At 40.6% G+C, this 57,671-nt stretch carries 53 protein-coding genes (1 of these 53 running past the window's edge); 23 read left to right on the plus strand and 30 right to left on the minus strand.

Annotated elements, in window-relative coordinates:
- The 8 genes from JEY82_RS16250 to JEY82_RS16285 all read left to right on the plus strand — a co-directional run.
- The coding region (locus JEY82_RS16250) for a hypothetical protein (RefSeq protein ID WP_304087543.1) at window positions 1–608 on the plus strand (608 nt) is incomplete at its 5' end.
- Window positions 609–686: 78 nt separating this feature from the next.
- Window positions 687–2,969: a hypothetical protein gene (locus tag JEY82_RS16255; protein WP_304087544.1), complete on the plus strand. Its 2,283-nt coding sequence runs from the start codon at window positions 687–689 to the stop codon at window positions 2,967–2,969.
- A 75-nt stretch (window positions 2,970–3,044) separates the two neighbouring features.
- Complete coding sequence (locus JEY82_RS16260) at window positions 3,045–6,236, plus strand: helicase-related protein (protein WP_304087546.1); 3,192 nt, start codon at window positions 3,045–3,047, stop codon at window positions 6,234–6,236.
- Complete coding sequence (locus JEY82_RS16265; protein WP_304087548.1) at window positions 6,233–6,988, plus strand: DUF4391 domain-containing protein; 756 nt, start codon at window positions 6,233–6,235, stop codon at window positions 6,986–6,988. The genes JEY82_RS16260 and JEY82_RS16265 overlap by 4 nt, the downstream gene beginning before the upstream one ends.
- 18 nt (window positions 6,989–7,006) lie before the next feature.
- Window positions 7,007–8,929, plus strand: coding sequence for a site-specific DNA-methyltransferase (locus JEY82_RS16270; RefSeq protein ID WP_304087550.1), 1,923 nt, complete (start codon window positions 7,007–7,009; stop codon window positions 8,927–8,929).
- 15 nt (window positions 8,930–8,944) lie between these two features.
- The gene (locus JEY82_RS16275) at window positions 8,945–10,279 is read left to right on the plus strand and encodes an AAA family ATPase (protein ID WP_304087552.1); all 1,335 of its coding nucleotides are present in this window, start codon (window positions 8,945–8,947) and stop codon (window positions 10,277–10,279) included.
- The gene (locus JEY82_RS16280; protein ID WP_304087554.1) at window positions 10,267–10,953 is read left to right on the plus strand and encodes an HNH endonuclease; all 687 of its coding nucleotides are present in this window, start codon (window positions 10,267–10,269) and stop codon (window positions 10,951–10,953) included. The genes JEY82_RS16275 and JEY82_RS16280 overlap by 13 nt, the downstream gene beginning before the upstream one ends.
- A 15-nt stretch (window positions 10,954–10,968) precedes the next feature.
- Window positions 10,969–13,977, plus strand: coding sequence for a type III restriction-modification system endonuclease (locus tag JEY82_RS16285; protein WP_304087556.1), 3,009 nt, complete (start codon window positions 10,969–10,971; stop codon window positions 13,975–13,977).
- Window positions 13,978–13,979: 2 nt separating this feature from the next.
- Here the strand turns inward: JEY82_RS16285 and JEY82_RS16290 are convergent, their stop codons facing one another.
- The 5 genes from JEY82_RS16290 to JEY82_RS16310 form a co-directional block, all read right to left on the minus strand.
- Window positions 13,980–15,347, minus strand: a complete 1,368-nt coding sequence (locus JEY82_RS16290; RefSeq protein ID WP_304087558.1) for a hypothetical protein — start codon at window positions 15,345–15,347, stop codon at window positions 13,980–13,982.
- A 56-nt stretch (window positions 15,348–15,403) separates the two neighbouring features.
- Window positions 15,404–16,567, minus strand: a complete 1,164-nt coding sequence (locus JEY82_RS16295; RefSeq protein WP_304087560.1) for a site-specific integrase — start codon at window positions 16,565–16,567, stop codon at window positions 15,404–15,406.
- Window positions 16,568–17,009: 442 nt separating this feature from the next.
- Window positions 17,010–18,806, minus strand: a complete 1,797-nt coding sequence (locus JEY82_RS16300; RefSeq protein ID WP_304087562.1) for a DUF2326 domain-containing protein — start codon at window positions 18,804–18,806, stop codon at window positions 17,010–17,012.
- Window positions 18,793–19,044 carry an ABC-three component system middle component 8 gene (locus tag JEY82_RS16305; protein WP_304087564.1) on the minus strand — a complete coding sequence of 84 codons (252 nt, stop codon included), beginning with the start codon at window positions 19,042–19,044 and terminating at the stop codon, window positions 18,793–18,795. Before JEY82_RS16305 ends, JEY82_RS16300 begins: the two co-directional genes overlap by 14 nt.
- Entirely contained in the window at window positions 19,028–19,981 is a 954-nt protein-coding gene (locus JEY82_RS16310) for an ABC-three component system protein (RefSeq protein WP_304087566.1), read from the minus strand. The genes JEY82_RS16305 and JEY82_RS16310 overlap by 17 nt, the downstream gene beginning before the upstream one ends.
- A 240-nt stretch (window positions 19,982–20,221) precedes the next feature.
- Here JEY82_RS16310 and JEY82_RS16315 point away from each other — a divergent pair, with 240 nt between their 5' ends.
- A complete protein-coding gene (locus tag JEY82_RS16315; protein ID WP_304087568.1) occupies window positions 20,222–20,452 on the plus strand; it encodes a DUF6573 family protein in 231 nt (76 codons plus the stop codon).
- Window positions 20,453–20,560: 108 nt separating this feature from the next.
- On the plus strand, window positions 20,561–20,980 hold the full coding sequence (locus tag JEY82_RS16320) for a DUF2703 domain-containing protein (RefSeq protein ID WP_304087570.1): 420 nt from the start codon (window positions 20,561–20,563) through the stop codon (window positions 20,978–20,980).
- A 339-nt stretch (window positions 20,981–21,319) separates the two neighbouring features.
- Here the strand turns inward: JEY82_RS16320 and JEY82_RS16325 are convergent, their stop codons facing one another.
- Window positions 21,320–21,826: a hypothetical protein gene (locus JEY82_RS16325; RefSeq protein ID WP_304087571.1), complete on the minus strand. Its 507-nt coding sequence runs from the start codon at window positions 21,824–21,826 to the stop codon at window positions 21,320–21,322.
- Between the two features lie 18 nt (window positions 21,827–21,844).
- Entirely contained in the window at window positions 21,845–23,356 is a 1,512-nt protein-coding gene (locus tag JEY82_RS16330) for an ATP-binding protein (RefSeq protein ID WP_304087573.1), read from the minus strand.
- 342 nt (window positions 23,357–23,698) lie between these two features.
- On the opposite strand from JEY82_RS16330, the gene JEY82_RS16335 reads away from it, so the two are divergent.
- The gene (locus JEY82_RS16335) at window positions 23,699–24,742 is read left to right on the plus strand and encodes a radical SAM protein (RefSeq protein WP_304087574.1); all 1,044 of its coding nucleotides are present in this window, start codon (window positions 23,699–23,701) and stop codon (window positions 24,740–24,742) included.
- A gap of 119 nt (window positions 24,743–24,861) precedes the next feature.
- Here JEY82_RS16335 and JEY82_RS16340 read toward each other — a convergent pair whose 3' ends face one another.
- The 11 genes from JEY82_RS16340 to JEY82_RS16390 form a co-directional block, all read right to left on the minus strand.
- Complete coding sequence (locus JEY82_RS16340) at window positions 24,862–25,890, minus strand: glycosyltransferase (protein ID WP_304087576.1); 1,029 nt, start codon at window positions 25,888–25,890, stop codon at window positions 24,862–24,864.
- Window positions 25,891–26,275: 385 nt separating this feature from the next.
- A complete protein-coding gene (locus JEY82_RS16345) occupies window positions 26,276–26,914 on the minus strand; it encodes a YitT family protein (protein ID WP_304087578.1) in 639 nt (212 codons plus the stop codon).
- A gap of 25 nt (window positions 26,915–26,939) precedes the next feature.
- Complete coding sequence (locus tag JEY82_RS16350; RefSeq protein WP_304087580.1) at window positions 26,940–27,413, minus strand: MarR family winged helix-turn-helix transcriptional regulator; 474 nt, start codon at window positions 27,411–27,413, stop codon at window positions 26,940–26,942.
- A gap of 220 nt (window positions 27,414–27,633) precedes the next feature.
- Window positions 27,634–28,347, minus strand: coding sequence for a FeoA domain-containing protein (locus tag JEY82_RS16355; protein WP_304087582.1), 714 nt, complete (start codon window positions 28,345–28,347; stop codon window positions 27,634–27,636).
- Window positions 28,347–30,476, minus strand: coding sequence for a heavy metal translocating P-type ATPase (locus JEY82_RS16360; protein WP_304087584.1), 2,130 nt, complete (start codon window positions 30,474–30,476; stop codon window positions 28,347–28,349). The genes JEY82_RS16355 and JEY82_RS16360 overlap by 1 nt, the downstream gene beginning before the upstream one ends.
- Window positions 30,473–30,733 carry a hypothetical protein gene (locus tag JEY82_RS16365; protein WP_092160551.1) on the minus strand — a complete coding sequence of 87 codons (261 nt, stop codon included), beginning with the start codon at window positions 30,731–30,733 and terminating at the stop codon, window positions 30,473–30,475. Before JEY82_RS16365 ends, JEY82_RS16360 begins: the two co-directional genes overlap by 4 nt.
- A gap of 54 nt (window positions 30,734–30,787) precedes the next feature.
- On the minus strand, window positions 30,788–31,141 hold the full coding sequence (locus JEY82_RS16370) for a YtxH domain-containing protein (RefSeq protein ID WP_304087587.1): 354 nt from the start codon (window positions 31,139–31,141) through the stop codon (window positions 30,788–30,790).
- Complete coding sequence (locus tag JEY82_RS16375; RefSeq protein WP_304087589.1) at window positions 31,141–31,872, minus strand: hypothetical protein; 732 nt, start codon at window positions 31,870–31,872, stop codon at window positions 31,141–31,143. The genes JEY82_RS16370 and JEY82_RS16375 overlap by 1 nt, the downstream gene beginning before the upstream one ends.
- Before the next feature lie 44 nt (window positions 31,873–31,916).
- Entirely contained in the window at window positions 31,917–32,225 is a 309-nt protein-coding gene (locus tag JEY82_RS16380; RefSeq protein ID WP_304087591.1) for an HMA2 domain-containing protein, read from the minus strand.
- Window positions 32,212–34,410 (minus strand): cation-translocating P-type ATPase, encoded by a 2,199-nt coding sequence (locus tag JEY82_RS16385; protein ID WP_304087593.1) that lies wholly within the window; start codon window positions 34,408–34,410, stop codon window positions 32,212–32,214. Before JEY82_RS16385 ends, JEY82_RS16380 begins: the two co-directional genes overlap by 14 nt.
- A gap of 264 nt (window positions 34,411–34,674) precedes the next feature.
- A complete protein-coding gene (locus tag JEY82_RS16390; RefSeq protein ID WP_304087595.1) occupies window positions 34,675–34,998 on the minus strand; it encodes a hypothetical protein in 324 nt (107 codons plus the stop codon).
- Window positions 34,999–35,202: 204 nt separating this feature from the next.
- Between JEY82_RS16390 and JEY82_RS16395 the strand changes: the two genes are divergently transcribed.
- Together JEY82_RS16395 and JEY82_RS16400 are read left to right on the plus strand one after the other, a co-directional pair.
- Window positions 35,203–35,634 (plus strand): Fur family transcriptional regulator, encoded by a 432-nt coding sequence (locus tag JEY82_RS16395; protein ID WP_304087597.1) that lies wholly within the window; start codon window positions 35,203–35,205, stop codon window positions 35,632–35,634.
- Window positions 35,635–35,746: 112 nt separating this feature from the next.
- A complete protein-coding gene (locus JEY82_RS16400) occupies window positions 35,747–35,968 on the plus strand; it encodes a hypothetical protein (protein ID WP_244512240.1) in 222 nt (73 codons plus the stop codon).
- Between the two features lie 33 nt (window positions 35,969–36,001).
- Here JEY82_RS16400 and JEY82_RS16405 read toward each other — a convergent pair whose 3' ends face one another.
- Window positions 36,002–37,018 (minus strand): GGDEF domain-containing protein, encoded by a 1,017-nt coding sequence (locus JEY82_RS16405; protein ID WP_304087600.1) that lies wholly within the window; start codon window positions 37,016–37,018, stop codon window positions 36,002–36,004.
- Window positions 37,019–37,223: 205 nt separating this feature from the next.
- On the opposite strand from JEY82_RS16405, the gene JEY82_RS16410 reads away from it, so the two are divergent.
- From JEY82_RS16410 to JEY82_RS16430, 5 genes are all read left to right on the plus strand, one after another.
- Window positions 37,224–37,568, plus strand: a complete 345-nt coding sequence (locus JEY82_RS16410) for a FeoA family protein (RefSeq protein WP_304087602.1) — start codon at window positions 37,224–37,226, stop codon at window positions 37,566–37,568.
- Window positions 37,552–40,086 (plus strand): ferrous iron transport protein B, encoded by a 2,535-nt coding sequence (gene feoB, locus JEY82_RS16415; protein WP_304087604.1) that lies wholly within the window; start codon window positions 37,552–37,554, stop codon window positions 40,084–40,086. Before JEY82_RS16410 ends, feoB begins: the two co-directional genes overlap by 17 nt.
- Before the next feature lie 26 nt (window positions 40,087–40,112).
- Window positions 40,113–40,433: a hypothetical protein gene (locus tag JEY82_RS16420; RefSeq protein ID WP_304087606.1), complete on the plus strand. Its 321-nt coding sequence runs from the start codon at window positions 40,113–40,115 to the stop codon at window positions 40,431–40,433.
- Between the two features lie 113 nt (window positions 40,434–40,546).
- The gene (locus JEY82_RS16425; RefSeq protein WP_304087608.1) at window positions 40,547–41,374 is read left to right on the plus strand and encodes a DUF4198 domain-containing protein; all 828 of its coding nucleotides are present in this window, start codon (window positions 40,547–40,549) and stop codon (window positions 41,372–41,374) included.
- 118 nt (window positions 41,375–41,492) lie between these two features.
- Window positions 41,493–42,152, plus strand: coding sequence for a hypothetical protein (locus tag JEY82_RS16430; protein WP_304087610.1), 660 nt, complete (start codon window positions 41,493–41,495; stop codon window positions 42,150–42,152).
- Between the two features lie 141 nt (window positions 42,153–42,293).
- Here the strand turns inward: JEY82_RS16430 and hydF are convergent, their stop codons facing one another.
- The 7 genes from hydF to JEY82_RS16465 form a co-directional block, all read right to left on the minus strand.
- Window positions 42,294–43,496, minus strand: coding sequence for a [FeFe] hydrogenase H-cluster maturation GTPase HydF (gene hydF, locus JEY82_RS16435; RefSeq protein WP_304087612.1), 1,203 nt, complete (start codon window positions 43,494–43,496; stop codon window positions 42,294–42,296).
- Window positions 43,486–44,493 (minus strand): [FeFe] hydrogenase H-cluster radical SAM maturase HydE, encoded by a 1,008-nt coding sequence (hydE, locus tag JEY82_RS16440; protein WP_304087613.1) that lies wholly within the window; start codon window positions 44,491–44,493, stop codon window positions 43,486–43,488. Before hydE ends, hydF begins: the two co-directional genes overlap by 11 nt.
- Before the next feature lie 4 nt (window positions 44,494–44,497).
- Window positions 44,498–45,070 (minus strand): hypothetical protein, encoded by a 573-nt coding sequence (locus JEY82_RS16445; RefSeq protein ID WP_304087615.1) that lies wholly within the window; start codon window positions 45,068–45,070, stop codon window positions 44,498–44,500.
- Window positions 45,071–45,194: 124 nt separating this feature from the next.
- Complete coding sequence (gene hydG, locus JEY82_RS16450) at window positions 45,195–46,622, minus strand: [FeFe] hydrogenase H-cluster radical SAM maturase HydG (RefSeq protein ID WP_304087617.1); 1,428 nt, start codon at window positions 46,620–46,622, stop codon at window positions 45,195–45,197.
- A gap of 15 nt (window positions 46,623–46,637) precedes the next feature.
- A complete protein-coding gene (locus tag JEY82_RS16455; RefSeq protein ID WP_304087619.1) occupies window positions 46,638–46,880 on the minus strand; it encodes a TM1266 family iron-only hydrogenase system putative regulator in 243 nt (80 codons plus the stop codon).
- A 286-nt stretch (window positions 46,881–47,166) separates the two neighbouring features.
- The gene (locus tag JEY82_RS16460; RefSeq protein WP_304087621.1) at window positions 47,167–47,505 is read right to left on the minus strand and encodes an iron hydrogenase small subunit; all 339 of its coding nucleotides are present in this window, start codon (window positions 47,503–47,505) and stop codon (window positions 47,167–47,169) included.
- Between the two features lie 13 nt (window positions 47,506–47,518).
- Window positions 47,519–48,781, minus strand: a complete 1,263-nt coding sequence (locus JEY82_RS16465; protein ID WP_304087715.1) for a [FeFe] hydrogenase, group A — start codon at window positions 48,779–48,781, stop codon at window positions 47,519–47,521.
- A gap of 409 nt (window positions 48,782–49,190) precedes the next feature.
- Here JEY82_RS16465 and JEY82_RS16470 point away from each other — a divergent pair, with 409 nt between their 5' ends.
- On the plus strand, window positions 49,191–49,658 hold the full coding sequence (locus tag JEY82_RS16470) for a bacteriohemerythrin (protein WP_304087623.1): 468 nt from the start codon (window positions 49,191–49,193) through the stop codon (window positions 49,656–49,658).
- 248 nt (window positions 49,659–49,906) lie between these two features.
- Here the strand turns inward: JEY82_RS16470 and JEY82_RS16475 are convergent, their stop codons facing one another.
- Genes JEY82_RS16475 through JEY82_RS16485 form a run of 3 tightly spaced genes read right to left on the minus strand, consistent with a single transcriptional unit; the run spans window position 49,907 to window position 52,679 of the window.
- A complete protein-coding gene (locus JEY82_RS16475; protein ID WP_304087625.1) occupies window positions 49,907–50,707 on the minus strand; it encodes a formate dehydrogenase subunit gamma in 801 nt (266 codons plus the stop codon).
- A complete protein-coding gene (locus JEY82_RS16480; RefSeq protein ID WP_304087627.1) occupies window positions 50,697–51,383 on the minus strand; it encodes a hypothetical protein in 687 nt (228 codons plus the stop codon). Before JEY82_RS16480 ends, JEY82_RS16475 begins: the two co-directional genes overlap by 11 nt.
- A gap of 9 nt (window positions 51,384–51,392) precedes the next feature.
- Window positions 51,393–52,679 carry a multiheme c-type cytochrome gene (locus JEY82_RS16485; RefSeq protein ID WP_304087629.1) on the minus strand — a complete coding sequence of 429 codons (1,287 nt, stop codon included), beginning with the start codon at window positions 52,677–52,679 and terminating at the stop codon, window positions 51,393–51,395.
- Between the two features lie 319 nt (window positions 52,680–52,998).
- On the opposite strand from JEY82_RS16485, the gene JEY82_RS16490 reads away from it, so the two are divergent.
- Entirely contained in the window at window positions 52,999–53,490 is a 492-nt protein-coding gene (locus JEY82_RS16490) for a YajQ family cyclic di-GMP-binding protein (RefSeq protein WP_304087631.1), read from the plus strand.
- A 77-nt stretch (window positions 53,491–53,567) separates the two neighbouring features.
- On the opposite strand, the gene JEY82_RS16495 is transcribed toward JEY82_RS16490, so the two are convergent.
- Window positions 53,568–54,044 (minus strand): hypothetical protein, encoded by a 477-nt coding sequence (locus JEY82_RS16495; protein ID WP_304087632.1) that lies wholly within the window; start codon window positions 54,042–54,044, stop codon window positions 53,568–53,570.
- Between the two features lie 462 nt (window positions 54,045–54,506).
- On the opposite strand from JEY82_RS16495, the gene JEY82_RS16500 reads away from it, so the two are divergent.
- From JEY82_RS16500 to JEY82_RS16510, 3 genes are all read left to right on the plus strand, one after another.
- Window positions 54,507–55,424: a hypothetical protein gene (locus JEY82_RS16500; RefSeq protein WP_304087634.1), complete on the plus strand. Its 918-nt coding sequence runs from the start codon at window positions 54,507–54,509 to the stop codon at window positions 55,422–55,424.
- Between the two features lie 31 nt (window positions 55,425–55,455).
- Window positions 55,456–56,565, plus strand: a complete 1,110-nt coding sequence (locus JEY82_RS16505; protein WP_304087635.1) for a hypothetical protein — start codon at window positions 55,456–55,458, stop codon at window positions 56,563–56,565.
- Window positions 56,566–56,648: 83 nt separating this feature from the next.
- Window positions 56,649–57,671 carry the 5' portion of an S-layer homology domain-containing protein gene (locus tag JEY82_RS16510; protein ID WP_304087637.1) on the plus strand. 183 nt of this gene lie beyond the right edge of the window, so only the first 1,023 of its 1,206 coding nucleotides appear in the window; its start codon is at window positions 56,649–56,651; its stop codon lies off the right edge, out of view.

The following is a 57,671-nucleotide window of genomic DNA, read 5'->3' on the forward strand; positions in this document are numbered from 1 at the left end:
ATGGAAAATGCCAAAAGGCAAAGCAATATAGCAGATTTAATTTCATTTGTAAGGTGCAGCTATTTCTACGCTTACTTAGGTTTAACAGGTTGAAAGAATATATTTTGACTAACGCAAAAAAAATGGCTTCTGGTGAATTATTTTCTTTTTTAAAATCATTTGTGCGAGTTCTAATTGAAGCTATCATACAGTGTCTTACCAGTGTTTTTCGCATGATATGGAGAGTCGTAAAAGAAGCTTTTGTTATTTTAACAAACTCCTTTAGCGTATTGAGCGATCCTAAAAAAAGTATTGCCGAGAAAGGCGATGCTATCTTGAACATTGCAGCAACCTCTGTAGCTGGTATTGCTGGAATTTATATAGAGGAAGCCATCAATAGTGCGGGTATTCCAGAGCCATTTTCAATAATTCTAGCTTCGATTGCATCAGCCGTAGTGCTTAGTGGAATGGTGTATTTACTTAAGAAAATGGATATTCTTAATGTGAATCATGGCATTAGGCGCAAAAGAATTGACGAACTTTTTGATCAACTCAATGATCGTGTTAGCGCTGAAGTTGAATATGCAGAAAAAGAGTCACAGCTGACCCTATCGCAAGCACCCATATAGTTTAGGTCTGTGTATTTATAACATTTTAAAATACGGAACTTGGGTAAGATTTTAACCTTTTTTAATGGATAACGGTTAATGTATTTTTCGAAAAGATTAAAGCAATTCTTTATAACTCCTGCTATTGCGGGAGTTATTGCGTTAAGCATCCTTATATATGTTGCTTTAACCCTTATTTCCGTGTCTGAAGCAACTTCCATGTACGATGGATTTTTGTTTTGGCTAAACTGCGTTTTTATTCTTGAAATCTTTTTAAGGGCGTTCACTTTTCGGAAATTTACTAACTACATAAAAGCCCATACCCTAGATGCCATTGCAGTTTTTCCATGGGATATTGTTATTTTCTACGCCACAGGCCATGCCGTCAGCAGTAATTTGCTAGTTGTCATACGACTGGTTAGACTTTTCCGCATAGGTAGTTTTCTTTCACTATGGCGAGATTCCCTCAAAAGTCGTATTGCATACACGATCAAAAAACAGATAGAGCAGAGCCTTTTTAGACAGTGTCTTATTCTTCTGGGAGCCATTGTTTCCCTTACTATTATTTTTGGATTCATGTTCAGAATAATTGGATACAATAGAGAAGGAACGAGTCTTTTTTATATGGCTTTTATGGCCCTTCTCGATCCAGGAACTTCCATGGAAGTTGCCGGTAATAGTCTTATCATTCAAGTTGTTTTCAATTTTCTCACCATGCTGGGAATCATTCTGTTCAACGGCCTGACTATCGGAATTATCGTGGCTAAGGTAGAGTCATATTTGAACAGAGTTCAAGATGGATATGGAGACGTTGTTGAAAAAAATCATACTCTTATGCTGGGTTGGAATCTACTGGGCCAACAATTACTTGAGGAAATAAATGACTACGCTAAACACGAGAGTAAACACAAACAAAAGATTGTTATTGTAACTGAGCAGATAGACAAACTTTCCAACTTTCTTAAGTCTGGAGACTATAAATATTTAGATTTAATTAAGCGCAAAGGAGTTTATTTTGAGAGTAGTACTTTAGAGTTGGTCGATATTTCACATGCTTCTAAGGTGATTATTTTAAACGAAACTAGTGATATTTCATTGCCCTTGCAGTTTAGGAAGTCGGATGTATTTAAAGGTTGTCTAGCCGTTAAATCGGCTCTTTCAAGTCTCGAAAACAAACCACTCTGTTATTATGAAAGCACTTGCAGGACTAACCGGAGGCGGCTGATTCCATATTTAGCAGATAACTTCCTTGAATTTAATAGTGCTAAGTATTCTGCACTACTACTTACCACATTGCTTTTCCACAAACATTATTATGATATACTGATTGAGCTTTTTGGTTTTTCAAATGATGAATTTCATTTTGTCAAAGCTTCTGAATATAATGCGACTGGAAAAACTTTTTCTGAAGTTTTGGTAGCTAGTAAAAAGGTCACTCCTGTCGGTATTGTTGAAGAAAATGGTCATCTGGAAATACTTCCAGCCGCACACTATGAGCTTGCTGCTGAAGACTCGTTAATCTTGTTAGCTGAAAGTAGACATGCCTTGTTTGATGAGAAGCTGGAGGAATCGTGGACAGATGAACTGGACATTAAAATTAAAAATTTTACTGCTAGCAATCAAGGTTATCAATTAGAACGGCAGAAAATAGTTGTCATCGGTGTGAACGAAACTCTTCCTAATCTATTAAACGAACTAAGTCTGTGGAATACATATGTAGATATTATCACAACTAATGAAGGTATAAAAATAGCAGCTGATTATCTAGCTGACATACCCGTTAAACATAAGCATGTTGAATTCTACACTGGAGATATTTCTGATTATGATCTGAAAAATTGCTTCGGTACAATCATACTGGCTGACGATGAGCATGTTCTTAATGTGGGGGCAGAAACTGGAGATACTGATTCGCTTTTCAAGCTTTTCGATATTAAATCCAGACTTACGGAACATCCTGTAATAGCTGAAGTGATTAATCCAAGTGAAGAATCCTTATTTCAAAAAATAGACGGCGTTAAATACATAGTAGGCACCAATATTCTTTCAAAAATACTCAATATGTCATTGGTTTATCCAGATGCAATGAGATTCTTTGATGAATTGATATCTCTCAATGGTGGAAGTCTTAACTTTGCAAGGCTTAGCGATATGTTGAAAAAGGAGGATGTCGACAGTTTATCTTTTGTCGATTTCTTTCACCATTTTTATCAGACCAAAGGATGTATCGCCATCGGAATTGTAAGAGTTGAAGGTCCTCCGCTGGTTAATCCGCTGCGGACCGAGCAGTTAAAGCAGCCAGAGTATTCAAATTTCAATTTAGTAGATGGTAAATTGCAAATGTATCCAGATGATGAGATTGTTTTTCTTGAGAAGCATTAGTATTGGAAAAAGTAATGGTGGGTGTAGTATAGCCCTTTTAAATTAGTAAAATATGAAGATCAGTGTAGATAACAAATGCTTATAGACAACAAATCAAATGGTAGAGTCGGAGATGAGCTTCAAGCAGTAATGAAACTTGATTCAAAGCTTTCCATCTTGTCTGCCCTATTTTCTTTGTATGGATTTTCTGAATTGCAGGAGAGTCTAGGTAAAATAGATTCAGTTCGGTTGCTATTGCCTAGCGAGGATGCAAAGGCGGTAGGAGTAATCGGAAGTGAGAATGATAGGAGGTTTAGGAATAAACTCAACCTTTCCAGTGTGGCTAAAGATTGTGCCAGTTGGATACACAAGAAAGCTGAAGTAAGATCACTTCGTTCCCCCATTGGGCAAAATCTTTTTCACATTCAGAATGGGGTGGAAGATTCCATCGCCATACATGGGAGCTCGCCTTTTACCACTGACGGACTCGGATTTAACCCAACCTCTGGTTTTGCAATCAACACTCTTTTCAGCTCGGCCAATGAAACCCGAAGCCTTTTGAACTGGTTCAATTCGATTTGGAATAATCAGGATGAAGTAAACGATATAAAAAAACAATTTCTTTCAGATCTGGAATCTTTATACTCGGATAATTCTGTTAATTTACTTTATTTTTTTGTTTTATATAACATCTTTACTGAGTTTATTGAGGAACTTGACGAAGAGAATATAATCAAAACCAAGACAGGCATCAAAGACACGATTGTTTGGAATAAGCTTTATAAATTTCAAAGTGATGGAGTTCTTGGGGCGATAGACAAGATCGAAAAGTACAACGGTTGCATTATTGCGGACAGTGTTGGACTTGGTAAGACTTTTGAAGCTTTGGCAGTCATCAAGTATTATGAGCTCAGGAATGATCGTGTTCTAGTTTTATGTCCAAAGAAGCTTCGTGATAATTGGACTCTTTATACTGTCAATGACAAGCGGAACATTTTTGCTTCTGATAGATTTAATTACGATGTTTTAAACCATACAGATTTATCCAGAATAAGCGGGCTATCAGGAGAAATTAACCTGGCTACGTTGAACTGGGGGAATTATGACCTCGTAGTTATCGATGAATCCCACAACTTTCGTAATAATCCTCCGAAAAAGGGGAGTGTTACCAGATATTCGCGGCTTATGAGTGATATAGTTAGAGCTGGTGTTAAAACTAAGGTTCTTATGCTCTCTGCTACTCCGGTTAATAACCGTATGACAGATCTCAAGAATCAGGTTGCCTTCATAACCGAGGGTGATGATATGGCTCTGAAAGAACACGGCATTAACAGCGTAGAAGAATCGCTCAGGCGGGCTCAAACTAGGTTTAATCAGTGGCAGAAGTTGGATGAAGAAAATCGTACAACTGAAGCCCTGCTTGAAACTCTCAATTTTGATTATTTTAGGCTTCTTGATCTTTTGACTATAGCTAGGTCACGCAGACATATTGAGAAATATTACGACATATCTGAAATAGGTCGGTTCCCTGAGCGTGTAAAACCTATCAACATCAAAGCTGAGATCGACACGAAAGGTCTGTTTCCACCGCTTGAAGATGTGAACCGTAGTATTCGTAAATTAAACCTAAGTGCTTACTCTCCACTAAAATACGTTCTGTCGGAAAAGCGTGAGGAGTACAGTCGTAAATATGATATGCAGCTTTCCGGTGGGTCCGTATTCAAACAGATTGACCGTGAGGCCAGTCTTATACATTTAATGCGTGTAAACCTCTTTAAACGTATGGAGAGTTCAATCAATTCCTTTGGGATGACTCTGGGGAAGTTGCTTAACCATGTGCAGGATATCATTCGACGCATAGACCAGCATGACCCAGCAGGTATTGAAGAGCTTTCTATTGAAGATATTGAAGTTGATTCCATAGAATTTGATACATACCTTATCGGTAACAAGGTAAAAGTGCTTATTCAGGATATTGACCGGATTCGCTGGAAACAGGAGTTGGAAGAGGACAAAGATCTTCTTAAACAATTACTTGAGGAAACAGGACATGTTGACCCTGAAGATGATGCCAAACTTTTAGAACTGAAAAAGGCTATTTCAAATAAAGTCATATCACCCATTAATCCGGGAAATTTGAAGGTAATAGTCTTCACTGCCTTTGCGGATACTGCCAATTATCTTTATTCCCATCTTTCTGACTGGGCAATGGACAAACATGGTATCCATTCTGCTCTTGTAAGCGGCGGTTCCGGTGGCAACAAAACAACTATGCCGGGAATTAGAAAAGATCTTTCTTCGATCCTTACTTCATTCTCTCCTGTTTCCAAGGAGCGAAGCAAGGTGGACGAGAACTTGTCCGATGAAATTGATCTGCTCATTGCAACGGATTGTATCTCGGAAGGTCAGAATCTTCAGGATTGTGATTATCTGGTTAACTACGATATCCATTGGAATCCTGTCAGAATAATACAACGTTTTGGACGTGTTGACCGTCTCGGTTCACGCAATGAAGCAATTCAATTAGTTAATTTTTGGCCAAATCTTGAACTGGATGAATATATCAATCTGGAAGCACGTGTTTCAGGTCGTATGGTTCTGTTGGATATTTCAGCTACCGGTGAAGAAAATATTATAGAACAGAACTCCACCGGCCAAATGAACGATCTTGAATATCGCCGCAGGCAACTTGAACGTCTTCAAAAAGAAGTGGTCGATATTGAGGATCTGGGTGATAATATATCCATCACCGACTTAACCTTAAACGATTTCCGTATGGATCTGACCGGTTACCTTAAAGAACACTTAGCCGAACTTGAAGCCAAAACAATTGGAACCTTTGCTGTAATCAGAGCTGACGAAGAGCTGAAGCCAGGAGTTATCTTCTGTTTGAGAAGCGAGAATCCAAAAGTGGTTACGGATAAGACTTATGCACTTTCTCCGCATTATCTTGTTTATGTTTCCGAAAACAGTGAAGTTATTCTGAACTACACACAAGCCAAGAAGGCCCTCGACTTTTTAAGAAAAGGAGCCGAAAAGGGCAAAGATCTTGATTTAGAAGCTATGAAGCTTTTTAATCGTTTGACAAAGAAAGGTCGGAATATGTCTGCTTACCAGGATCTGCTTGGAAAGGCGGTGGCAACTATAACAGGTAAGGCTGAAGAACATGGCACTGCCAGTCTGTTCTCCCGTGGAGGCACTGCCATATCCAAGGATACTTTTAAAGGTATTGATGACTTTGAAGTTGTAGCCTATCTGATCATTCTGGATACAGAGGAAAGTGTATGATCGACGCTCTGTTTCAGAACATAGGGTTTCCGCAAGCATGTCATCTGGGAAAAAAAGTATTCAAAAAAATGTTCGCGGAGAACGCTTTCCTGACTGCAGCGGATAAAAAATCTCTTCAACAGGATGTCGAGGGTATAATCTGGCAGTATACCCTCAAACCTGCCACAATCCCAATCAGCTCATATGAGGATGTGGAACGGGAATATCTGGAAATCGCGGTCCTTGAAATAGCCATGCGTAATCGCAAATCATGCAACCGTCTGGCTGAGGTCGTTCACCGGGCTATTCCGTATCCTCTTTTGCTTATCTTCACATATAATAATGAATGTTGCCTGAGTGTTGCTCCTAAGCGCTTTAGCAAATCGGAAAAAGGCGTAATTGTAGCTGATGAACATTTCATTACCGACTGGATCAATCTACAGTCCCCTGCTGATATCGATCAAAGCTTTCTGGACAGTTTGACCTTGAACGGGTTACCTCATACACACTTTCTTGCTTTCTATTCCGCCTGGCTAGACCGCTTTATAGCCTATGATTGCGCCCAGTTGTCCGGTTTATTCCGAGTTGAAAGTAAGGCAACAGACCCGGAAGAGAGGCGGCAACGGCTTGCCTCCTGTCATGAACTGGAATTGAATATTGCCGAATTACGGTCCATGCTTAAAAAAGAAAGCCAGTTTAACCGTAAGGTTGAATTGAATACTAGAATAAAAAATACAGAAAAGAAGTTGCGTCAGTTGGCCGCAACTCTTTGATTCACAGGATGAATATATATGCAGAAGCTTGATCCGAATACAGATGGGAAAACCATGGACATTGTGACAGAAAATATTTCCAAGCTTAAAGAACTGTTCCCTGAAGCTTTCACCGAGGGTAAAGTTGATTTCGACGCTTTAAAAGAAGTCCTAGGCGAGTACGTTGAGGACCGTGAAGAGCGTTACAGCTTCACATGGAACGGTAAGTCCAAGGCAAGGATGCTGGCCCAGAACCCCAGTACTGGTACGCTTCGTCCTTGTCCTGAAGAATCCGTTAATTTTGATACTACGCAGAACCTCTTTATTGAAGGTGATAATCTTGAGGTTTTGAAACTTTTGCAGAAGAGTTATTACGGAAAGATCAAAATGATTTACATTGATCCCCCGTATAATACTGGGAACGATTTTGTATATCCTGACAATTTCCAGGATAATATTCGTAACTATCTTGAGTTAACTGGACAAATTACTGCTGATGGATTCAAAATATCACCTAATTCTGAAACTAATGGGCGGTATCACACTGATTGGCTGAATATGATGTACCCAAGATTAGTATTAGCTAGAAACCTGCTAATGGATAGCGGCTCGATTTGGATTTCTATCGATGACCATGAATTAAGTAATCTGATAAACATGGCTCGTGATGTGTTTGGCGATGAAAACTTCGTTTCATGCTTTATTTGGCAAAAAAGAAAAACAAGAGAAAATAGAAAAGTATTCTCGGTAAATCATGATTATATTGTTTGTTTTGCAAAGAATATCAAACTTTTTGAAACAACAAGAAAGTTATTACCATTAACAGAAGAGGCTCGTGCTCGTTATAAAAATCCAGACAATGACTCTCGTGGTGATTGGCAATCCGTTGCTATTACCGCACAGGCTGGGCATGGGACTAAAAATCAGTTTTATTCCATAACAACACCAAGTGGTAAAGTGGTTGAACTGCCGTCTGGTAATTGCTGGCGGTTTACTAAAGAAAAAGTTGAAAAGATGGCTGCAGATAATCGTATATGGTTTGGTACGAATGGAGATAATGTTCCTAGACAAAAAGTCTTTCTTGATGAAATTGAGGCAGGGCTTACTCCGCATACCATGTGGCTAGCAGAGGAAGTAAATACTACTGACTATGCTAAGCGCAGGCTAAACGAAATGTTTGATGGAAAGGCTGTTTTTGAAACACCTAAACCTGTGGAATTAATAAAAAGAATTATGCAAATATCTGATGATCCTGACGGTATCTTTTTAGATTTTTTTTCAGGATCATGCCCTACTGCCCATGCCTCCTTTGAATTGAACATTACAGATGATGGATCAAGAAAATTCATAATGGTTCAACTTCCTGAACCATGTTTAGAAAAAACAATTGCACACATAGCTGGCTACAAAACAATAGCTGAAATTGGCAAAGAACGTATTCGCCGAGTAATAAAAAAAATAAAAGCCGAGCAGGAAGAAAAGAAAACTCAAGAAGCTACAACTCTTCCCGGTATGAGCGAAGAAACCCAACAGCTAGATCTTGGATTCAAAGTTCTTAAACTTGATTCTACGAACATAAAACCGTGGGAAGTAGATTTCGATAACTATGAATCCACTCTCGAAGACTACATAACAAACATTAAATCAGATCGTAGCGAAGAGGATGTGCTTTACGAAATCCTCCTTAAATACGGCCTGGATCTGACCCTGCCTATTGAAGAGCGAATCATTGCAGATAAGAAGGTCTTTATTGTAGGATTGGGCGCACTGGTACTTTGCCTTGCGGACGGTATTACCCTAGATGTTGTTGAGGGCATTGCCGAACTTAAAGAAGAATTTTCCCCTGAAGACGATATGATGCGTGTTGTGTTTAAGGATAACGGCTTTGACAATGACGTTGTAAAGACCAACACTATTCAGATTTTGCGTCAGCACGGCATCACTGACGTTAAGAGTTTGTAATTTAAGGAGACTGAAATGGACCTCTCTGATTCTAAAAACTACATTGAATCAATTACGCTGACAAATTTTAGAAAATTCGAGGATCACAAGTTTGAATTTCATCCTCAAATGACAGCTCTTATTGGTAACAATGCCACGGGTAAGAGTTCAATTATTCGTGCTTTAGGTCTTTTGCTTAACACGTATCTTCTGCGCACAGACTACTATAAATCTTTTGGTGGAATCAAAGATGATGATGTGCGTACTACTTATTTTGAGCAGGAGGGACAGGTCTTTTCTGAACCCCAAATAGATCCTGAGGTGGAACTCTGCGCAAAGGGTTACCTCCACAATAAAGAAGTTGAATGGTCTCGTTACCTAAAAGATCGTGGGAAGTATGCCCATGAAGTTATTGATTTAGCAGTAAACAGCAGAGATCTTGTTTCCAAAGGTGATGATTGCGACCTTCCTTTAATTCTAAACTATGGTGTTGGAAGATTGTGGGAAAAGCTTAAACCAAAACAGAAAGAAATTGATAAAACAGGATCAAGACTTGCGACGTATGAGAACTGTCTTAATCCAAAGTCTGACCACGAAAAAATGGTCAAGTGGTTTAAAAAACTGGAAATGTCTGCATGGCAAAAAAAGAGAACTATTTCTGGCCTTGAGTGTGTTAGAAAATCAGTAGTTTCTTGTATTCCTGGCGTTAATTGTTTTTATTTTGATGCAGGGTTTGATGAGTTAATGATTCAATTTGAAGACGGTCCACTTCAGCCTTTCAGTGTTCTTAGTGACGGCTACAGAAACATGATAGGCATGGTCGCCGATATGGCCCACAGAGCAGCCCGTCTGAACCCTCATATGGGAGAAAGCGCCAATCAATCGTCTGGTGTTGTCTTGATTGACGAGGTCGATTTGCACCTGCATCCGAAATGGCAAAGAAGCGTAATCGGAGATTTGAGAAAAACTTTTCCCAATATTCAGTTCATAATAACAACGCATTCACCTTTTATTCTGCAGTCGCTGAGTGAGGGGAAGGTTATTGATCTTAATAAAATACAGGAAGACGATTGCTGTTACGATGCAGACCTAAACGCTCAATCCGTTGAAGACATTGTTGAGGATTTAATGGGTGTGGACGTTCCTCAACGAAGCAAGAAATTGCAGGAAATGTTCGATGCGGCTATTAAATACTACGATGTTCTTGAAAAATCGAAGGATGTTAGCCCAGAATACAAGGAAGAATTAAAAGCGAAGCTTGATGAACTTTCAGCTCCGTTTAGCGACAATATTGCTTACCATGCCTTTCTAGAAAGAAAGAGAATTCTTGCAGGTATGTCCGATATGGATGGTGAAGAATGCGGCCTGTAGTGAGGGGGAGCATTCCCACAGAAGGTGAAGGTGAGGACATCACATTTACTAAATATTCTCAAGCTAGAGGCCCGCTGATTGAACGCCTTGGGCCATACTGTTCATATTGTGAAATACGTCTGGATTCAGCATTGGCTGTTGAACATATCCAGCCTAAGAAAAGAGAATATCATCCTGAATTAGAACTTGTATGGGATAACTTCTTACTTGCCTGCAGCAATTGTAACTCAACGAAAGGTGATACAAACGTTGTCTTGGAAGATTACCATTGGCCTGATCAAGACAACACCTACCGATTGCTGCAATATTCTGAGGGAGGACTTGTTCACCCTGCTGATGATCTTACTCCTGAAGAAACTCAGAAGGCTTGGAATATTATCAAGCTTACTGGTCTGGATAAGCGACCAACAGACATAAGAGAAGTAAAAGATAGAAGGCGCGATGCTAGACGTGAAGCTTGGGATACAGCACAAGATTCTAAAGCTGATTTGGAAGAATGTGACTGTGAACAAATGAGAAGACAGGTTGTACGTAGCATGAACAGTTTTTGGAGTGTCTGGATGACTGTATTCAAAGATGATCCTGACATGTGCAGACGATTTATTGAAGCTTTACCGGGAACTTGCAAGGAATGCTTTGACGGCCAAGACAGCTATAAACCTATCCCCCGCTAAGAAAGAATATTATTAATGAAAATACAATTCAATCCAGATCTCGGTTACCAGCATGAAGCAATTTCGGCCATAACTTCTATTTTTGAAGGGCAGGAGATTTGTCAGACCAACTTCACCGTTGCACCTTTGAAATCCTTTGGTGACGGAGCACTCCTTTCTCATTCTGAAATGAATGCCCTTGGTGTGGGTAATCGTCTCCGCCTTCTTGATGACGATATCCTTTCTAATATCAGAAAGGCCCAACTTAGAAATGGTCTTGCTCCTTCTGAAGATCTAGATTCTCTTAATTTCACTGTCGAGATGGAAACCGGAACTGGTAAAACTTATGTTTACTTACGTTCTATTTTCGAGCTGAATCAGTTGTATGGATTGACCAAATTCATAATTGTCGTTCCTTCTGTGGCAATTAAGGAAGGGGTGAATAAGTCACTTCAAATGATGGAAGAACATTTCAGTGGTCTCTATGAGAATGTCCCTTTTGACTATTTCGTTTATGACTCCCAGAAACTAGGTCAGGTTCGCAACTTTGCCACGACTGATTCTATCCAGATCATGGTCATTAATATTGACGCGTTCAGGAAGAGTTTTAGCGATCCCACCAAAGAGAATAAAGCAAACATTATTCATCGTCCACATGACCGGATGACAGGCTCTAAGCCTATTGAGTTCATTCAGGCAACGAATCCCATTGTTATTATAGATGAACCGCAGAGTGTTGATACAACTTCTAAGAGTAAGCAGGCTATTGAGTCGCTTAATCCTCTTTGTACTCTTCGGTATTCTGCAACTCACGTAGAGAAGTATCATATGCTCTACAGACTTGATTCCGTAGATGCTTATGAGCAGAAGTTGGTTAAACAGATTGAAGTCGCTGGAATTGAAGTTCAAGGCGGACATAATAAAGCTTATGTTAAGCTGTTGTCTGTCAATAATAAGAAGAGCCCAATTACGGCGAGAATTGAACTGGATGTTCGTATGCGTAATGGTGAAGTCAAGCGCAAAACTAAAACCGTTAAAAGCGGTGATGATTTGCTAGATCTTTCAGGAGGGCGTGATGTTTACGATGGGTACATCATAAATGATATTTATTGTGAAGAAGCTAGCGAATATATCGATTTCACCAGTCAGGAGGATATTGTTACCCTCGGTCAAGCGGTTGGAGAGGTTGATCAGGATCAGTATAAAAGGCTGCAAATCCAGAAAACAATCGAAGAGCATTTGAATAAAGAAGTGCGATTGCGACCTCAGGGGATCAAGGTCCTAAGCCTTTTCTTTATTGATAAGGTTGTCAATTACCGAAGTTATGATGAGGACGGTAATCAGGTGAAGGGTAAATACGCTTTAATGTTTGAAGAGGAGTATCGAAAGGCTCTTCGCAAGCCTAAATATAACTCATTACTTGAGGGCATTGACCGGGAAACAGCTGCAGCAGGAGTTCACAACGGTTATTTTGCGATTGATAGCAAGAAAGACGCTACCGGAGCACAACGACTTAAGGATTCAACTGGCGAAGGAAAGACTGTTGCCGACGAAAGCGCATACCAACTAATTATGCGTGATAAGGAAAAGCTCCTCAGCTTCGATTCAAAACTTAAATTTATCTTTTCGCATTCCGCTTTGAAAGAAGGTTGGGATAACCCTAACGTCTTTCAGATCTGTACTTTGAATGAGACTTCTTCAACCATGAAAAAACGTCAGGAAATTGGGCGTGGACTTCGAATTGCGGTTAATCAAGATGGCGAACGTGTCCATGGATTTGATGTTAATACTCTTACTGTTATGGCCAACGAATCATATGAAGACTTTGCCGCTCAACTCCAAAGCGAGATTGAAAAAGATGAGGGAATCAAATTTGGAGTTGTAGAGAAACATATGTTTGCAAATGTTCTGGTCCTTGAAGAGAGCGGAGAAACACGCATGCTCGGCACAGGCGCATCAAAAGAATTATTTAACCACCTCAAGAGTGTTGGATATATCGATGCCAGAGGAAATGTTCAAGATTCTTTGAAGATTGCCATTCAAGATAAAACAGTTGATTTGCCAGAAGCATACCGAGAACAATCTCCTCAGATTACAGGTGCTTTGAAAAAAGTGGCAGGCAAACTTAACGTTAAAAATGCCGATGATAAACGCATAATTTCTGTCAAACAGGCTGTTCTTGAAAGTAAAGAATTTAAGGCACTGTGGGATCGGATTAAGTTCAAGACCACTTACCGGGTAGACTTTGATCCTCAAAAGTTAATTGATAATTGTTCAAAGGAAATGGCCAATAACCTTGTCGTAGGTAAAGCGCGCTTTGTATACAGAAAAAGTAAGGCGGAGATTAATCGCGGTGGAGTGGATATGGAAGATCCGACACAAAGCTTGCATGTTTATGATGCCCGTGATTTTGAATTACCAGATTTATTAAGCTATCTTCAGAATGAAACTAATCTTACCCGCAAGACTTTGGTAGCAATATTGAAGCAAAGTGAGACTCTGCCCAAATTCAAGAACAACCCTCAAAAATACATTGAGCAAGTGTCAGCAATCATCAAAAATCAGATGCGGATTTTCATTGTTGACGGCATTAAATATCAATTGATTGGTGATTCACACTTCTATGCTCAGGAACTATTTGAGGAAGAAGAGCTATATGGCTATCTACACAAGAACATGCTGGAAAGTTCTAAATCCGTATACGACCATGTAATCTATGATTCTACTGTTGAAGCAGAATTCGCAAAGCAATTTGAAAGTAGTGATGATATTAAAGTTTACGCTAAGCTTCCTGGATGGTTTAAAATCGATACGCCTTTAGGCTCTTATAATCCAGATTGGGCTGTTCTTGTCGAAGTCGATGGGCAGGACCACTTATACTTTGTCGTGGAAACGAAAGGAACTCCTCTTGTTGGAGCTCTACGTTCAGCAGAGCAAGCTAAGATCAAGTGTGGTCAGGCTCATTTTGCCGCGATTGGGAATGACGTTGATTTCACTGTGGCTAATAGTTTTGAGACTTTTAGTGAATTATTGGCGCAGAAATAGTTTTATTTTGACCTGCTAGCTTTTAACCGCCGTTCGCATTCTGCCCCCGATAGAAGTTCTCCGTGTTTAATGCAGCAATCAGCGTGCTCGTAGTTTCTATAGACGTTGTCATATTCCAGCTGTGTATATAATTTTAGAGGTTTATTACTGTTTACTTGGAATTCTTCTACTCCTGTACGCCCTTGTTGCTGATATTCCGATAGGGTTTTTCCGTATAAATTTGAATTTAAAAAATCATGAATTGCTTCATTGGCAGTTTTTTTAAAATAATTTATTTGATCCCATATGTATAACCCAATTGTGCGCGTTTCGTTTGTTTCTCTATATGCAAGTACATGATTTGTGATATTTTCTTTTTGATTAAGTTGTTCTTGAAATTTGGTCAGTTGCTGGTGTAAAGGGTAAACTGTGTTTATGTAGCTGTCTACGATGGATCTCATAGTGGTAAGGATTGTTTTAGTTGAAAATTTTTCATGAGAAGGGTTTAATCCATACAAAATGTTATACTTGTAAAATTCTATAGTGTGGTTCGGTGGTCCGTGTCTTTTTTGATAATTTTCGATGTCTTTTCTGCATTTAACTATAGCTTTTTTGGGTGTAAAATCTTTAGCACTAAAATCAACACCAACTACTATTTCGTAACTATTAATTAACTTGTCAATTTCCTGATGGCATAGTGTTGCAGTATTAGGTTCTTTTTTTAGAGTTTTAATGAATTTATGATCAGTTTCCGTGTGGTTTTTACGTAGAAATAATTCAGGATTATTAGATCTTAATAAACTAAAGTTGGATTTGATCATTTCAGCAGGGGAAGCAATACAGAAGAGTTCATGAGCAAGTAAGCCATACGTATACGATATAGCGTGCAAAATATTTATTCCAGCTTTAAATTCATCACTCCAATCCTGAATGGATGGTATAGGAAATCTTATGTCCCAAATGTATGTGTCGTATTCAGGATGTTTTTCATTGTGTAGTTCTATTACGGCGGCGGTCATAAGTAATTTAAAATCACATTTGTTGCATTTTGCATTGTAGAAAAAAGGTGATGGTAGATCTCTATACGTCGCCTTGTGGGCGTTATTATAGGGGCAAAGTTTTGTCTTGCAATATCTTTCTAATGCTGGGTCTATCTTGAGTTTTTCTTCTCGTAGTTTTCTCCATTTTGAAATAAATGCAAATTCTGGGGTTTCTTCAAAGTTTACTACTCCTGCGATAACCAAGTCATTGAAGTATTTCCTCTTTATATATTCGACACGCCAGAAATTTTTTACATGGTTCTCTGAAAAGTCATTAAATTCAGTTTCAGGGTCGTATTTATCAACAAGTTTTTTTAACCTTTTAAGATCCTTTTCTGTCTTTTTGTTCATGACTGTCCTGGTTGGTAATGTGAACGTTTTGCTCTTTTAAGTTTGTCATTAAAATATTAATTGCTATTTATTTTTTTTATATTCACAACGTTGTCCTTCTCATCTTTCCTAATGCCCTCAAAAATATCCCCTGCAACATCCGAGGCGCGCTGTAGAGCATCATCTCTCAAATGAGCATATCGCTGGGTCATTGCGGAACTCTTGTGAGTCATGAGCTTCTGCAATGTATATAGGTCAACTTTTCCGGAACTGGCAAGCATAGAGGCGTATACATGCCGTAGGCCGTGAAGGGGGCGGAAGTCCTTCGGGAGTCCTGCCTCTTTTTTTATGATAGCTGTGGCCCTACGACAGTCCTTGCGTGCTCCGTCATCTGCTCCGGGGAAGACATAGTCGCTGGTGGAGCGTTCGTGGTTTTTGAGTACCTGTCGTGCTGCTTGATTGAGCGGAATTTTCTGGTCAACTCCGCTTTTTGGATCTTTCAGAGTGATAAATCCACGCTTGAAGTCGATATCCTTCCACCGGAGGCGGAAGAGTTCACCACGACGCATGCCGGTGTAGAGGGCCATCTGCATCAGGTTGGCGACCTGTTGGTTCGGTGATTCGTTAAGGACTTTGAGAAGAGCTTTAAGCTGCTCAGTGGTCAGGTCTTCGGTTTTAATATTATTTATCTTTGGCATTTCGAAATGGAGGCGTGAAGCGTCAATAGAAGGGCATAATCCTCTTTGAACACTATAGTTAATAATTCGTTTGAGAAGTACTATAGCGTGCTTTATAGTCGCAGGGGCAAGCCCTTTCTTTGTCAGTCTATGCCTAAGCCTATCTACATCCAAAGTGACAAGTTCTTGGTGTTGCTTTTTGCCAAAGTCTTTTTCAAGGTGTGCCTTCCATAGGTAGTAGTCGTTCCTGATGCTCTTATTTGCTTGCTTGGCTTCATAGAATGCGTCCCATAACTTTGAGATCGTGCCGGATTCTTCCTGAATTTTATCGTCGCGGATTTCTTTACGTGATTTACGTTTACCTTCCAGTCGTTCAGCACGAATTCGGACAGCTCGGGCAGGAGTCATATCATCTTGAAATTGACGCCCAACTTTTTCTTCTAAAGTCTTTCCATCTTTTTTGAAGACGATATAGTAGATTTTTTCGATGGCATTGCCGGTTCCAGCTCGTTTGCCTTCTCTGTAGAAGACTCCTGGATAACTTGTGCGAATTCTTTTTGCCATGCTCTTATCGTCCGTGTTGAAATTATGGATTATGATTGGTTGTAAAAATGAAACCATATAAACATAGGTCTTGCAAGGTTTTCCAACCGTATGTCCAACCTAAGGTTGGAAAATGAGTGTAAAGGGATGCAAAGTAAAGAAAAGATTAGTGTATTTAAATAGCTGAATTTGTTACTGTATGACAGTGTATGAAAATAGATGAAAAAAATGGTTCACAGATTCCTAATCTTGGTGCCACAGGTTCGATTCCTGTCGGGGTCACCATCTTGAATTATATTAAAGGGTTAACTCATATTTTGAGTTGACCCTTTTCTGCGTTTATTTGCGGTTTTTTTGGGGTGCTGCCAACCGGGGATGCCAACCTGTTTAAGTGAGAATGATTGTGATAATTGATATCGTAATAGAGTTGATTGTTCTGTTGACCGAATTACCAATCCGATAATTACCATGGGTCCATCATGAATAACTGTCCACTGTTGTCTTCATCATGTAGTAAAAGAACAATTTCATCGTCTTCAAAACTGAATTTATTACCGTCTTCCATGGTTGGAAGTTCTGAATCTATCAAAGTGATAATTTGTTGAATTCCAAAATTAGCATATTCTCTGATTGTTTTTGTTAACAAAAGTTTTTTTCTATCATCAAGAGATTCAAATGCACCGTCATGAAAAACAAAGCGAGGAAATTTTTGGGTGGAGTAGGCTCTAAGAATCGACATATCAAATGCTATTGATAATAGTTTTTTGTAGGTGTTTCCGTCTCCAGCTCCAGTTTCTTTTCCTGCTTGGTCAAGGATTGCTACATTAAATTCTATATGACCATACTTGTTAACTGGAGTGGTTAGTAGTGCTTTTCTCGAAATTACAGTTTCGATAATTTCATTGTAATATATTCTGATTTTTGAAAATAGACTATTTTTATCTTCATCTTGATATTTTACATCGGCTTCAATGTTTGTTCGCAAATTCTTAAGTTCATCGTGTATGTTGGAGATCTTTTTGTCGATTGCTGATATTTCTTCAGCAGTTTTCTTTTGTCTTTTAAGAATTTCCACGTCAGCAGCAAGTAATGTTATTTCTTTGTTTGTTTTTTTGAACTTGTTAAATACATCTGTATCTTTCAAAAACTGAAGAGCTTGGCTTCGTTCTTTGTTTAATTGGGATATTGTTTGGTTAATACTTGTAAGCTCTGTTTCAAGTTCTTCTTTTTCTTCTTGAAGATAAGTGAGTCGCTCTTCTGTTATAGCTTTATTGAATTCGATTAATTGCTTAAAGTTATTTTTAATTTGTCCTTTAAAAAAAATGCCAGCTTCTTCAAAAAGTGCGCTTGCGTCATCTGGGGAAAAGGTTATTTGACCTTCCTTTAAGGAGTCCACTACTTTACGCCAATTAGCACTTTTAATATACCGTTCTGAATTTAGGGAAACCAACCGGGATTCAATACCATTTACTAACTTTGATGTTTGATCCTTGTCTTCCTCTGTGAAGTCAAAGGATTCAAGTGATTTTTGTTTGTCTTGAAGCTCATTTCCTTTAAGTAGTAAAAGCCCACTTATTTTAGACATATCTGCTGGTTTTCCACCAATCTCTTTAAGTAAATCTTTTTTGTTTTTTTCTTCATTTTCAAGTTTGGATTCACTAACATAATGTTGTTCGATCTCTTTGCCATCGAATCCCATTATGCTTGCGATAAATGGTTTCCAGTCGGAATGTTTAGATTGAAACTTTCTTAATTGGAAAATATCATTGTAATCTTCTTGAGTCCGCAAAAGATATCCTAGAATCATTCGATAATGCCAAGTCGAAAGAGATTGTAGATTGAGTATTCCATCAAGTAGTTGCTTAGATTTGTCAAAAGGCAGGTTTAGGTGGTCCCACTGGTCGTCATCTAATTCTGAAAAGTCCATAAATTTTTTAGTATGCCTTTTCATGCTTATTTTTGAGCTGTTTTTGACATCTCTGCGGATGGTTAAGTAGCTACCATCAAGTAATTCAATTTCCAGTAGGAAACCAAAATGTTCAAATCTATCGTAGTATTTGAAAAGAAAGAAATGCTTGTTCTTCTTTTTTAGTAAACAGTAGTCAATAAGTTTTCCTGCAAGACTCTTCCCTAGGTTATGTACATCCTTATTTTGATTTTTAGCTAACCTAATTTCTCCAAGGATTACATTAAGTCCTTGGTTAAAAAAGATTTCTTTAAAGATGAGAGGTTCATTGGAGTATAGTTTAGATAGCTTCATGATTCACCACATATTCGATAATGTCGTTTTTAGGGTAGTATTTTATTATACCAAGGATGTAGAGTAAATTTAATGCGGGAATAAATAAAAAATCTCCGCCAATGACTTTTTGTTTTATGTGTGTTCTTAAATCTTCATATTTTTCTGTACGAGTTTTGGATATTTTTTTGAGTATTAAGTACGATGTATTGATTACCGTTTTGTCTGGATGGCTATTTTTGCTAGGATTTAATTTCATCGCTCATTCCTATGTCGCAGTTCCAGTACATATAGAATAAAATGACTCTAGTAAGTCTTTTGTACTTTCTCAGCACAATATCTCTCGAAAATAAAAGATCGATTAAGTATTCAATAATATCGTCGAAGTTTTGGTATTTTTTTCTTTTTGAAATAATTTTAAATTGAAATTCTTCAGAAACGCTTTCGTACAGAGTTTTTAGTTCTATATTTTCTGGCTGAGATAAAAAACCGTATATGTTTTTGACTTCTTTTAAATATCGTTGCCTCATCATTAAGGCATATTCACTCGACATGTTGTTGATTGTATTTTTTTGTTCATAGCTCGTTCTGGGAACAGGCTCTGGTAAAGTGTATTCCCTTTGAGATAGTTGTTGTCCTAATTCTTCAATTATTACTGAAAGGTCATCTGGACTAACTATTAATGGAGAGTCGACAGGATCAATCTCTGCTATTTTTGGAACGTGGGGAAACCTTTTTAAATACATCTCCAGTTGTTCACTGCCGCATAATGAAATTGAATCTTTCTTTAACTTACATTCGAGTGCTAGATAATTAATTATTTTACTATCAGTGTTTCCTGTTAATTTTCTGTTTGCAAAAAGTACATAGTGGTTAAGCTCACCACTTTTGACGAGTTTTTTAATTCTTATGGCTTCTTTTACAATAGTGCTTTCTGAATTATCAGGAGAGAAAAAATCTGATTCTGTAAAAGATTTGTTTATGCCATATGTATGTTTGGCTTGAATGATAGTAGTTCCAGTCCATGGAGATGAGTTGCTTGGGTATATGTTCGCTGTACCATCGAACCTTGCATCTCTTCCTCCGTCAGGTCCTGTGGCGAATCCTCTTGTGGATATACCAAATAGCTCTTGACAGATTAGGACTATGAGTCTTTCAAATTGTTCCCAGCTAAGATCTTCGTAAGCATATTTCACTTGAGTAAACTCATATGTCTATTAAGTTTGTTTGCGATTCTGGTTTTTCTATATTTAAAAATTTGGTGGTTGTCAGCAAAGTTGTGATTTTTATTTTATGAATTAAAAATGCACACCACCATTTGATCCCCAGAATCATCAAAAAAATCAACAAATAAAAACTCCCACCCCCGTGACCACCACCCACACCACAGGATAACCTCCAAATTTAACAACATACTAAATTTGAAGGAGATTCTGATGGTTATTAATAGCGATCCACTGTTTAATCTTATCTACGCATATACACGGAAACAAGCTGTCGAAGATGGCAATTTAATTGATGTTACAGCGCAAGCGAAGGAATCAGGATTCAAGGTTCCAGTCTGCGTATCATTAAATCTACACGCAAAATACATCACACCACCCAGCGGACTTGAAGGTGAAGGGCAGAGCACTACAGTTATGGGATTATTCAGGATCATCTGCTGAATCCAAAAGGTTGGCCCAGCTTTTCAATTTTCGCCGATAGTGATACTGTGATGCCAGTCTGATTAAAGTATTTCACGATATTGGCTTTGTTGGTGAGGATAAAAAAATATGATGAAAATGGTAATAAAATGGCAACGGTTAGTGAATGACGCTGGCGAAACATGCGAACGTTGTTCGTGCACTGGAGAAGCGACCGAAGCCGCTTTTGACAAGCTCAGGCTAGGCTTGCGTGAAATTGGAATAAAAGTGCAGCTCGAAACAATAAGCATTGATCAGAATAATTTTTTTGCTAACCCAATTGATTCTAACAGAATATTAATTGATGACATTTCTCTGGAAGAATGGCTTGATGGAATCATAGGCTCCAGCAAATGTTGTGGGCCATGCGGAGATTCTGAATGCCGAACTCTTATAGTCGCCGGACAATCGTATGAGGCGATTCCTGAACAACTCATCATCCGGGCAGGTCTTCTAGCTGCAGCTGCGAAGTTTAAGGGAATTAAGCTTATTGACGACCTGCGTCATTGATTTTAGCTGTGTAATCAGCATTAGTACACTCACAGTCTGATCCCCAGAATCATCAAAAAAGTCACACCGCCCCCGTGACCAACTCCCCCTCCATAGAACAACCCCCACTCCTAACAAAATTCTAAATCTGAAAAAGATTCGGATGGCTAATAATAGCAATCCAATATTTAATCTTATCTACGCATATACACGGAAACAGGCTGTCGAAGGTAAAGTTGAGAGCTATGAACGTCTTGCTTTGTAACCGTAAGATTCTTAATTTTATAATCAACCAAGAAAGGCCAGCCCCTCTGTGGAAGGGCTGGCCTATTCTCTTTTAAATCTGCTTGAGATTATTTTTTAATTATTTTTTGAAAAGTCGTCAGTTTTTCTTAGGGGCGTATAATACCAGCCGACCTTTCCTGCTCTTGTTTTGCGATTGAATTTAAACTTTATGATTAGACCTTCCATGCTGTGATTGCACTTGGTTATTTTCCAGTCTCCTTCTTCAGTTCTTTTTACTGGATCGACAATATATCCTTTTAGCAGGTTGAAGCAATATTCTTCAAATTCTTCAATAGGTAGGGTTTCCGGCAAAGTGAAAGTCAGGATGTTGCAGTACATTTTTTGATCTATAAAGCCAAAATATTGCACAACTGGGGAGACTAATTTTTCGATATTTAGCTCACAGCCACCAGTGTATTTGTAATAAGATATTCCGTTTTTTTCTTTATGTTTTAGAAATGTACCTTCTTGATTGAGCAGATCAACTTTTTGACCGTAAGGCGGGAATTGGCAATTAAATTCAGAAGCCATCGCGGGGAGAGCTAAAAGCAAGATAAAACAAATGATGAGTATTTTTTTCATGTGATTATTATTCCTTTTTTATTGTAGAGATTTAATACGTTCAAGTTCTGCTTTAATGTAATTGAAAACTTTTTTGGTTTTGTCCCCGTAGGTTCGAATAGCATCCATATCGAGTCTTACATTCAGCCATTGCAAAGTTATGCGGTCACTGCCGTTGTGGATGTGCGGCATGGTTCCGGCAAAAGAAAATCCTTTTTTTTCCAGTTCTTCAACCAAATATGGGGATGAAGGGGTGTCAGTCGGAAGCATGGCATACACTGCGTCTTTGCGATTATCCTTGCATTGTTGAAATGCTTTTGTGATCTCGCTGATACTTGTTTCACCTATCGTGTTGATAACAATGAAAGAAACGTTAAGTTCGTCAGGAAGGTCAACTATATCGGTTGAACTCTCGCCTGAGAGGGGGGAGTTGTTAGGTTTGCCGAATTCTCTCGGTATTTTCATCCATTGATATATTTCACGCACCATTTCCTGATGATGCCGAGGGATGTATATAGTTTTGAGGGTGTGGTCAAAAGCCTGGTAATGGGTGACGGTTGAAACTTTATTTTGTTTAGTGGTTGCCAGCTCTTTTGCTTGTATTCCTGAAGCGGCAATACCTAAAAGCAGTCCGCACGGAGCCGATCCAAAGTGTTCCTGCATGGCCTTCTGGGAAAAGGTATGAGTGGTTACAGAGCAGTCAAAAACTCCTAAGTCTCCATTGTATCTGGTTGCAGCTAGAGCTACTTTTCCCAATTTTTTGGTTACTTGCGGGCATCTGTATGTGGGGTCAACAAAGGATAAGCCGACTTCAGGAACTTTTACAGCAGGGTCGTGATATTTGAGTCCTATGTGACCGATGATGATATTTCGATCGGTATCAATTGTTATTATCGATTTGAATTCGCCGGATTCAACTTTTTCTGTAAGTGCCTCAGCGTCGTAGAGAAATTTTTCCTGAGTATAACCGTAGCATTTCCAGGCCAGCCTGCACACAGCAGGCAATTCTTCCGGCCTGCTTAAACGGGTGATTGAATTTTTTACGGTTTCCCGATTTTTGCTTCTTTTTACTGGCCCGCTTTTGCGTAGTTCGTCCGGCAGAGCTCCATTAGTAAGCTTTTTGCTTAACCGGGTTTCCTTGCCTTCGCGTCCATGCACAAACATCTCAACCGAATCGACTCCTTTGTTCATGAGACGCATTCCAAGGCCGGGGTTGCTCATGCTTTCCAGATTGTCTGTCGTATATTTTTTTGCTTGGCTGAGATCAAACGGGATGCCTTTATCTCGAATTGATATTATTAACTGATCTCTTTCAACAAAAAACTCCAGATGAATACGTTCTTCTTCTCCCGGTGTTCCTGAAAAGTGGTCCACAGCATTTGAGGTGGCCTCTTCTACAGCCAATTGCAGATTATAGTTGGTTGTTTCGTCAAAGGAAAGGATTTGGCCCAGCTGCTCGACGCATTTAACTGCCGAACGAATCATTATACGGTGAACAGGGATGCTTAGTTGGGCTAGAAATAGTTTTGGTGTCGAAGTTATACTTGTCATATTCTTATATCGCTTGGGCTTGCTTCTAGAGTGTGAGTACTCCAATCTGTTTTTCTTATGGTAAGTAAAAGCAACATTAAGCATATAATATTCAATTATCAAGTATAGTTATAATAAATATATTATTACAATTTTATATGGTTTGGATGTTTGGAGTGTGGCTATAATTTGGGTAGTAGTGACTATTTCGCCGTAACTTTATCATCTATTTTTACAACGAAGGGTGTGTCTTTTTCAGAGGATTGACAGTGGTTCTCTAAAGCTACTATTAAACTTTTAATTGTAATATATATTTTATATTAAACTTAACTAATAAACGTCTAAATTTAAATAGGATTAATTATGGATAGTTTAGGTTTTTTAGAAGTACATGCCGTTGACCATTGCAATCACAATTGCCGTTGGTGTCACAACTATTCTCCTTTTTCTCCTAAAAAAGAATATGAAGCTAAAGATTATTTTGAAGGATTAGATGTTCTGCAAAAAAATAAAGTTATCCCGCAAGTTATTTCTATAATGGGAGGAGAGCCTTTTCTGCATTCCAATCTCACAAAATTCGCATTTCACCTTTTCGAACGATACAGAAAGCGGTTAATGATCACTACGAATGGTTTTTGGCTCTCTATCGAAGCTGTTAAGGCATATGATACTCTTTGGAAAATGATTTCGGTTCTTAAAGTCTCTCGGTATCCAACGATTGAAAAACGTCTTGGCGGTGCTGAAGAAGAAAAAAAAGTTGTAGATTTTATTAAAAAAACTTATCCGCATTTGCATGTAATGTTTCCACAAAAAGCCATTTTTAATAAGCTTGAGTTTTTTGAAAAACCCGTTGAAGTGAAACGATATTGCGGTAATTCTTCTTGTATAGCACTTCTTCCGAATATGAAAATGGCTCGCTGCGGGGCGGGTGCATATGCCCATCTCGCACCTGAAGGGGTGCTGCCTGAAGGATTTAAAAAATGTACACAGATGTTTTATGACTTGCAAAATTTTAAGCCGTCCAGTTTTAAGCTTTGGTATAATCTTTATCCCTTAGAGGCTTGTAGTTATTGCAGTTTTTCAGAAAATGATATCCAAGTTAGCTGGAAAGTTGAGAAGGGGCGGACACCATTTAATGATGATTACGACTTTGAATATTTTTGTAATTTAGGCAAGGCTATGATCATTCAAAATAATATTCCGGCAGCCAAACAGCAAATCCGGTATTTATTTGAGAGGTTTGGGGAAAAAGCAGAGATCTCCGTGTTGGCAGGTATTGCCTCCATTAATTCCGGTAATCTTCAGGAGGGGTTAAGTTCTTTTGCAGAGGCCCTTGAATTAGATTCTGATAATGCTGAAGCTAGAAAATTTTTACATCAAGTGCGTGAGCAAGTAGTTCAAAAATGATCATGTCTCTTAAATATTAATTGGATTCCTACCGGGTTAGCCATAGTAAATAAAAGGTTTATACTCAAATGAGTGTAAACCTTTTTTATTGTTTTTAACTGTATGTTCAATCGGTTCTTTTAATAGTTTCCATCTAGTTTATCAATGACAGAATCAGGGTTTGATGCTTTGACCAGTTTGATGAGAATGCTCTTGTTTATGCGATCTATTTCAATTCCGCTTTTAGAGGCAAGGCGCAGTGTTTTGCGGATATCTGATTGCACATGGGTGATTTTGGAGGAGTATTCCCGGTCAAGGGAGAATGAAATATTATCGTTGTTGGTTGTGGCAATATATTTACGGGGAACACGCAGGCTTCGGAGTTTGTAGTGATACATCATGGTATTGATCTGAAATTGCCCAGCATATCGCTTATGCGAATGCTGTCTTTCTAATTTTGATTTGACATATGCTTTGTTGTCCTCTGCACTGAAATCATCATGAGTGCCCCATTCAAAATCGTTTACGTAAAGTCTTTTTCTGTTCTGGAGGTCGGTACGCAGGCTGTAGTCACCGTCTTCTGCGCCGTAAGAACCGTAATCTTCGTTCCACATTCCGATATTTTTGAAAGACAGGCCGTCCATAAAGAACAATCCACCAGGATGCGATCCTTTTCTGTCAGATCTGTCTAGAAGGTCATTGCCGTACATGGTGGGTACTTTTGCGTAATGCTCTTTGGTTGAAAAAATTGGATATGAAAGTATGCTGATATCTTTATGTTTTCTAGCTTTCTCACGCATGGTTTGCAGCCAGCCGTCTTTTGAAAAAAAGATATCGTTATCAAGTCTTAGGTAAAACGGAGCGGTGAATTGTGACCAGATATGGTTCACAGCAACAGCAGGTCCCATATTGCGTGTGAACCTATAAGCGTAATGCACAAGTCCTTTTTCTCGCAACCGGCACAAAAGTTCCCATGTGTCGTCAGTGCTGGCATTGTCCACTACGCAAAGTGTAAAATCACATCCGGCATGTTTCCATATGGATTCGATTGTTCTGAGAGTGTGTTTACTTCTGTTGAATGCGGTTATGGCAATACATACATCACCGTTTGGAACAGAACGTGACATGGCGTTGGCTGCGAGAATCTGTTTATTATTAATTAGGTTCATAGCTATCTGGTTAAATTTAATAAAAAATTAAAAAAAAACTTGGTCACATGCGTCGAAAATACTCCTGTTTAGATAAACATTATCATAGCGAAGAAGTGTCTATAAAACTAGAAGTTATTTAGTGTATATATTGTTGTTCCGATGAAAAAGAAGGAAGAAGGCGATTGACTTATTATAAGGCATACTCAGCAGTATGAGAGGCGGGGCGTGAAAATTAAATATGATGTAAAATATGAGATTACAAAGTTGCTTGGTATTATACTTCACTTAGAAAAAAGCATGGGCTTTAGGTTCGGTTCCTACCTGGCTAGTCATGGTAAATAAAAAGGTTTATACTCAAAAGAGTGTAAACCTTTTATTTTTTTATTTAATCCCAATTGTTAGGTTAACACCATGAATTAAGTATATGAATTTTGTTGTTATATAATTTAACCAGATAGCCTACTAACAGAGCGGCAATGACTGTTCCTTCACGTATTCCTTCCAGTCTGTTCATTAAAATAAAAGAACTTATTATTCCGATGGCAACCATTGAGCTATCAAGACCTATCTTTATTTTGCCGAATTCTTTTTTGAAAGTATCCGTAATTACAATCGTTAACCCTTCACCGGGAAGGTATGTAAGGTTTGCTTTTACCAATAGAAAAATACCGAATGCGATGACAATGCAACTTAGTAAGCTACATATAATCTGCCACACGTAGGTTGAAGCATTGAGTCCGGATATAAGATATAAGGCAAAGTCAATATAAAATCCGAAGAGAGTTACTGCTACCAGTTGTGAGAAATGCAGAAGAGTGTATTTTTTTCGTAAAATCAAAAACTGCGCGATAACGAAAAGAGTATTCATGAAAATGGTCAGTTCGCCCAGAGTATAGTTGGATTGTAGGCTATATACATATGGAATGCATGATATAGGAGAAACTCCTAAGTTGGCTTTGACTGATAAAGCCACGCCTAGCGCCATTATAAAAATTCCTAAGATTGCTATAAAAAATCTTTTGATGATATTAATTTTTGACATGTATTTATCTCAAAAAGACAGCATATTAAGTGTCTTTGTGTTCGTTGGCAGATATATGAGAATATAAATTGTCTACCATTTTATTAAGCATCCCCATAAACAGTAGCCGCTCTTTTTCATCAAAGTCTTTAAAAAGAACTTCGTTATGGTTTTTGAGGATACCTATAATGTTAGTCTGTAAAGATTTAGCTTTGTCTGTAGGATAAACTAGCTTTCGCCGACGGTCTTCTCGGTCTTCTTTGCGGTAGACAAGTCCTTTTTTTTCAAGGTCTTGTAGTGCTCTGGCTGTTGCAGCCCGATCAATCTGTAGATAATTTGTTAAATCTTCCTGAACAATCCCTTCGTTGCACAGTATTTTCATTAAGAAAGGGATTTTACCTCGTCCTATATCTATTTGAGACAACGGTCCCGATAGATAGGTCATACTAAGGCGATGTATTATGGATAATCTTCGTCCTGGTGAATTTTGGTCAAATTTTTGTATTTGTTCTAAAGCCATGGGTACCTCAATTAGTTGACAGGTCAATTGTTGACTGGTCAATAAAATTTGCGGCCTTGGTTGTCAAGGAGCTTGATTGTCTTTGGGGTGTTTAAGAAGAGGGGAGATGAGGTCTTATCTTTTATCGATAGGTATGAAACTGGAATGACGTGGTACTTATTGAAATAAAAAGGTTTATACTCAAACGAGTGTAAACCTTTTTATTGTGAGTTCAGAGCGTTTATGCCGTCTCAACAAGAATAGCTTCGGCTTGATCAGAACGTAAGTGCAGGCGCAAACCTTCATTGCTGAGAATAATTACATGATTGTTGTGGCTCATGCGGAAATCTTTTGCCGGTTCAACGTTTTCAAGTCTGATATTTATTCCGGGTTTGATTCCGAAGAATGATAATTTTTCCGCAACTCTGGGGCTGCCGAGGATAGATTTTGTTTCAAAAGTTTCTCTTTTGCCACAGGTTGCAAGCTGACATTCTTCCTTGCCGCATACTCCCCATACTTTAGCTGCCATGCCTTCAGTTATATGAGTACTTTTTCCGTCCACTACTACGTGGTAATTCATAGAAGGAAGGCACCGGATAAATTCAATATTATCCCCTTCGTTTAAACCTAGAGTTTTAAGGCTGCTTTCCAGACAGGATGCCGCTGTGAGTCCTTCGATGTGGCCTTTTTCGCCTTTTCTCATTTCAAATACCGGAGTTTTATGTCCGTCATCGTGATGAATTATTATTTTTGAAGCCATTCCGGCAGCAAGTAGGACTTCACCTTTCGGGCCTTTGACTCTTACCGGGCAAAGTACAGAATCTTCAGACATAATTTTCAGTTCACAGCCTGGGCGCAGCCCCATGCGTTCCAGTCGGTTTTTAAGATTTTCTCTAGTGATAGTTTTCAGAATCAACGGTGTTTCAATGGGGGCTTTAGTGAGAGGAGTGGACATTATAGCGCCTCGTTTAATGGTTCTTTGGGGTTGGATTCGCAAGGTGAAGATGATGTTTTCAGGGCTGCATATCCTAGAATTCCCACTGTGCTTAAATTATGAGCCATTGCCGCTGTCAGTGTCGATATTTTACCTGTTCCTGCCAGAAGAAGGGTGGCAGAATTGATTGCAACAGCCGACCACAGGCAGGAGGTGAGAGTCTCGCGGTTATTGATCGCAATAAGGCGGGCTTTCAAAAGTGTTCTCATGTCTTCATCCATCATAACGACCTGTGCGGACTCGCGCGCAAGGTCGGCCCCTGAGGGCATACATATTCCGACATCCGCACATATTAATGCAGGAGTATCGTTGACGCCGTCTCCAGCGAATCCTACTTTTGCACCGCGGTCTTTGAGTCTTTTTACAATGGTGGCTTTGTCCTCGGGCTTAAGTTCCCAATGGACAGAATCAACGGCGGGAAGTTGTGCTGCGAGCGCCAATGCTGTCGAGCGATGATCTCCGGTAAGAATTTCGATATGTTTGATTCCAGCGGCTTTGAATCCTGCAAGGGTTTCCGCTGCTTCGGGGCGCAGTTCATCGCGCATGGCGATGATTCCGATAAGTTTTTCATTCATTGCTACAAATAGAAGGTTTTTACCCTCATTACGTAACTGACGTGAAGTCTCTTCCATGGATGTGCAGTCTACGAGTTCATCTTCTTCTATAAAGTGCTGGCTTCCGACAAGTATTCTTTTTCCGTCAACATATGCGGAAACACCGTGGGCAACAATAAAGTCGACCCCGCTTACTTTCGGTAGTGATATGTCGCGGTCCTTGGCTTCTTTAACGACCGCTTTGGCAACGGGGTGGGCATAATGTTCTTCGGCTCCGGCAGCAATAGAAAGAAGTTCTTTTTCAGAAAAGGCAGGTATGGGTACAATGTCGGTAATTTTCAGAATTCCTTGGGTCAGGGTTCCGGTTTTGTCGAATACAAGGGTGTCAATGGCTGCTAGATTTTCTAAAGCCTGACCTCCTTTCAGCAGAACTCCTGCCTGACTGGCTGTATACATGCTTGTTCTGGTAGCAATAGGAGTGGAGAGTTTGATTGCGCACGAGTAGTCAACTGTGAGAACTGCCGCGGCCCGGGCTGCATCCTGTGTGAAAGCATATACTCCCAGACCAAGAGCGAAGGTGAGCGGAACCAGTTTGTCTGCGAGTTCTGAGGATTTAAGCTGAGTTTTGGATTGCGAACGTAATGATGTTTCCAGAAAACGGTTGATCCGTGCCATACCCGTTTCGGAGCCGACTTTGTCAGCCCTGATTTTTAGAGTACCTTCTTCAACCACTGTGCCGGAAAGGGTGACATCACCGGGTTGCAGATGTACAGGAACAGATTCGCCTGTGATGGAGCTTTGATTAACTGAGCCGTCACCTTCGACAATGGTTCCTTCCACGGGGATCATTTCTCCGGGACCGCAGACTACAATTTCACCGACTTGCAGTTCTGTAAAATTAATTTCAATTTCCCGTCCGTCCCGTTCAATCCATATCTTTTCTATCTGTGGCTTGAGGAGCGTTTTTAATAGATCGGTTGATTTTTGCTCAGATTGGTCTTCAAGGTATTCACCTAAACTAAGTAAGGCTCCTATAGAGTTGGAAGTGAAATATTCTCCGCGAAGCAGCGAGAGGGTTTTGACCGTTCCATCCAGAACTTCAATTTTGACACCGCGGGTGAACAGAGTTTGGATTGCAGTAACAATTCCCGGAATTGCAAGGCCCCAGCTTGTAGCCATCTGTACAGGGCCGGGAAGTATTGGGATAGCCGCTGCGACTGCTGTTTTAGCTCCAACATCGAAAAGATCCACGCTGTGGTTTTTTTTATTACGATTCAAGAAAGCTTCATTCGGGATTTGTTTAAGTGCCGCAATAATTGATGTTCTGGTGGCATCGGTTCCATCATAATCAACGACTATGCAAAATGCGGGACCGTTGACTCTTACGGCTGTAACTCCAGAAAGAGATTCCACTCCGGCTTGCAGGTAATTAAGGTCCAGATCCGGGGCGAGCATTATGATTGAACGCAGTCTTATTCTATAGGGAAGTTCGTGGACAATTTCAAAACGGCTGGTCCTGAGCGGCATGCGAGTCATTTTGTAATCCTTTTGGGAGTTTTATAGGCCGCGCAATGCATTATTGTGAATCCTACAAAAGCAACAGAGGCCCAGATATGCAAGGGTTTGGCTCCTTTGAATTTTAGAATGCCGGAAGTGAAGGTTACTCCCAGTGAAGCGACCATTCCGACTTTAGCGGCAGTTTTGGAGAGATTCGGTTCCAGAGGACAGCTGTCTCCGCATGGGCGTTTTTTGATTTTCTTAATTTTTGCAGGTGTTGTGTTCATGATTTCCATTGTGCTTTCGGGTTCCGCTTAAAGCGGAACCCGAAAGTTTATAATATATTTATACTATTTAGATTGGCTGACTTCAGCTTTAATGTCCTGAATTTTTTCCTTTGCTTCTTCAATTCCACCTTGGATAGCAGTCCATATCCGCACTGATCCTGAAACGACTGCTTTCTGTACCTTGGGATTTGAGGCAACAAGAGCGACTCCTGCTCCGATAGCAATACCTTTGAGGTAGCGGGAATCAGTAACGTTTACCCAGCTTTTCAGGCGGGAGGGTGCATTTTCAGCCTGAATTGGTTGAACGGGCTGAATCTGCTGAACAGGCTGCTGAACTGGAACAACCTGATTGGGATAAGCAGTCACAGGTGGGGCCTGATAATAGTATGTGTAATCGCTGTTATAATCTTGACTCATTATACTGTTCCTTTATCTTCTTTGGTTTTAGCTGTTTGTGCTGCTTTGTATTCTTGTTCTGCTTTGAGATCTTCTTGTTTTTCCTGTTCTTCAGCGGACATTTCATCGGATTTTCCGAAGATGCTTCCTACGCCTGAAGTAAAGACGGATCTGACTGTTTCGCTTGTGCATACAAAGGTTATTCCTGCTCCAACAAGCAGTCCTTTCCAAAAGCTGTCATCAATGCCGTTGAAAAAGCTGAGAAAGTTGGAAGGGTCAGCGTTGCCGTCAGCGGTATCTTTAACCAGATTTACAAATTGTTTGATCTGTTCGTCTGCTGCCGGAGGGGCGGAAAGTGGAACCTGCTGCGGAATAGGTTGCTGGTAGGGCTGTTGAATAGGCTGAGCATACATTGGCTGCTGGTATACAGGCTGTCCGTAAACGGGCTGCTGAATAGGCTGTCCGTAGACAGGTTGCTGGATTGGCTGTGCGTAAACAGGCTGTTGGATTGGTTGCTGCACTGGCTGCTGGATTGGTTGTCCATAGACTGGCTGTCCCTGAATATCCGTCTGAGCATATCCGGTTGACACGGGAGATCCCTGATAAGGATCGCCGGGCATAGTGTAGGAATAATGAGGCTGTCCCATATCCGGTCCCATTACCGGCTGTGCGGTGTAGGGCTGTTGTGGAATGGTTGTTTCTTCATGTGAATGCTGATCCGGTGCCGGCTGAATAGTCTGTTCTGTAGTCATTGTTTTCTCCTGTTTTATTCTTTTAATTATTTTTAATATGAGGTTTAGTTCATCAGTTTTCCGTAAAGACCTGTGATAATCTCAACCTTTTTAATTTTGTCTTTTCCCTGAATCAGTTCTTCGATGATTTCAGGAGATATTTCGTCTGTATTGTATTCGATGACCACAGATCTGGCGGTCATATTAACCCTTGCGGCAAGAATTGCTTTCGGTAATTCTTGATGCTCTTTCATGGCTTTTAATGCCGCGGGTTTGGTAAGGATCAGCGGGCTGAATTTTACCCTTATGCGACCCGGAACGTGGTGAGCCACATCCAGATAGTTTTCGAGATCAATCAGCTTATGAAAGTTCATTCGTTTTTCCTGCTTCTATCATTAATGGTTTGGGGGAGTGGGCCAGAAGTCTTGACGAGTTGGCAATAACTCCCATTGTGTGAGCTATATGGAGGAATCCAGCCATAACTGGAGTGAGTACTCCAGTGGCTCCCATGATAACTCCGACTATGTTTGAGCCTGTTGCCAGCCAGAAGTTCTGGTAAGCTATTTTTACTGTGTCCTGGCTGAGTTTATGTACAAAGGTCAGCCCGTTCAAATCGTCATTAACAAGAGTTATATCCGCGGCTTCTACTGCTACTTCGGCGCCTCCTGTTCCCATGGCTATTCCAACATCTGCTTGTGCGAGTGCCAGTGCGTCATTTATACCGTCTCCCACCATCAGTACTTTTTTGTTTTTATCTTGAAGAGTGCGCACCAGTGTTGCTTTTTCTTCGGGCATGGCCGAGGCATGTATTTCCGGTATGTGTAGAACTTTCGCTAAGTGTTCGGCTGTTGCGGGTTCGTCTCCGGTAACCAGAACAGTCTTTTCAATTCCATTCGCCCTTAAGGATTTAAGAGCGGCAGCAGCCTCGGGTCTGATTGTATTTGCAAAAGCCATAATACCGACAGGTTCTCTATCTTTAACAACATAAATGACAGTCAGCCCTTTACGTTTAAGAGTAGAAACATGGCTGCTCAGTTTGCCGATGCGCACGTCAAATTGTTCTGTGAGTTTTTTGTTACCGACCAATATTTCAGTTGAAGCTCCGACAGCAGAAGGAAGTTCAGCCCGCATTCCTTTACCCAGGAAATATTCGCAGACAGTATGGGTCAGGGGAGATATGTTTCTTTTTTGCGCAGCACTTTTGATTGCTTGAGCCAGCGGATGGTGGTTGTGGGTTTCGACAGAAAGAGCATAATTTAGAATTTCATCTTCGGAAGTACCTTTGATCGCATAAATATGTTCAAGGGACGGTTCGTTTCCGGTAAGGGTTCCGGTTTTGTCAAAGCAGGCAATTTCACAATGTCCCACTTCTTCAAGATACCTTCCTCCTTTGATGAGGATGTTGTGTCTTGCCGCAGTGTTGATGGCTGCGCTGATAGGAGTTGAAGCTGAAAGTACGGTGGCACATGGACAGGCCATGACCAGAAGCACGGTGAACGCTCTCCACGGACTGGCTGTTAGCAGCAAGGTGCCGATAGTTGCTCCCAGACCTATTTTGACTAAGCGTACTGAAAGTTTGTCTGCTACTAATTCAATGTCGGTTTTATTTTCAAGAGAGTCTTCTACTTTATGAAGAATTCTAGCGAGATAAGTACTGTCTCCAACTTCTTCTGCTTTGACGTAGATTACGCCTTCACGCACGAATGTTCCGGCGAAAACCTTGTCCTCGGTTTTTTTGTGTATAAAGTCGGCTCTTCCTGTGATCGGGGCTTCGTTTATTAATCCCTGACCATCCACAATGAGCCCGTCAATGCAGATTTTTTCTCCGGTGTGCAGGACAACCACATCTCCTTTTTGAAGTTGATTTATTTCAACTTCAACCTCCACTTCATCTTTCAGTACAAAAGTATGATGGGAAGTCTTATCAAGAATGCCTGAAATAGCACGGCGGGAACGTTCTGTAATCCAAGCGGTCAGAAGTTCTGCTCCGGCATTGATCCAGAGTATTTCAAAGGCAGTCATGGCCTCTCCGGCAACAACCGCAGCAATAATGCCGCCGGCAAGAATCCCTTCAAGTCCAAATTTTCTGTCTTTGATTTTTTTGAATGCTTCTTTTACCAGCGGAGCGGCAGCAATTACAGTGATAAATCCCAGAGGACTTAAAAGCGTTTGAGCAATGGTCAATCCCAGTAGGGATTCGCTTATTAATACAGCGCCACCTACTGCGGAGATGAAGGAGAAAGATCTTAAAGCGTTGCGGACTTCGGGGCAGCACCCTTTTTCTTTGTTATTTACCGGGCAATTTTTTTTGTAATTAATTCCGAGAAGATCATGAATTGTTCTGGTTAACAGTTCAGGGGAAAGGACGTGGTCATTGTAGTTTATAATTACACAGGAACATTTTTTATTGATTCTTGTGTGGTTGACCCCTTCAAGGGTTTCTAGATTTTTTTCAAGAGAACTGGAAAGTAGATGGTTATTTTTTAGAATCGAAATTTTTAGTCGGATTCTTCCCGGTATCGAGTGTTGTACTTTTGTCTTATTGTGTCTTGTTTTCACTTGTCAGGTCCTGTTTTCAGTCGGAAAAAATCTGACTGCCCTTGTTTGAGATTGAAAATGAAACTCAACTTCACAGAAGGCTAAATACAAATACAGAATCTCTTTGTCAACGATAAATTTATTTTTAATACAACAAAGCTTTTTTAATTTTAGATAAGTAAGGAGGCTGGTTAGTCTTGAGGATGGAGGGCTTTATCCGGATTTTAAAGAGAGCGAATGAGTAAACCTGCGCTGATTGGAATTTCAAACGCAGGTTTTTTATATTCAGGATTCAATTTTTTTTGTTAAATTTGTTCCAATAGATTTATCCCACATGATTTTTGTTCCTGTGGCTATTGCGGTAAAGCCTATAATTCCGGCAAGTCCACCAATTCCGAGCAAACCTACGATGGCTATTCCAGTACCTGTAGCCAATCCCGTTCCAGCTGATTCTGTTGCTACAGCTTTTATTACTTCACGGCTTGTCATTTTGCCTTCTTTAACTGCGATTGTTCCGCGTACAGCGGTTACAGTTCCGCTGATCAAAGCTCCGGTGACTGCCATGGAGGCTGTTGCGATAGGAAGTATTCTTGTTGTGGGCGTAGTCATGATTAGCTCCTTTGTTAAGATCCATGAATTAATTATCCGTTTTAAATATTACTAGTTACAGATAAGTTTGGAAAACAGTTCAATTGAGTATCAATTGCAAATTAGGATGTTGTTTTGAGCTTGCGAATTCGTTCGTTGAGGTATTGACAATTTGTTTTATTTGATAATAGTCATGAATCTCATTCTCAACAAGAAGGGGGAGACATGACAAGTCCTCAACATATTTTTTTAAAATATTTGTCAAAAAAAGGCATGGCTGCAACTGAACAGCGCAGGGTTGTGTTGGAGATTTTTCTCAAGAGTAAAGGGCATTTTTCTTATAAAGAACTTTATATTCAGGTCCGTGAAGCAGATTCGAGTATAAGTTCGGTTACGGTCTACAGAACAGTCAAACTTCTTGCTAAGTGCGGTATTGCCGGGTCCATTGATTTCGGGGACGGGATCACTCGTTATGAATGCAGGTATAACAGGCCTCATCATGATCATCTCGTCTGCACAAAATGCGGTAAGAAGATAGGGGTGGTCGATGACAGTATTGAAAATTTGCAGGAGTTGCTGGCTGAAAAGCATGGGTTCAGTATAAAAAGACACAAGATGATTCTTTTTGGAATTTGTTCTGATTGTCGCGATAGTTAACTTTGGCTGTGCAATTAATTTTCAATTGCGATGTTTGCAATAATAGTCACGGAATATGTAGTAACGTTTTTATGAATTGATCATAAAATTTAAATAGTAGGAGGATAGTGGTATGAATTTAGGTAGATTTTTATTGGTTTCAACAACTGCGACGATTGTAGGTGTTGCTGCTTACGCTATTTTTAAAGCGGGCGGCGTTAAGCCTGCAATGATAGAAGCCGTTAAAGGGACTATCAAAGCCGGGGACTGGACGGCAGAGAAGTATGTTAGCGCAAAGCAGGAGGTCACACGGCTGGTAGATGAGGCTAAGGCTGATATGGCTGAAGGAGCTTAGACCTGATAATTCGGTGTGCTCAGGGTTATTTTTTTATATTCGAGAAGGACTTATTACTTTATCTCTTCCTGTGTTTTTTGCGAAATAGAGAGCTTTGTCTGCGGTTTCTACAAGTCGGACCGCTTCGGTTTCAGGGTTTTTGGCCTGATGATTCAGTCTGGAAATACCAATACTAAGGCTGCTTCTGCCAATGCTTAATTCCGCAAATCGTAGCCGTATTCGTTCCGCGACCTGTTCACAGCGGTATGAATCAATACCCACGAGAATTGCACCGAATTCATCTCCTCCGAAGCGGAAGGGGAAGTCCGTTCCTGTTCGAACTGAAGAGTTGATAATTTGTCCCAATTGAGCCAGTAGCCTATCTCCTTCCATGTGGCCTAACTGGTCGTTGACTTCTTTAAAGTGATCGCAGTCAATCATCATAAGGTGCAGGGGGGTCTTGCAGGATATGCACTTAGAGCAGGATTCAACGATTTTAAGTTCAAAAAAACGTTTGTTGAACAGCCCGGTCAGGTAGTCAGTGTATGAAAGAAGGTTGAGCTTTTCTTTATCTTTGTAAGTTTCTGTAAGGCTTTTGGTTAGACTGTATTCTCTTCTGGCAACAGAGTGCGCCAGCCAGTTGAGGTTCTGTTGAAGACGTACAAGTTCATCTCCAGTGATACTGCTGTTTTTTTCGAAATAATCCATACGGTGATTCAGCTTTCCACGTTTGAGGTCCACGCAGAATTTATTCATTTCGCGCAGTTTTCTGTTAACCAGCCACTCATTAAGCCAATTGGCGATGGGGGAACAAAATGCAACGCACAGGCTGAAGTGCAGGCTCATATACATGAGTAATTCTTTTCTGTCGGCAAATTCTATTAGAACCAGCAGAAATCCGGCTGGAAGGATTAAAAGTAAAAAAATAGCAATTAATGCACGATTTTTTAAACTGGCCTTTGTAAACTTTAATCCAGTTCGGAGCAGATAGCCTCCAATGCTGGAGTTTTTTAAGGTTGTCAGTATGTTGTTTAGAAATCTTAGGTTCTCTTTATAAGATATATTATTCATTGCTGATCCTGCGCTGATGGGTGTTCTCTATTGTGTTTCCAGTTGTTCATAGTGGTTGGTCTAATGAAATTAATAATCAATATCAAGTAAAAGTTTGTGGTGAAAAATTTAAGTTTTATTGTTGACAAGAAAAAACTAGCTGGCTAGTAATTGATTTCGAAATTCATTCTCATAATCATCAAAGCAAGGTTTAGGCGGAGAAAAAATGTTTAATAAGTTCGATTTTCTTAACGGCGGAATCTCTTCCGGCAAGAGAGAGCAGCGGCGTAGGCATGGAGGCAGAGGCGGGCCCGGTAAAAAATGCATTATGCGCGGTAAAAGTGTTCTGGATATTGCTGTGGGTGGTAAGGCTAAAATAAGAAGACATTTTTCATGCGGCGCAGTGCGGCAGCGTCTGCTTGATCTGGGTTTTATTCCAGGCCGTGAGGTTGAGGTGATCAGGGTTGCAACTCTCGGGTGTCCGCTTGAGCTTAAGGTTGCCGGATATTGCGTTACCCTGCGTCGTACTGAGGCGTATGAAATTGAGGTGGAAGATGAGTTTAGAGGTTAATAGCAAAGGCAAGGCAGCCAAAGATAATTTCCTTATTGCGCTGGCCGGGCAGCAAAATGCCGGTAAATCTACAACGTATAACATGCTTACCGGAGCAAATCAGCATGTGGCTAATTATCCGGGGGTAACCGTTGATAAAAAAGTCGGCAGCTATCGTGAAGGAAAGACTCGTTATGAAATTGTCGACCTTCCCGGTACATACAGCCTGACTTCGTTTTCACTCGAGGAAAGGGTGTCGCGTGATTTTTTTCTTGAGGAAAAGCCTGACGTAGTGGTTAATGTCGTGGATGCAACTGCTTTGCGCCGCAGTCTGTATTTTACTTTTCAGGTTTTGGAGATGGATTTTCCGGTTACTATTGCCCTGAATATGATGGATGTTGCTGAAAGTCAGGGGTTAACCATTGATTTGCAGGAACTAAGTTCGCGGCTCGGGGTGGATGTTGTCGCCACTGTGGGACGTAAGGGTAAAGGGAAGCAGGCACTGAAAGCCGCAATTCGTAAGTCAGTCAATCAGGAAGCTTATAATCGTCCTGTTACAATTGACTACGGTGAGCTTGAAGAGCATTTGCAGGAACTTGAAAAAAAGCTGGCTGAAGATGCCTTTTTAGGGGGGCTTTATCCGTTACGCTGGCTGGCAATCAAGCTGCTTGAAAATGATCCTGAAGTGTGCAGGCTTGTTGAATCAAAACATTTTAAAGGGTCAGAAATAATTGAAAATTCTATTTCGCGCCGTGATAGTTTTGAAGAAGCCTTGGATATTGATACGGGAGACTACATTGTCGCCTGCCGGGACAGGGTTGCAGGTGAGATTGTAGATGCATGTGTTCAGAAAGAGGATAGTTCGAAACAGCCTGTTTCCGAACGTATTGATAGATGGGTACTCAACCGTGCAATGGCTCCCTTTTTTCTTCTTGCTACAGTCTTTATTATTTATGAGCTTTCTATTGTTCAGGGGTATAAGCTTACTATTTATACTTGGCCTTTGCTGGCAAAATTCAGGGATATTATCGCCAGCTTTTTACCTTCGGCAGGATTGATTGAGGATTCTTTGCTGAGGTCCATGGGGCTGTGGATGGTGGATAGTGCCAACACTCTTTTAAACTATGTGCCGATCTTTTTTATTCTTTTTGCGCTTATAGCCATCCTGGAAGACTCCGGCTACATGGCTCGCATTGCTTTTATTTTAGACCGCATATTTCATAGTTTCGGTTTGCATGGACAATCAACACTTCCATTTATTCTGGGTGGAGTTTTTGCCGGAGGATGTGCTGTTCCGGGGATTATGTCCACCAAAGGTATTCCCGATGAAAGGTCGCGGCTGGCAACGATTTTAACGGTTCCGTTTATGAATTGTCTGGCAAAAATTCCCCTTTATACCTTGCTGGTGAATATTTATTTTGCCGAGCATAAATCATGGGCAATGTTCTTTATCGGCACCATCACAATCATAATGGCTATGATTATTGCTAAGGTTTTGACCTCAACAATCCTTAAGGGACGTGAGACCGCTCCGTTTATTATGGAAATGCCCAATTACCATGCACCTACATTGTTCGGAGTCGCGCAACGCTCAATTGAACGTACATGGGAATACATCAAAAAAGTCGGGTCCATTGTTGTAGCCGTTTCCTTGTGTGTGTTTTCCTTGTTGCAATTCCCGGGGCTTAGTGAAGAGCGTATGGATTATTATAACGCTGAAATGAGTAAAGCCGCGGCTGTTTTTGATGCCAAAGTTTCAGGCACTACCTACGCCGAGGTAGGCGAGTCTGGAAAAATGCTTGCTTTGCTTAATTTCTACGATAATTACAAACGCGCTCGGATGAATTCATCAGGTAAGAGTGGGGCCGCTTCAGTTGATGCTAAATTCAAAGCTGATAATCCAGAATTGTTCACTGTGCTGAAACCGCATAGCAATAAAGATGCAAAGATAGTTAACCGTGCTTTGCGTAAGGTTTCATCCAAACGTAAAAGTTTGCGGCGCAAAATAAAGGAAGAGAAAATTAAGACTTCTTTTTTTGGTATGATTGGAAGATCTCTTGAACCTGTAACCCAATTGGCCGGATTTGACTGGAAGGTGAATATTGCTTTGATCAGTTCTTTTGCCGCTCGTGAATCCTCTGTGGCAACAATGGGAGTTTTATATCAGCAAGGGGCGGATGAAAATCAGACACTTGAACAGAGAATGGATAATGAGAGTAAGTCTTCTGGAATGACTCCATTGCATGCTCTCGCAATTATTATTTTCTTTGCTCTTTACCCTCCATGTCTTGCCGCTACGATTATGGTGAAGGTTCAAACCGGGTCATGGAAATGGATGGTCTTTTCCATTGTTTTCCCCACGACGATTGGTTTTGCGGCGGCTTCAGCTGTGTTCACTGTGGGGAATGCGGTGGGGGCCAGCGGTATAGTTATGATGAAAGGGTTTTACCTTGTCTGCCTTGGAATAGCGTTTTTGATAGCACTTCAGAGTAAGCTCTCTTCAGATAAGATAGCAACACGCCACGTGTATCAGGCATAATTTTAAATAAGAATCAGGAGAATGTTATGAGGAAAATGACAGCTAAAATTATTATGGTAGGTCTTATCGTCTTGTCCGCTTCCGCAGCTTTTGCCCATTCACCGCTTTGCAGCTGCTTTGATAATGGTGACGGCACAGTGCTTTGTGAAGGTGGTTTTTCAGACGGATCTTCAGCTTCTGGAGTTCGGATATTTGTTAAGAGTGAATCAGAAGAAGTTCTTAGCAAAGGGACAATGAATGAGAGTAGTGAGTTTGAGTTTAAGAAGCCTGAAGGGGCATACACAGTAACTTTTGATGGAGGTGAAGGACATTCTATTGTAATCGATGGTTCTGATATTGTAGAATAAATTGTAAAATAGTTTTTGTTTTAGTTAAGTGATGTATGTGAATTAGATCTTATTTATAGGTTTTTACAACTCTCTTTGATAAAGAGAGTCAAAGTCATAATCAGGAGTGATAGATGAAGTTTAAGGTAGTATTTTTAAATCTGTTGGCAATTGTTGCATTTGCTATCCCTGCGTTCGCACATTTTCAGATGGTATACACCCCTGAAATTGCAGTAAATAAGGGTGATCAGACTCAGCTCAAATTGGTCTTTACTCATCCGTTTGAGGCCGGACATACCATGGATATGGGAGTTCCTGAAGAATTCTATATGCTGCATCAGAAAGGGGAAGAAGGAAAAACTAAAAAAGTTGACCTCAAATCCTATCTCAAACCAATCACATGGAAGAGTTTGACTAATTCCGGAAAGGCTTATGAAGCAAATCTGCCAAAGAAAATTGTCCGTTCCATGGGTGACTATACTTTAGTGCTGGTTCCTGCTCCTTATTTTGAGTCAGAAGAAGATGTTTACATTCAGCAGATTACCAAGACTTACATGAATGTCGGTGGAATGCCCGGTAACTGGTCTGTTCCAGCCGGACTTAAGACTGAGTGGATTCCTCTCGTAAAGCCTTATGCTATGTGGACAGGTATGACCTTTAAAGCTCAGCTTCTGTCAAGCGGAAAGCCTGTGCCGAATGCCGATGTTGAAGTTGAATACATGAATCATGCTCCTGAAATGAAGAAAAACGGATTTGCTAAAAAAGCAAACTCCGAAGCTCCACAGGACGCTTTTGTGACAATGGGTATTAAAACAGATGCTCAGGGTTACATTGAATTTGCAGTTCCTAAAGCTGGCTGGTGGGGATTTTGTGCCCTTGGTTCCGGTCCAGACAAAGAGTTTAAAGGTAAAGAACTCTCTCAGGATGCTGTAATTTGGTTAAAAGCTGTTGATATGAAATAGTATGGTATAAAAGTTTGTAAATTCATGCGCCCGAAAAGGATAATTCCTTTTCGGGCGTATGTTTGTCAGGGCGCGAAGCTCTTTAATTTATGTCTTTATTTTATAGAAGGATTGTCAAATGATTCAAAATAACAATCAAATTATAGCTCTTACTGACGATCATACACTTTATAATGATTCAGAACAGATTTCCGGTTTAAATATTGAACACTATTCATGCGTGAACAGTTTTTTTAGTGCAATGCTTAAGAATAACTATTCCGGAATTATTCTGAATATGCATAAAGTAATGAAAACTCCTTGTAGCGAAAGAAATAAGATTTTATCTTTATCGGCGGATCTTCCCACTATGCGCTCTATAGAGAGAGGGAAGTCTCCAATTTTCATAGATGATTCGGATCTTTTTAAATGCAGTTGCCAGAAGCATAGTTGTTTACTCTCCCGACCATCCTGCCCTATTACTGTAAGTATTCCTGTAAAAATAGGCTCCGACAATGATCCGGCAATGGCAAAACCAGTTGCCGGAATTATCCATGATATATGTGAAAGAGGATGTACTTTTCATACCGATGAAGATCTTACAAATTATGATTTTCTTTATTTAAAGATCGAATCTCTTGCAAATAGACTTCCTATATATTCAGGTGTTTGCAAGTCTATCTCAGGCGGAAGTTGTTTATGTGGATATAATGTCAGATTTTTAGATATTAAAGAGGATCAGCTTTTGGAATTGCAAGATATATATACTAATACGAATCCCACAATAGAGAGATCTTGAAACATTAAAGAGTGTGACGAGATATTTATCATAACTGCTGAATAAGCAGGGTTAAAACGATTAACAAATAAAAAGGTTAGCTAAATTAATAGCTAACCTTTTTTATTTTAGTCCTTGAAATTTCATCTGGTAATTATTTATCTATAAATTAAACGGGGCGATAATCCGTTCCAAAACACCTTGTACTTTTGAAATGGCAACACCGTAGTTTGTTATTGGTACGTTTCTGCGTTTACATTCGTTAATTCGTCTCAGCATTTCCGTGCGGTTGAGCATGCATGCCCCACAGTGAATAACAAGCTTATATCTTTCAAGATCTGTCGGGAAATCATGTCCTGAGTAAGTCTCGAAGTTAATGCTTTTATCAGTGTACTGACGAATCCAGTTCGGGATTTTTACCCGTCCGATGTCGTCCTCTACCGGGTGATGAGAGCACGCCTCACCTATAAGAACAATATCTCCGTCTTCCAGAGTATCAATGGCATCTGCGCCTTTGATGAGGCTTGGTAAGTCGCCTTTGTAGCGGGCAAATAAAGTTGAAAAGGTGGTTAACGGGATTTTGTCGGGAACATCATTTGCAACGCTGAGAACGACTTGTGAGTCCGTAATAACCAGCGCAGGCTGATGGTTTAAATTTTGTAAAGCTTTCTCAATTTCATGTTCTTTAATAGTCACCGCGACGGCGTTATAGTCCAGAATCTCACGTAACACTTGAACTTGTGGAAGAATAAGACGTCCTTTCGGAGCAGATAGATCAATCGGAACCACGCAGACAACCCAATCTCCTTCATTGAAAAGATCACCCGCAAGAACAGGATCACGTTTCATTTCATCAGGAGCCAAGTCAATGATGGCATTTTTAATTTCTTGAATGTTGAAGCTATTTGTCGCGGAAACTTCTAAAAATGGAAAATTATTTTCATGGCAATAGCTGATATCTTTCGCGGAAGGGGGTCTAAGGTCGTTTTTGTTGAAAATCGTAATGAACGGAATTTTCAGGTCACAGATCTCACTTATAATATTTTTTTCATAATCCGTGATTCCTTCTTCTCCGATTACAACAATTGCGACATCAGACCGCCAGAGAACTTTCTGTGTAGCTTTGATCCTGAGTTCACCCAGTTCTCCTGAGTCATCAAGACCTGCTGTGTCGTAGAAGGTTACCGGACCTAGTGGCAGCAGTTCATAATGTTTGGCAACGGCATCTGTTGTTGTTCCCGGTTGATCCGAAACAATAGATATATCCTGATCCACAATTGCGTTTATCAGAGAAGATTTCCCGGCATTGCGCCTTCCAGCCAGAGTTATAACAAGCCTGACTCCGCGTGGTGCTTTATTGGACATTTTTATTCCTTTTAGAAAAGCCTTTTGATGATGAAGGTATGAGGTTTAAATATCTGATTGTGCTTTCAGCTTGTGATAGCGAATCGGAAACATCGATTGCCACTGAATTTTTACCCGGATAAATATTGTAATCCGCGCGATGTGCGGAAGGTGTGACAGAAGGCATTATTACATTACATCCTCTGCTGAGTCCTATTTCTCTACCTTTCGCGTCAAAAGAATCTAGAGCTGATGTGGCTGGAATATTGGATTCAGGATTTAAAATGCGGAGCAGGGCAGTCACACGGTAAGACAGCAATAAGTCTCCGGGAGCAGCATCGGCAAAAGGGGTATCCGGATGAGGAACAAAAGGTCCGGCTGCTATCATGTCCAGCTTAAGATCTGTCAGAAAAAGGATGTCTTTCAAAAGAGATTCAACGTTTGAATCAGGCAATCCTACAATGATGCCGGACCCTATTTCGTATCCCATACCGTGTAATGATTTTATTCTGTTAAGCCTTTCATTAAATTCTTCGCCGCTTCTGATTTTTTTGTATAATTTAGGATTTGAAGTTTCGATTTTAATCAGGCATCGGTCAGCCCCGCACTCAAACCAATAACCGTATTCATCAAGGTCGCGGTCTCCGATTGACAGAGTCACAGCCACATCATGGCGATTTTTAATATCTTTAACCAGTTCGCCAATTTGATCTTTTGAATAGCAGAAATCATCGCCAGACTGTAAAACAATTGTTCGCGCTCCGTTTAGCGCTGCTGTTTCAGATGCTTCCATAATTGTAGGCAGATCAAGTCGATAACGATTGATTTTTGAGTTAGGAGCTCTGAGTCCGCAATAAAAACATTTTTTGTTGCAAACATTCGAAAATTCTACAATTGCGCGAAGGTATACTTCATTTTTAAATACTTTTTCCCTTACCTGATCGGCAAGTGTGAAAAGTTCATCATCATTCTGACCCTTAAGATAGTTTAGAATTTTTAGCTCGCTGAGTGCATACATATAACTATGATCCTGATAAATTCATTGATCGGGCGCATTCATTTATTAAACGGAATGCGGCAATTTCTTTCTTTGTTGAAGAGGATGGAGGCCGGCCGGATTTTGTCCATTCGATTAGTTTTTCCACATCAGCTTCAACCATTCCCCAGAAACCTTCAGGCGCATGCGGTTCTGCGTGGGCATATTGACCGAAACAGATTGTATTATCCACGACAATGACAGGTGTACACGGCAGGTTGCGGGCCGGATGTATCCGTAGTTTCTCCGGGTATTTTTTTTTAAGATCAGTAAGAAAGGTATGTGAAACTTTAATTTCTTCTTCCGTTGCCTGGCGTGAAATGCCGAATCTTAGAGCGCCGAGAAAAGATTCTTTCCAACTGAAATCAAGTTCCGGTTCTATGGCAATAATATCAAGTCGCTGGAATTCCGGTTTATTCAGAGCTGTATCCAGCCCTGCCTGATGCCGTTCAGATTTTGCAAAGGGGCCGTAAACCGCTCCATTAAGAATTATCCTGCGGGAGGCTGAATAAAAAAGGTCAGGAATATTCAACCCGTCAGTTCCTGCAAAAATTTTCATTTTTATTTAATCCTGCTGAGTTCATCAGGCATGAAGCCGTGATTAGAAGGTTGAGCGTGGACATCTTATGAGCCGCACGCTCACCTTCTATAAGTTCATATTGGTTGAAGTTCCGGTTTCGCTTTTACAGGTAAAGATCTCTTTCGCCTGCTGCCATGCGAGTGACTCTGTCAGTCAGCAAATTTCTCCGCTCAGGGTCGGCATAGCTTGCAAGTTCCTTACGGATAAGTTCCTCACCGATTTTTTTTGTTTCTTCGGAGGCATAATCTTCCAGGTATTCTTTGAAAGTAAGCAGCCCGTTAGGCAGGCAGAATTTTTGAATAAAACCTGTTTTCGCAAGCTCCATAAAATGTTCCCCGGTGCGTCCGAGACGATAACAGGCCGTACACCATGAAGGAACATAGTTCTGATCACCACTGATAAGGCTGCGGATAACTTCGTCAAGACTGCGACTGTCGCCAACGCAGAATTGCTGAACATCAGGGCGGTCATATTGAGGATCGCTGTAAGCTCCTGGGTAGGTCCTGGAACCGGCTGATATTTGTGAAACACCTACTTCGAGTAGTTCTTTGCGAAATTCGGCATTTTCACGGGTGGTCAGGATAAGCCCGGTATACGGAACAGCAAGGCGAAGTACGGCTACGATTTTTTTAAAATTATGGTTGGAAGACAGATAAGGAGGGTTATAAGCCAGATCTGAACCCTGAGCCGGTTCAAGTCTGGGGAATGAAATAGTGTGCGGTCCGACTCCGCAGTCTTTTTCAAGCTGTTTAGCGTGATAAAGAAGTCCCATGACTTCAAAGATAGGATCAAATAAGCCAAACAGTGCGCCCATTCCTACGTCATCTATGCCTGCTTCCTGCGCGCGATGCATGGCATAAAGTCTCCATAGATAATCTGTTTTTTTGCCGGCTATATGTACTTTTTTGTATGTTTCCTGATGGTATGATTCTTGGAAACATTGATAGGTACCAATGCCGACATCATGGAGCGCTTTAAACCCTTTAACATCCAGAGGAGCGCAGTTTATATTTACCCTGCGAATTTCTCCGCTTATATCTGATGTTACAGAATAAACATCGCGTACGGTTTGAGCTATCCATTCTGCATTATATTTTGGATGTTCTCCGTAAACTAGCAGAAGCCGTTTGTGCCCAATTTTTTCCAGAACTTCTACTTCTTTGTGAATTTCTTCAGGGCTTAGTGTTCTGCGTTCAAGGTCTGTATTTTTTGCATTGAATCCGCAATAAGCACACTGATTGACACATTCGTTAGAAATATACAGCGGGGCAAAAAGAACCAGACGGTTACCATAGATTCCTTTTTTGACTTCCATGGCTGTCTCAAAAATTTCATTATCCAGATCTTTATCTGTATTTTTAAGCAGCACTGCCGCTTCAAATGGCGTAAGGCCTTTTCTTTCTTTTGCTTTGGCAAGAATATCCCGAACCTGAGCAGGGGCGGGGTTGGTTGCTTTTTCCATTTCAGACCAAATAAGTTCTTCATCAATAAAAGATTTCAGATCGTTTCCTGAAGTATTATTATTTTTCATGACTCTGTCCTAATTTTAAACAAGTAGTGATTTAACTTTAACACCCTCAAGCATACCGAGCTTTCCCGTCAAAGAGCCAACTTCATCGGTGGTCGCTTCTATAATGATACCGATAACGTTTACATCTTTTTCACGGAAAGGAAGCCCCATACGGCCGACAATTATATTACCATGCTCACTGAGAGTCTGATTTACTTTCGGTGCAGCTTTAAATCTGTTTTTAACGGTTATTCCAATGATTCCTAGCCGTTTATTCATGCAGTTTCTCCGGTCTACCAATGACTCGCAGGTAGAGAAATATTTCAGATAGTAATCTGCAATGATTTATGAAGGCGGGTGTTCTGGGCGGTAAACCGGCTTGAAACCGGCAGAGTCCAGAAGACTCGACCCCGGGATCAGGAAAAACCCTTTCCGCAGGCAGACTCTTCGACTGAAAATTTATTAAATACAACTCAGTGCAGTGTTCATACAAACTATTACAAGCAAGCGCCGACCCTTGGAGCAGATTCTTCCTAGCCGCAGGCAAACGCTGTTTTTTTATAAATTAGAAATTAAACTTATACCCTTTTCCTTTGAGGGCGCTTAGTTTTGCACTGCGATCTATATAATGAGTATGAAGCAACTCATGCGATTTATGTCCACAAGGACCATCATGCAGAAATCCATTTTTTTTGTTATAGATTTTTGCAATCATAGGATTGTTCTGAGATTTTCTATATTTGTAGATTTTAGAGTTTGCATCTGCTGCGTAAACAGATTTTTGCCTTAAGCCTACAAAACTCATAACCGAGGCTATAGCTTCGGTCGCAATGTTCATGCTGAGCACTGCGTAACCGGTCATTACACCACAAGCTTTTAAAAAACTGCGTCTTTTCATTTTCATATCTCAGTTCTCCTTATGCCTTGATTTTGCGGACTCTGAACCGCTTATTAATCTGAGCAACAGTACTTCTGAACAATGAAGCCTGAATTTCTGGGTCAAGAGGTTGACCTCCTCCATTCACGCAGCCACCAGGGCAAGTCATGATTTCAATGAAGTGATAAGGAGATTTTCCGGCTCTTACTTCATCACACAACTTTGCAGCATTTTTCAGTCCGCTTGCTACTGCTACTTTAACAACTCCGAAGTTAGGAACTTTGATATCAGCCGTATTGATACCCTCGTGAGTCCGTACAACTTTAATTTCCGGGTTCTTCAGCTTTTCACCAGACAGTTCTTCGTAGGCCAGTCTAAGCGCGGCTTCCATAACTCCGCCGCTATTGCCGAAAATAGTAGCAGCACCTGTTGATTCTCCCAAAACTGGATCAGGATCTTCATCAGGCAGATTGTTGAAGTCGATACCGGCAGCTTTAATCATATATGCCAGTTCCCTGGTGTTGATTGTAGCATCAATATCACTGAAGCCGCTGTCAGTTAATTCAGGACGAATGCCTTCGTATTTTTTGGCAATACAAGGCATAATTGATACAGTATAAATCTTTTTAGGACTGGTGCCGGTTTCTTTAGCTCCGTATGTTTTGCATAGAGGCCCAAGCATACCGATTGGAGATTTACAGCTTGAAAGATTGGGCATCAGGTCTGGATAATAAGTTTCAGCAAACTTTATCCATCCCGGGCAGCAGGAAGTGAACTGCGGCAGAGGACGAGCATCTTTCTGTCCCTGTTCCTTCACTCGGTGGATAAGCTCAGTGCCTTCTTCCATGATGGTAAGGTCGGCAGCAAATTCAGTATCCCAAATGTAGTTGAAGCCGAGTTTTCTGAGAGCCGCGTGCATTTTTCCGCCGACATATGTGCCGGTAGCTGCTCCGAAACATTCCCCTAGGCCATAGCGTACAGAAGGGGCGGGCATTGAAACAACAACAGTATCGGGATCTTTGAGCTTTTCGAAAAGCTCATCAACAAAAGAAACGCCTTCACTAATTGCCCCATAAGGACAATTGGTCAAGCACTGTCCACAGTTCATGCAGGCAACAGGATCAACTATCCGATGAATTCCATCGTCGTTGATAGACTGAATTGCTCCTGTGGCACAGACTTCATCACAAGCGCCACAGCCTTGACATTTGTCCTCATCAACCATCACAAAAGTAATTCTGTCCGGGTCAGCTCCTTTCGGCGGAGCGTAATTCCGATACATGACACCTTCGATAAGCCTCATACTTCCCTCCACATCCGAGTGAATTGCAGATAGATCAGCCGGAGCCACAGCCGGTCCTGATTTGGGCGTACATCCTGACATAGGATATCCTCCTTAGTTAAACTAATGTACAGTTTGTCTGAACTACGGGATACATAGTGCAAAATAGTAACACAAATCAACAATTATTATAAAATAGTTGTATCAAAAAGTGTGTGCTAAAAAAGAACACGCTTTGTTTTGATAAGTGTAGGTTTAATTTTATTAGATTGTGTATAGGGGTATTCTTAAATAAAAGCAGTATATTATGTTGTTTTTGGTGAGGTTGCGAAAAAAAAGAGATCTTGGAAAAAGTTGTAGGCATTGATTGCTGAATAGATATAATGCTATATAAATTGGTATAGAATTATATTTTTACGAGGAGAAGGGGATGATCAACATATGGAAGCAGGAATATTTATTAGATCTAGATACTATCGATGAGCAGCACAAAATGTTTTTTGAAATGACAGGGCGGATTGTCCAGCTTGCAGAGACTGTGAGTGAGGCTCATTCAGTTGAAAAAATTATTCAGGCTATCGGAGTCCTGCGGACATACGCTTTTTTGCATTTTAAAACAGAAGAAGAATTACTGCTTAAGTATGTTTTTCCTGGGTATTTACAGCATATTTCTTTTCATAATTTATATCTTGAAAATATGATTAATTTTGAAAAAGAGTTCAAGGTTTTGTTTAAAAAGAAAAAAGACGGCGAAGATACAAACTTAGCTATGGCCGAATATTTAACTCACATGGCAGATTATGTAGCCAACTGGTGGGTAGAGCATATTGTGAAGCAAGATTCAGTTTATGCAAAATTTATTCTGGAGCAACGTAAAAAGAAGAGGGCGAGTGTTTAAGCTCTTCCCAGTGTCCATTCTCTTTCCGGTAATGGTAAGATTTTTTAAGTGGGCCTTACTGCAAAGGTTCTACAGCTTTTTAATCTTAGCAAGTTGGACAGTATTTTTGACATATATCCATCAGTTGAAGATGCTTTAAAGAATTAGTTCTTTTATGGAGTTTATTAAAAAAAGAAGCCCCAGAACAAAATATATGTTCTGGGCTTCTTTTTTAATCTAATATTCTTAATTTGTAGTATTTATTATCACTACCAAGGAATCAGGTGGGCATTCATAAGTCCTCCGATCACTAAGTAAACTCCAAGTGTCACTCCTCCTAATCCAACCAGATAAGAAAGGGTTGTAAGTATGGGATTTGAATCTTTTATGATAAGATCATCCAACTGCCCACTGGCTTCAAGATTTTCAAGCCATTCAGATCGTTCTATTTGAACTGTTTCATAGTCGGCATCTCCGCCCCACATTGCTTGATCCATGGGGAAACTGTGCTTACGCAGGACAACAACTCCAAAATGAATAAGGAATATGTAACCCATAGCCAGAATTGCTTCCAGTCTGTGCATCCAAAGTGCAATGTTGAGTTCTGAACCGTCTATATATCTGGCTGTTTCAATCGGATCGAACAATAAAAGACCAGTTCGTCCAAGTAGAACCATTCCCCAGAATACGGCCCAATAATCAAATTTTTCCCAGTATGCCCATCTACCGAATCTTGGTAACTTACCGCCCATCATCCAGCGCAGATGTCCAAAGAACTCCTTGAAGTCCCGCAGATGCGGAATAAGGGAATCCTGTCTTTCTACTTTTCCGGCAAGTACCAGAAACAGCGCATAGATTACGTGACAGATAAACAGCAGCAGCATTGCAACGCCGACTACCTTGTGTATCTCCAGACAATTTACGTAGCCGCCGAAGGGTGCTCCGAGAGCTTTCCCGAACAAAGTAGTGGAGTACATTCTGGCCATGCCGGTTACAGCCTGAGTCATGAATGTCACTATAAGAAGCAAGTGGAAGGTTTTCTGAATCGGAGTGAATCGTCTAATCCTCATCATCCACCTCCTTTTTAGGCTTCTTGGTGAACATATCTCGTATCACCCATATTCCGGTGTGTGACAGGAAGAATCCTAGAGTGATCAGCACCAATAACAACATTGCCCATGACGAGTAGTAAAACTTCGGAAAGTCCGAAAGAGTCGCCTTGGCAAAGGGGTTAGGCTCATGCACCAGATATCTGGCGAATGATGCACCGGCACCGATATGACACTTGGCACACACATAGGCATGTCTGCGGATCGGGTTCAGTTGCGAATAATAATAATTTATTCCTGAAATAGGTTCCCCTCCATGACATTGTCTGCAGGTGATATCCGCTTTGGTCACATGGCGATTATTTTTGGATTCCTCTACGTGACAATCGGCACAGCGTTTGTATCTGTAGTCTGGTATTCCGGCATGTGCATCAATTTTAAAACTGACGTTTCCCGGTCGATTGATATCCACGTTTCCTTGGGAATATCCAATGATATCCTCAGGTATTTTGTTCCATTGAATGAATGGAGAACCTCGGCCCGGCCTGACTTCATATTCATCATTGTAATAGCCCGTGCTGGATTCTCTGTCTTGGTAACGGTATGAACCTGACGTGACTTCCTCCTGCGCCCATGAAGGCGCAGCGAGGAGAAGTCCCGTAAGGAGCAGGGCGTATAATATCAGTTTACGTTGCATGACCACCCCCTATTTGTAGGCGTTCATGGGCTCCACGACTTTGCCTTGAGGCTTAGGCACTGAAGACAGAATCTTGAAACGTTTTTGCAACTCGGCAAGATTTTCATCTTTGTGGCGATGGCAATTCTGACATGAGTTAGGAATTGCCGGATTTTCAAGAGTACCGGAAGGTAGCAGTGTCTTGAAAACATGACTGTGAATGTCTCTTGATTCCGCACTCTTGGCAATTCTCGGCATATGGCAGCCGATGCAGTTTGCGAATGAGTGAATTGAATGTGCCATGTTCTGGTTTGCCTGTTTATGACAGGTTAGACAGGATGAAGAACCCTGACCCTTGGTCTGGAAACGGGTCGTAGGCATTCCTAGTTGATGAACAAAATGACATGAGGTGCAGGTTACGCCTTCTCTGCGATGTTCAGATTTAAGCCAGTCAATGTATTGCTGGTGATGTCCTTTAGAGAATTCATTAGGATACATATGTTTTTTGTCACCTGCGGCGAAGGATGTTGAGGTGTAATATGTTTCGAGTGCCTTGCCGGGGGTGTAACCTACGGGCCAGCCGGCTCCCTTCGCCATCGTGGATGATCCTCTGTTATGACAGCTTCCGCAAATTTGTACGGCTACTCCGCGAGGCAGTTTTGCAGGGTTCACGATGGTTTCGCGCTTTTCAAATACTGCGGTTTTTGGCAAAGCCACATGCCATGAACCGGCTCCATGACAGGATTCACAGCCAACGCCCGGTTCTGTGAAGGTGCTTTTGGACATATCGTCCATATCCAGCTTTGTTCCGGTTGTGTGGCATCCACCGCATTTGAGCAACCATGGGCGCTTGTCCCAATCTGCTTCATGGTAGTTTACCCATCGACCGGTTTCGGTATTAAACTGGATGGGTGAAATATATAAAATTCCGTCTTTCTTAACAATATAACGTTGTTTCCACTCGTTACCGAGTGTGTATAAGATATCGTTTTTTGTAGGGAAATAAATCTGATCTACAGGAGCTTTTAATTTACCCGCATCAGCGAGTTTCTGAAAATCGGCCTTAATGCCTTTATCATTAATATCAACGATAAAGGCATCTACATTGCTCTTAGCATTTTGAGCCATGCGGCTGTGGTTAGTTGCTTTCCATGAGTCATAATGCTCAAGATGACAGGTTTTACAGGTTTCTGATCCAACGAAGGTTTTGGGTTCTGATGTTATTTTGGCTACATCCACCACGGGCTCATTGGTTGTACATCCCCCAAAGGTCATTAATGTCACAACTACAATTAACAGTTTATAGAGTCTCTTCATTTGCCCTGCTCCTGTTACGGTTCATAATAATAGCACCTTATAAGCTCTATACCATACCTTTTGTGGTTTTGGTTTTTTTTTGATTTAAAATATGAGCGCGCGAGGTGGGGCAATTTTTCATGAAAAGGTCTGTTAACTCGGGGATATTTGACAGAAGTAGACAGCTTGTTGTTGTAAATAGTATTATTTGGTATTGTTCGAAGTGGTATGAATTCTGTTTTAAATCCACTTGACTCTCTGAAATGGATTGGTAAATAACAGGGCAGTACTCAATTTGTTAATATGAAATAGTCTTTTAATGATATGGAGGATATATCTTATGCCGTCTTTTGATGTTGTCAGTGAAGTTGATTTGCAGGAAGTGGATAATGCCGTAAATAATGTGATTAAAGAAATTGATACTAGGTATGATTTTCGCGGGGTTTCAACAGAACTTTCTTTTAATAAAAAAGATAAAGTTATCAATCTGCTAACCGGCGATGATATGAAAGTTAAAGCTGTCAGAGACATGCTGATTACTCATTTCACAAGACGTAAAGTCGATTCCAGAGTAATTGAGTACGGTGAAGTTGAGCCTACTTCGAAAGGGCAGCTCAAACAGGCAATTAAGCTCAAAGAAGGAATTGATAAAGATACTGCTAAAAAGATCGTAAAGATGATTAAAGCCAGTAAGATAAAAGTTCAGGCAGCCATTCAGGATGAACAGGTCCGGGTAACCGGAAAGAAGTTAGATGATCTTCAGGCTGTTATGAGTCTTGTTAGAGAATGTGATCTGGATATGCCTTTTCAGTTTGTAAATATGAAAAGCTAGTTTTTTTAAGATAATAAATTAATAAATCGCCTGAGAGATGCTTTTATGAGCATTTTCAGGCGGTTTTTTGTTTGTTCTTATTTTTTGTTTTGCTCTGCATTGTGCATTTCATAGCTGGTGACGGTTTCCATTATTTCCCGGCAGGTTTGTTCGCCTTGCCGTCTGACTATTTCCGGAGATGCGTTGATGTTAATGAGTCTGTCCAGTTCAACTTTTTCAGGATAATCGTCTAAACATTCTTCGGCAACAGTCACTTTATCCGGTGTAAATTCCGTGGTATCCTGTGTTCTACAGCCTATTGATCTACTTAGGTGGTTAAGTGCAGCTATAACCAGTTCTCTTTCGCCGGCTTCATCAAGCAATGTAAAAAGCAAGTGCAACCGATCAACTGGATTTCGTTGATGATCTTCATTAATTGGAGTTGAGCAATAGCGATTTATCTGGGTTTGTCCTCTGGAAAATATTTTTTGCAGACGGGTTGCCCCTAAAGATTCTCTTGCACATTGCATAATTTCCCATGTTTCAGTCGCTGTGTTTTGTTTTTTATTTTTCATAAATGGCAGCCTTTTGAAATATTTTTATAATGCGTGGGATGAATTGTAATTTGTTTACCCTCGCTTTTTTACATCTGATCGATCATTATTCAAAATATAAAATGTTTCGGAGAGCTTTAATAACCATAAAAATTTGTGATTTTCAATCAGAACATTCATGCTTGAGTGGTTTAAGTGGTTATAACAGCTATTAATTTCAAATATTTTTATGTATGGAGATGTGTTTCTGAGTAAATTTGAAATATAAAAGGCAACTTATTATTTTTTTTTGTTATAATGAACATGCCTTTTTATATGATTTGGTTGCTTAGACTGTGCCGTTTAATGTAAGATTGGGCCTTGATCGGTTTGTTTGATGAGAATGTGATCCGGTTGTAAAATACGTTATTTGGTTGGAGCTGATGATATTGGTTGATGTGCTAGTCAGAACGTTCTGTAGAAAAATAAAAATAGGAGAAAAAAATGAGGAAAACAATTCTGCTTCTTATAGCGATGATCAGTTTTTTTGTTGTGCCGTCACTGGCGTTGGCAACAGACTTGCCGAGAGTCATGATTGTTGGTGAGGATATTGATAATGATACTATTCCTCGTGATTCCCGGGTTTTCAAACGGGTTTTGAATTCTATTTCTAATGAATTGGTAAATCGCGGTTTTGATGTCCGTGATGAAACGGCTTTGACTCATCAGACTCATGTGCAGGGACGTATCAGACGTAATGATGCTGAACTGATTCAGATAGCGAAGGATGCAGGAATTGATGTCCTTGTAATTTTCAGTATTTATCCCAATGTAAAATCGAATGCTAACAGTGTCAGGGTTACAGCCCGCGTTGAAGGGCGCTTACTTTCCGTTTGGGACGGCGCAAGAATGGGTAACTTTGAATCCGAGCCGCAACAGTACCAACTGGTACCTAGACCTTACAGCAGAAATGATGTGCTTGAAGCTGTCGGTAAACTTTCGAAAATTATCGGTGCTGATGTGGGCGCAGTCCTTGGTGACAGACTTGAGCAGTATCATCCGGAAGGTGGTTCTTCAGACGGCGGATCAGCTGGCGGTGTAAGTTCTGCAGGACGTCTTATGGAGTGGACTCTTATTTTTGACGGTTTCACTGATACCGATATGCTTGATGTCGAAGATTATATTACCATCTACACAGGGTATGACAGTCACAGGCCTAAGAGTAATGCTCTGAATACTTCATCTCACCATGAATATTGGTATAAATCTTCAATTGATTCCGCACATTTGAAGCGCAATATGGTTCGTATGCTTAAGAAGATGAACATGAAAGGCCGCGTATATATCTCAGGAAATGAACTGAAGATTGTTAAGCAGCACAGCGTCAGGCAGCGCACAAAGAAGAGTAACGACGGCTGGTAATCCGGCTGTAAAGTATTAAAGAGGTCTGTTTATGTCCTTCTTGAAGTTATGCTCACAAATGATAGCGCTGACCCTTGTGGTTTTGCTTACGGCCTCTGTTGCTATGGCAGTGCAGGCAACCGGAGAAGGTATTGATCGCCATCAGGCGCTCAACTCCGCGCTTCGGACCGCTGTTGAGATGGAGATCGGAACAGCCATTGCGTCGGATACTCTCGTTGAGTCCGGTGTCCTTGTCCGTGACGAGATAGTCAGTCATTCCAGAGGTTATGTGACTTCGTTTGCAGTTATCAGCGAAGGCGCCACCGCACAAGATGGTTACACTATTACTATTGATGCAGATGTTAACCGGGAATTACTTTTTGATGATTACCGAACTATCAGTATTCTCCAAAAAATGTCCGGTCATCCCCGGCTGCTTATATTCGGATCGGGTAGCGGGTTTAATTCCGTTCCTGCTGAATCGATGAAAAAACTGATTCATTCAGTTGCACAGGTTTTCGGCCAGAAGTTTCAGTTTGAGGTAATCGACTGGCCTGTTGCCCGTGCAAAGTTCAGCAGTATTGAGGGGTCCATGAGTGTTAAAAAGGCTCTCAAGTATAATAATCTGCTTAAGGCAGACTATGTTGTTACTGTTGACCTTGATTTGCCTCCGAATAAAAAACCAACCATGCTGATGTCATGTGTTCGTATATCAGATCAACTTAAGATCGGTGAAGTCCGCAAAACTATCGCGACAGAAGTTGATTTGTCCGGCAAACCTGCTGTGCGTTACGAAAATGCCGTGGATGCTGCGCGTCCGGAAGTCTACTGGGCATCAGTTTCCATTGCTAAAAAAATGCTTGAGTATATGGAAACCGAACTGGATCGCGGTGAAGGTTTTCGTTACGCAGTGACTTTTATCGGGTTTCCGGATGTTTCTGTTATAGGAACAGCCGTGGAAGATATGCCCGGTTTTGTCCGTAAGCATGTGAAGCGCCAGAGTACTAAAAACATGGAAATGGTTTACTGGTCGACACTTCCCTCTGACACCTTGATGAACAGGTTGGAGAGAACGTTGAGAGACATCGGTGTCGAAAAGTTTAAAAGTAAAAGAGATGGAAGAAATCTTAAATTCCTTTGGGTGAATCCTGAAGGATTTTAATCGTAATTCTTTCCTCGTTTGTTTAAGTGTTTGTAAACCATGATTGTTGCTGAATTAGTCAGCCAGCAAGGAGGAACACCAAGATGAGAAAATATGCGATATTTTTGGCGAGCCTGCTTTTAATTCTCTCCCTTGCGGGATGTGGAAAAAAAGTAACTCCGCAGCATATAGAAGACAATCCGGCCCATCATTATTTAATGGGCATGGAACTTATTGATCAGGGACAGCCGGATAAAGCTTTTGCCCGTTTTGAAAGGGCCGTGGTTCTGGATGAAGAATATGCACCTGCTATTGCCGGTAAAGCGCTTGTTTATGCTATACGTGCCGAGGCTGAAAGTGACGACGGATATAAATCTGCTGATTCAGAAAGGGCTATCGATCAATTAGATAAAGCTGTTTCGGAAGCAGGAGATAAGGATACTAAATTCAGAGTCTATGTAACAGGGATCAGAGTTTACACTCATCTTGCAAGCAGAGGCTGGCTGAGCAGAGCGGAAGATCTTCATCATGACGCTAAAGCTATGGCGGAAGATGTTCAGGAAGATAATCTCATTTATTATAGAAACACCGAAGCTGTTGATTATTTTATGGGTGTAGCCTTCTTTAAAGGCGGAGAATTCCGTAAGTCCGAAGATGCTCTCGGAGTTGTTCTGGCTGCGGCTCCCGGTAAGTGGCATGAAAAAGCCCGTGAACTTTCACGTCGCGTACAGAAAATTGTGCTTGCTATGCGCAATTACACGTTGACCGATGTGGCAAAGAAGATAGCCGTAAAGGAAACTGTGGACAGGGCTGATGTCGCCGCTCTTTTAGTGGATGAACTTCATCTGGACAGACTTTTCGCAGGGCGTATTCCTGTACAGCAGGCTAACGGAATGAAGGCTGAATTTGTGCCTGCTGACGTTGTGAATCACATGTTTGAACCTGAAATTATGACTGTTCTCAAGTGGAAGGTCAGAGGGCTTGAACCTGCGTATGACCAGAAAAGTCAGGCATTTTTATTCTATCCGAACAAGGCTATGACTCGTAAGGAGTTGGCATTTGTATTGGAAGATGTTTTGATCAAATTGACTGGTGATGAATCCATGTCTTCGCAGCATTTAGGGCAG

Origin of the sequence: Maridesulfovibrio ferrireducens, assembly GCF_016342405.1 — a bacterium.
In the GTDB taxonomy this organism is placed as follows: domain Bacteria; phylum Desulfobacterota; class Desulfovibrionia; order Desulfovibrionales; family Desulfovibrionaceae; genus Maridesulfovibrio; species Maridesulfovibrio ferrireducens_A.

Bases quoted from the DNA above. Each gene is read 5' to 3' on its own strand.
- JEY82_RS16255 (WP_304087544.1), top strand. From the start codon at position 687: ATGTATTTTTCGAAAAGATTAAAGCAATTCTTTATAACTCCTGCTATT.
- JEY82_RS16260 (WP_304087546.1), top strand. From the start codon at position 3,045: ATGCTTATAGACAACAAATCAAATGGTAGAGTCGGAGATGAGCTTCAA.
- JEY82_RS16265 (WP_304087548.1), top strand. From the start codon at position 6,233: ATGATCGACGCTCTGTTTCAGAACATAGGGTTTCCGCAAGCATGTCAT.
- JEY82_RS16270 (WP_304087550.1), top strand. From the start codon at position 7,007: ATGCAGAAGCTTGATCCGAATACAGATGGGAAAACCATGGACATTGTG.
- JEY82_RS16275 (WP_304087552.1), top strand. From the start codon at position 8,945: ATGGACCTCTCTGATTCTAAAAACTACATTGAATCAATTACGCTGACA.
- JEY82_RS16280 (WP_304087554.1), top strand. From the start codon at position 10,267: ATGCGGCCTGTAGTGAGGGGGAGCATTCCCACAGAAGGTGAAGGTGAG.
- JEY82_RS16285 (WP_304087556.1), top strand. From the start codon at position 10,969: ATGAAAATACAATTCAATCCAGATCTCGGTTACCAGCATGAAGCAATT.
- JEY82_RS16290 (WP_304087558.1), bottom strand. From the start codon at position 15,347: ATGAACAAAAAGACAGAAAAGGATCTTAAAAGGTTAAAAAAACTTGTT.
- JEY82_RS16295 (WP_304087560.1), bottom strand. From the start codon at position 16,567: ATGGCAAAAAGAATTCGCACAAGTTATCCAGGAGTCTTCTACAGAGAA.
- JEY82_RS16300 (WP_304087562.1), bottom strand. From the start codon at position 18,806: ATGAAGCTATCTAAACTATACTCCAATGAACCTCTCATCTTTAAAGAA.
- JEY82_RS16305 (WP_304087564.1), bottom strand. From the start codon at position 19,044: ATGAAATTAAATCCTAGCAAAAATAGCCATCCAGACAAAACGGTAATC.
- JEY82_RS16315 (WP_304087568.1), top strand. From the start codon at position 20,222: ATGGTTATTAATAGCGATCCACTGTTTAATCTTATCTACGCATATACA.
- JEY82_RS16320 (WP_304087570.1), top strand. From the start codon at position 20,561: ATGATGAAAATGGTAATAAAATGGCAACGGTTAGTGAATGACGCTGGC.
- JEY82_RS16325 (WP_304087571.1), bottom strand. From the start codon at position 21,826: ATGAAAAAAATACTCATCATTTGTTTTATCTTGCTTTTAGCTCTCCCC.
- JEY82_RS16330 (WP_304087573.1), bottom strand. From the start codon at position 23,356: ATGACAAGTATAACTTCGACACCAAAACTATTTCTAGCCCAACTAAGC.
- JEY82_RS16335 (WP_304087574.1), top strand. From the start codon at position 23,699: ATGGATAGTTTAGGTTTTTTAGAAGTACATGCCGTTGACCATTGCAAT.
- JEY82_RS16340 (WP_304087576.1), bottom strand. From the start codon at position 25,890: ATGAACCTAATTAATAATAAACAGATTCTCGCAGCCAACGCCATGTCA.
- JEY82_RS16345 (WP_304087578.1), bottom strand. From the start codon at position 26,914: ATGTCAAAAATTAATATCATCAAAAGATTTTTTATAGCAATCTTAGGA.
- JEY82_RS16350 (WP_304087580.1), bottom strand. From the start codon at position 27,413: ATGGCTTTAGAACAAATACAAAAATTTGACCAAAATTCACCAGGACGA.
- JEY82_RS16355 (WP_304087582.1), bottom strand. From the start codon at position 28,347: ATGTCCACTCCTCTCACTAAAGCCCCCATTGAAACACCGTTGATTCTG.
- JEY82_RS16360 (WP_304087584.1), bottom strand. From the start codon at position 30,476: ATGACTCGCATGCCGCTCAGGACCAGCCGTTTTGAAATTGTCCACGAA.
- JEY82_RS16365 (WP_092160551.1), bottom strand. From the start codon at position 30,733: ATGGAAATCATGAACACAACACCTGCAAAAATTAAGAAAATCAAAAAA.
- JEY82_RS16370 (WP_304087587.1), bottom strand. From the start codon at position 31,141: ATGAGTCAAGATTATAACAGCGATTACACATACTATTATCAGGCCCCA.
- JEY82_RS16375 (WP_304087589.1), bottom strand. From the start codon at position 31,872: ATGACTACAGAACAGACTATTCAGCCGGCACCGGATCAGCATTCACAT.
- JEY82_RS16380 (WP_304087591.1), bottom strand. From the start codon at position 32,225: ATGAACTTTCATAAGCTGATTGATCTCGAAAACTATCTGGATGTGGCT.
- JEY82_RS16390 (WP_304087595.1), bottom strand. From the start codon at position 34,998: ATGACTACGCCCACAACAAGAATACTTCCTATCGCAACAGCCTCCATG.
- JEY82_RS16395 (WP_304087597.1), top strand. From the start codon at position 35,203: ATGACAAGTCCTCAACATATTTTTTTAAAATATTTGTCAAAAAAAGGC.
- JEY82_RS16400 (WP_244512240.1), top strand. From the start codon at position 35,747: ATGAATTTAGGTAGATTTTTATTGGTTTCAACAACTGCGACGATTGTA.
- JEY82_RS16405 (WP_304087600.1), bottom strand. From the start codon at position 37,018: ATGAATAATATATCTTATAAAGAGAACCTAAGATTTCTAAACAACATA.
- JEY82_RS16410 (WP_304087602.1), top strand. From the start codon at position 37,224: ATGTTTAATAAGTTCGATTTTCTTAACGGCGGAATCTCTTCCGGCAAG.
- feoB (WP_304087604.1), top strand. From the start codon at position 37,552: ATGAGTTTAGAGGTTAATAGCAAAGGCAAGGCAGCCAAAGATAATTTC.
- JEY82_RS16420 (WP_304087606.1), top strand. From the start codon at position 40,113: ATGAGGAAAATGACAGCTAAAATTATTATGGTAGGTCTTATCGTCTTG.
- JEY82_RS16425 (WP_304087608.1), top strand. From the start codon at position 40,547: ATGAAGTTTAAGGTAGTATTTTTAAATCTGTTGGCAATTGTTGCATTT.
- JEY82_RS16430 (WP_304087610.1), top strand. From the start codon at position 41,493: ATGATTCAAAATAACAATCAAATTATAGCTCTTACTGACGATCATACA.
- hydF (WP_304087612.1), bottom strand. From the start codon at position 43,496: ATGTCCAATAAAGCACCACGCGGAGTCAGGCTTGTTATAACTCTGGCT.
- hydE (WP_304087613.1), bottom strand. From the start codon at position 44,493: ATGTATGCACTCAGCGAGCTAAAAATTCTAAACTATCTTAAGGGTCAG.
- JEY82_RS16445 (WP_304087615.1), bottom strand. From the start codon at position 45,070: ATGAAAATTTTTGCAGGAACTGACGGGTTGAATATTCCTGACCTTTTT.
- hydG (WP_304087617.1), bottom strand. From the start codon at position 46,622: ATGAAAAATAATAATACTTCAGGAAACGATCTGAAATCTTTTATTGAT.
- JEY82_RS16455 (WP_304087619.1), bottom strand. From the start codon at position 46,880: ATGAATAAACGGCTAGGAATCATTGGAATAACCGTTAAAAACAGATTT.
- JEY82_RS16460 (WP_304087621.1), bottom strand. From the start codon at position 47,505: ATGAAAATGAAAAGACGCAGTTTTTTAAAAGCTTGTGGTGTAATGACC.
- JEY82_RS16465 (WP_304087715.1), bottom strand. From the start codon at position 48,781: ATGAGGCTTATCGAAGGTGTCATGTATCGGAATTACGCTCCGCCGAAA.
- JEY82_RS16470 (WP_304087623.1), top strand. From the start codon at position 49,191: ATGATCAACATATGGAAGCAGGAATATTTATTAGATCTAGATACTATC.
- JEY82_RS16475 (WP_304087625.1), bottom strand. From the start codon at position 50,707: ATGAGGATTAGACGATTCACTCCGATTCAGAAAACCTTCCACTTGCTT.
- JEY82_RS16480 (WP_304087627.1), bottom strand. From the start codon at position 51,383: ATGCAACGTAAACTGATATTATACGCCCTGCTCCTTACGGGACTTCTC.
- JEY82_RS16485 (WP_304087629.1), bottom strand. From the start codon at position 52,679: ATGAAGAGACTCTATAAACTGTTAATTGTAGTTGTGACATTAATGACC.
- JEY82_RS16490 (WP_304087631.1), top strand. From the start codon at position 52,999: ATGCCGTCTTTTGATGTTGTCAGTGAAGTTGATTTGCAGGAAGTGGAT.
- JEY82_RS16495 (WP_304087632.1), bottom strand. From the start codon at position 54,044: ATGAAAAATAAAAAACAAAACACAGCGACTGAAACATGGGAAATTATG.
- JEY82_RS16500 (WP_304087634.1), top strand. From the start codon at position 54,507: ATGAGGAAAACAATTCTGCTTCTTATAGCGATGATCAGTTTTTTTGTT.
- JEY82_RS16505 (WP_304087635.1), top strand. From the start codon at position 55,456: ATGTCCTTCTTGAAGTTATGCTCACAAATGATAGCGCTGACCCTTGTG.